At 46.8% G+C, this 57671-nt stretch carries 47 protein-coding genes and 1 pseudogene (1 of these 48 cut by a window edge); 33 read left to right on the plus strand and 15 right to left on the minus strand.

Annotation, left to right across the window (positions count from 1 at the left end; all coding sequences use genetic code 11):
• On the plus strand, positions 1–2118 hold the 3' portion of the coding sequence (secDF, locus tag C5O19_RS00455) for a protein translocase subunit SecDF (RefSeq protein ID WP_104709440.1). The gene continues 960 nt to the left of window position 1, outside the view; only the last 2118 of its 3078 coding nucleotides appear in the window; its start codon lies off the left edge, out of view; its stop codon occupies positions 2116–2118.
• A 422-nt stretch (positions 2119–2540) separates the two neighbouring features.
• On the opposite strand, the gene C5O19_RS00460 is transcribed toward secDF, so the two are convergent.
• The gene (locus C5O19_RS00460) at positions 2541–3032 is read right to left on the minus strand and encodes a dihydrofolate reductase (RefSeq protein WP_104709441.1); all 492 of its coding nucleotides are present in this window, start codon (positions 3030–3032) and stop codon (positions 2541–2543) included.
• Positions 3033–3176: 144 nt separating this feature from the next.
• Complete coding sequence (locus C5O19_RS00465) at positions 3177–3881, minus strand: AlbA family DNA-binding domain-containing protein (RefSeq protein WP_233207847.1); 705 nt, start codon at positions 3879–3881, stop codon at positions 3177–3179.
• Between the two features lie 165 nt (positions 3882–4046).
• Here C5O19_RS00465 and C5O19_RS00470 point away from each other — a divergent pair, with 165 nt between their 5' ends.
• Positions 4047–4502, plus strand: a complete 456-nt coding sequence (locus C5O19_RS00470) for a sterol desaturase family protein (protein ID WP_243406292.1) — start codon at positions 4047–4049, stop codon at positions 4500–4502.
• Between the two features lie 134 nt (positions 4503–4636).
• Here C5O19_RS00470 and ffh read toward each other — a convergent pair whose 3' ends face one another.
• A complete protein-coding gene (gene ffh, locus C5O19_RS00475; RefSeq protein WP_102201379.1) occupies positions 4637–5962 on the minus strand; it encodes a signal recognition particle protein in 1326 nt (441 codons plus the stop codon).
• A gap of 231 nt (positions 5963–6193) precedes the next feature.
• Between ffh and C5O19_RS00480 the strand changes: the two genes are divergently transcribed.
• The gene (locus C5O19_RS00480) at positions 6194–7423 is read left to right on the plus strand and encodes an NADP-dependent isocitrate dehydrogenase (RefSeq protein WP_104709442.1); all 1230 of its coding nucleotides are present in this window, start codon (positions 6194–6196) and stop codon (positions 7421–7423) included.
• 74 nt (positions 7424–7497) lie between these two features.
• On the opposite strand, the gene C5O19_RS25910 is transcribed toward C5O19_RS00480, so the two are convergent.
• Entirely contained in the window at positions 7498–7659 is a 162-nt protein-coding gene (locus C5O19_RS25910; RefSeq protein ID WP_158242757.1) for a hypothetical protein, read from the minus strand.
• Between the two features lie 235 nt (positions 7660–7894).
• Here C5O19_RS25910 and C5O19_RS00485 point away from each other — a divergent pair, with 235 nt between their 5' ends.
• Entirely contained in the window at positions 7895–9112 is a 1218-nt protein-coding gene (locus C5O19_RS00485; RefSeq protein WP_104709443.1) for a putative sugar nucleotidyl transferase, read from the plus strand.
• Here C5O19_RS00485 and C5O19_RS00490 read toward each other — a convergent pair whose 3' ends face one another.
• Positions 9113–9772 carry an NAD(P)H-binding protein gene (locus C5O19_RS00490; protein ID WP_104709444.1) on the minus strand — a complete coding sequence of 220 codons (660 nt, stop codon included), beginning with the start codon at positions 9770–9772 and terminating at the stop codon, positions 9113–9115.
• A gap of 248 nt (positions 9773–10020) precedes the next feature.
• Here C5O19_RS00490 and sucD point away from each other — a divergent pair, with 248 nt between their 5' ends.
• The 8 genes from sucD (at position 10021) to porN (ending at position 19332) form a co-directional block, all read left to right on the plus strand.
• Positions 10021–10911 (plus strand): succinate--CoA ligase subunit alpha, encoded by an 891-nt coding sequence (sucD, locus tag C5O19_RS00495; protein ID WP_094816294.1) that lies wholly within the window; start codon positions 10021–10023, stop codon positions 10909–10911.
• A gap of 117 nt (positions 10912–11028) precedes the next feature.
• Positions 11029–12210 (plus strand): DUF4271 domain-containing protein, encoded by a 1182-nt coding sequence (locus C5O19_RS00500; protein ID WP_165795902.1) that lies wholly within the window; start codon positions 11029–11031, stop codon positions 12208–12210.
• A 116-nt stretch (positions 12211–12326) separates the two neighbouring features.
• Positions 12327–13112, plus strand: coding sequence for a uroporphyrinogen-III synthase (locus C5O19_RS00505; RefSeq protein ID WP_104709446.1), 786 nt, complete (start codon positions 12327–12329; stop codon positions 13110–13112).
• Positions 13113–13284: 172 nt separating this feature from the next.
• Positions 13285–14235 (plus strand): PorP/SprF family type IX secretion system membrane protein, encoded by a 951-nt coding sequence (locus tag C5O19_RS00510; RefSeq protein ID WP_104709447.1) that lies wholly within the window; start codon positions 13285–13287, stop codon positions 14233–14235.
• A gap of 307 nt (positions 14236–14542) precedes the next feature.
• Positions 14543–15631, plus strand: a complete 1089-nt coding sequence (gene porK / locus C5O19_RS00515; protein WP_104713763.1) for a T9SS ring complex lipoprotein PorK/GldK — start codon at positions 14543–14545, stop codon at positions 15629–15631.
• Between the two features lie 144 nt (positions 15632–15775).
• On the plus strand, positions 15776–16597 hold the full coding sequence (porL, locus tag C5O19_RS00520) for a type IX secretion system motor protein PorL/GldL (RefSeq protein WP_104709448.1): 822 nt from the start codon (positions 15776–15778) through the stop codon (positions 16595–16597).
• A gap of 63 nt (positions 16598–16660) precedes the next feature.
• Positions 16661–18235, plus strand: a complete 1575-nt coding sequence (gene porM / locus C5O19_RS00525; protein ID WP_104709449.1) for a type IX secretion system motor protein PorM/GldM — start codon at positions 16661–16663, stop codon at positions 18233–18235.
• Positions 18236–18255: 20 nt separating this feature from the next.
• Entirely contained in the window at positions 18256–19332 is a 1077-nt protein-coding gene (gene porN / locus C5O19_RS00530; RefSeq protein ID WP_165795903.1) for a type IX secretion system ring subunit PorN/GldN, read from the plus strand.
• 56 nt (positions 19333–19388) lie between these two features.
• On the opposite strand, the gene C5O19_RS00535 is transcribed toward porN, so the two are convergent.
• Positions 19389–20405, minus strand: coding sequence for a PorP/SprF family type IX secretion system membrane protein (locus tag C5O19_RS00535; RefSeq protein ID WP_165795904.1), 1017 nt, complete (start codon positions 20403–20405; stop codon positions 19389–19391).
• A gap of 385 nt (positions 20406–20790) precedes the next feature.
• Between C5O19_RS00535 and C5O19_RS00540 the strand changes: the two genes are divergently transcribed.
• Complete coding sequence (locus C5O19_RS00540) at positions 20791–23478, plus strand: TonB-dependent receptor domain-containing protein (RefSeq protein ID WP_243406293.1); 2688 nt, start codon at positions 20791–20793, stop codon at positions 23476–23478.
• Between the two features lie 112 nt (positions 23479–23590).
• Here C5O19_RS00540 and C5O19_RS00545 read toward each other — a convergent pair whose 3' ends face one another.
• The 3 genes from C5O19_RS00545 to C5O19_RS00555 form a co-directional block, all read right to left on the minus strand.
• Positions 23591–23953, minus strand: a complete 363-nt coding sequence (locus tag C5O19_RS00545; RefSeq protein WP_133163282.1) for a hypothetical protein — start codon at positions 23951–23953, stop codon at positions 23591–23593.
• Between the two features lie 144 nt (positions 23954–24097).
• Positions 24098–25903, minus strand: coding sequence for an excinuclease ABC subunit UvrC (uvrC, locus tag C5O19_RS00550; RefSeq protein ID WP_104709453.1), 1806 nt, complete (start codon positions 25901–25903; stop codon positions 24098–24100).
• Positions 25904–25909: 6 nt separating this feature from the next.
• On the minus strand, positions 25910–27049 hold the full coding sequence (locus C5O19_RS00555) for a glycerate kinase (RefSeq protein ID WP_104713767.1): 1140 nt from the start codon (positions 27047–27049) through the stop codon (positions 25910–25912).
• A gap of 159 nt (positions 27050–27208) precedes the next feature.
• On the opposite strand from C5O19_RS00555, the gene C5O19_RS00560 reads away from it, so the two are divergent.
• On the plus strand, positions 27209–30454 hold the full coding sequence (locus C5O19_RS00560; protein WP_165795905.1) for a VCBS repeat-containing protein: 3246 nt from the start codon (positions 27209–27211) through the stop codon (positions 30452–30454).
• A 252-nt stretch (positions 30455–30706) separates the two neighbouring features.
• On the opposite strand, the gene C5O19_RS00565 is transcribed toward C5O19_RS00560, so the two are convergent.
• Positions 30707–32992, minus strand: a complete 2286-nt coding sequence (locus C5O19_RS00565; RefSeq protein ID WP_104709455.1) for a transglycosylase domain-containing protein — start codon at positions 32990–32992, stop codon at positions 30707–30709.
• 431 nt (positions 32993–33423) lie between these two features.
• Between C5O19_RS00565 and C5O19_RS00570 the strand changes: the two genes are divergently transcribed.
• Together C5O19_RS00570 and C5O19_RS00575 are read left to right on the plus strand one after the other, a co-directional pair.
• Entirely contained in the window at positions 33424–34077 is a 654-nt protein-coding gene (locus C5O19_RS00570; protein WP_104709456.1) for a hypothetical protein, read from the plus strand.
• Between the two features lie 234 nt (positions 34078–34311).
• Positions 34312–36750 (plus strand): TonB-dependent receptor plug domain-containing protein, encoded by a 2439-nt coding sequence (locus C5O19_RS00575; protein ID WP_104709457.1) that lies wholly within the window; start codon positions 34312–34314, stop codon positions 36748–36750.
• A 40-nt stretch (positions 36751–36790) separates the two neighbouring features.
• Here the strand turns inward: C5O19_RS00575 and C5O19_RS00580 are convergent, their stop codons facing one another.
• Positions 36791–37453 (minus strand): thiamine diphosphokinase, encoded by a 663-nt coding sequence (locus C5O19_RS00580; protein WP_104709458.1) that lies wholly within the window; start codon positions 37451–37453, stop codon positions 36791–36793.
• 77 nt (positions 37454–37530) lie between these two features.
• On the opposite strand from C5O19_RS00580, the gene C5O19_RS00585 reads away from it, so the two are divergent.
• Genes C5O19_RS00585 through lptC form a run of 3 tightly spaced genes read left to right on the plus strand, consistent with a single transcriptional unit; the run spans position 37531 to position 40123 of the window.
• Positions 37531–38268: a type III pantothenate kinase gene (locus C5O19_RS00585; RefSeq protein WP_243406294.1), complete on the plus strand. Its 738-nt coding sequence runs from the start codon at positions 37531–37533 to the stop codon at positions 38266–38268.
• Positions 38261–39565, plus strand: coding sequence for a hypothetical protein (locus tag C5O19_RS00590; protein ID WP_104709459.1), 1305 nt, complete (start codon positions 38261–38263; stop codon positions 39563–39565). Before C5O19_RS00585 ends, C5O19_RS00590 begins: the two co-directional genes overlap by 8 nt.
• A gap of 12 nt (positions 39566–39577) precedes the next feature.
• Entirely contained in the window at positions 39578–40123 is a 546-nt protein-coding gene (gene lptC, locus C5O19_RS00595; RefSeq protein WP_133163283.1) for an LPS export ABC transporter periplasmic protein LptC, read from the plus strand.
• A gap of 2 nt (positions 40124–40125) precedes the next feature.
• On the opposite strand, the gene C5O19_RS00600 is transcribed toward lptC, so the two are convergent.
• On the minus strand, positions 40126–40542 hold the full coding sequence (locus C5O19_RS00600; RefSeq protein ID WP_243406295.1) for a c-type cytochrome: 417 nt from the start codon (positions 40540–40542) through the stop codon (positions 40126–40128).
• A gap of 395 nt (positions 40543–40937) precedes the next feature.
• On the opposite strand from C5O19_RS00600, the gene C5O19_RS00605 reads away from it, so the two are divergent.
• On the plus strand, positions 40938–42761 hold the full coding sequence (locus C5O19_RS00605) for an ABC transporter ATP-binding protein (protein ID WP_104709462.1): 1824 nt from the start codon (positions 40938–40940) through the stop codon (positions 42759–42761).
• Between the two features lie 66 nt (positions 42762–42827).
• On the opposite strand, the gene trmB is transcribed toward C5O19_RS00605, so the two are convergent.
• Together trmB and C5O19_RS00615 are read right to left on the minus strand one after the other, a co-directional pair.
• Positions 42828–43556, minus strand: coding sequence for a tRNA (guanosine(46)-N7)-methyltransferase TrmB (gene trmB, locus C5O19_RS00610; RefSeq protein WP_104709463.1), 729 nt, complete (start codon positions 43554–43556; stop codon positions 42828–42830).
• Positions 43557–43639: 83 nt separating this feature from the next.
• Positions 43640–46564, minus strand: a complete 2925-nt coding sequence (locus C5O19_RS00615) for a DEAD/DEAH box helicase (RefSeq protein WP_104709464.1) — start codon at positions 46562–46564, stop codon at positions 43640–43642.
• A gap of 467 nt (positions 46565–47031) precedes the next feature.
• Between C5O19_RS00615 and C5O19_RS26180 the strand changes: the two are divergent.
• Positions 47032–48045: pseudogene (locus tag C5O19_RS26180) on the plus strand (serine hydrolase domain-containing protein).
• 44 nt (positions 48046–48089) lie between these two features.
• Here the strand turns inward: C5O19_RS26180 and treF are convergent.
• Complete coding sequence (treF, locus tag C5O19_RS00625) at positions 48090–49712, minus strand: alpha,alpha-trehalase TreF (protein ID WP_104709466.1); 1623 nt, start codon at positions 49710–49712, stop codon at positions 48090–48092.
• A 310-nt stretch (positions 49713–50022) separates the two neighbouring features.
• Here treF and dnaN point away from each other — a divergent pair, with 310 nt between their 5' ends.
• The 12 genes from dnaN (at position 50023) to rpsQ (ending at position 57619) form a co-directional block, all read left to right on the plus strand.
• Positions 50023–51147, plus strand: coding sequence for a DNA polymerase III subunit beta (gene dnaN / locus C5O19_RS00630; RefSeq protein ID WP_104709467.1), 1125 nt, complete (start codon positions 50023–50025; stop codon positions 51145–51147).
• Between the two features lie 132 nt (positions 51148–51279).
• Positions 51280–51711 carry a thioredoxin family protein gene (locus C5O19_RS00635; protein WP_104709468.1) on the plus strand — a complete coding sequence of 144 codons (432 nt, stop codon included), beginning with the start codon at positions 51280–51282 and terminating at the stop codon, positions 51709–51711.
• 673 nt (positions 51712–52384) lie between these two features.
• On the plus strand, positions 52385–53002 hold the full coding sequence (gene rplC, locus C5O19_RS00640) for a 50S ribosomal protein L3 (protein ID WP_104709469.1): 618 nt from the start codon (positions 52385–52387) through the stop codon (positions 53000–53002).
• Positions 53003–53054: 52 nt separating this feature from the next.
• On the plus strand, positions 53055–53681 hold the full coding sequence (gene rplD, locus C5O19_RS00645; RefSeq protein WP_104709470.1) for a 50S ribosomal protein L4: 627 nt from the start codon (positions 53055–53057) through the stop codon (positions 53679–53681).
• 41 nt (positions 53682–53722) lie between these two features.
• On the plus strand, positions 53723–54010 hold the full coding sequence (gene rplW, locus C5O19_RS00650; RefSeq protein WP_094816335.1) for a 50S ribosomal protein L23: 288 nt from the start codon (positions 53723–53725) through the stop codon (positions 54008–54010).
• Positions 54011–54094: 84 nt separating this feature from the next.
• Positions 54095–54919, plus strand: a complete 825-nt coding sequence (gene rplB / locus C5O19_RS00655) for a 50S ribosomal protein L2 (RefSeq protein ID WP_094816337.1) — start codon at positions 54095–54097, stop codon at positions 54917–54919.
• Positions 54919–55197 (plus strand): 30S ribosomal protein S19, encoded by a 279-nt coding sequence (gene rpsS / locus C5O19_RS00660; protein ID WP_104709471.1) that lies wholly within the window; start codon positions 54919–54921, stop codon positions 55195–55197. Before rplB ends, rpsS begins: the two co-directional genes overlap by 1 nt.
• A gap of 85 nt (positions 55198–55282) precedes the next feature.
• Entirely contained in the window at positions 55283–55666 is a 384-nt protein-coding gene (rplV, locus tag C5O19_RS00665; protein ID WP_094816341.1) for a 50S ribosomal protein L22, read from the plus strand.
• Between the two features lie 6 nt (positions 55667–55672).
• The gene (gene rpsC / locus C5O19_RS00670) at positions 55673–56563 is read left to right on the plus strand and encodes a 30S ribosomal protein S3 (protein ID WP_094816343.1); all 891 of its coding nucleotides are present in this window, start codon (positions 55673–55675) and stop codon (positions 56561–56563) included.
• A gap of 54 nt (positions 56564–56617) precedes the next feature.
• Positions 56618–57043, plus strand: a complete 426-nt coding sequence (rplP, locus tag C5O19_RS00675; protein WP_094816345.1) for a 50S ribosomal protein L16 — start codon at positions 56618–56620, stop codon at positions 57041–57043.
• Between the two features lie 95 nt (positions 57044–57138).
• A complete protein-coding gene (gene rpmC, locus C5O19_RS00680) occupies positions 57139–57321 on the plus strand; it encodes a 50S ribosomal protein L29 (protein WP_094816347.1) in 183 nt (60 codons plus the stop codon).
• 37 nt (positions 57322–57358) lie between these two features.
• On the plus strand, positions 57359–57619 hold the full coding sequence (rpsQ, locus tag C5O19_RS00685) for a 30S ribosomal protein S17 (RefSeq protein ID WP_094816349.1): 261 nt from the start codon (positions 57359–57361) through the stop codon (positions 57617–57619).
• The last annotated feature ends 52 nt before the right edge of the window (positions 57620–57671 follow it).

Below are 57671 nucleotides of genomic sequence, written 5' to 3' on the forward strand. Positions count from 1 at the left end.
CAGGATGGACTGGGTGTAGCCGTTAAAGATACGCCTCGCGTAAATGCTCTGCTGGCCCGTAACGACGTTCGGACCTTATTGCCTTCAGACTTGAACTTTGCGTACGAAGCCAAACCTCGTACAATCAATAACAAAGACATCATGGCTCTGATCGCGGTAAAACGCGGTCCGAATGGTGAAGTTCCATTGGACGGTTCCGTAATCACGAACGCTTCACAAGATTACGATCAGAGTGGTCGCGTGGACGTTTCCATGCAAATGAATCCTGAAGGTGCCCGTAAATGGAAAAACCTGACGGCTGCAAACATCGGTCGCCGGATTGCTATTTTGCTGGATGGTTATGTACAATCAGCTCCGGTAGTAAACGGTGAAATTCCGAATGGTAACTCTAGTATCTCCGGAAACTTTACGCTTGAAGAAGGTAAAGATTTAGCCACGGTACTGAAAGCTGGTAAACTGCCCGCTCCGACGACGATCGTGGAAGAAGCCGTCGTAGGTTCAACGCTGGGTTCAGAAGCGGTTAACGCCGGTATTCTCTCTTCCGTAGTAGGTCTGTTCGTCGTATTGATGTTCATGCTGGCTTACTACAACCGCTCTGGTTTTATTGCCGACATTGCCCTGCTGGTGAACTTGTTCTTCCTGATGGGTATCATGGCGTCACTGGGTTCAGTATTAACTTTACCTGGTATCGCCGGTATCGTACTCTCGATTGGTATGGCCGTGGATGCGAACGTACTGGTATTTGAACGGATCAAGGAAGAGTTAGCTCTAGGAAAGCCGATGAAGCTGGCCGTGAGTGACGGTTTCAAAAATGCGACTTCTTCGATCATTGACTCCAATGCTACTACGTTGCTGTCTGGTTTGATTCTGTTGTTCTTCGGAACGGGTCTTATCCTGGGCTTCGCCGTAACGCTGGTCATCGGTATCTTCACTTCGCTCTTCGCCGTATTCTTCGTAAGCCGGGCGTTGATGGATATCTGGGTAGAAAAAGGCTGGAAAATCAACTTCGTTTCGAATCTGACCAAAAACTGGTTCAAAGATTCGGACTTCGATTTCGTATCGAAACGTCGTCTGTACTATACCATTTCTTCTGTAATCATTGCGGCCGGTATTCTTTCGGTAGTAATCAAAGGATTCGGACTGGGCGTTGATTTCAAAGGTGGTCGTACGTACGTCGTACGTTTTGACAAAAGCATCAGTACCGACGAAGTTCGTACGGCTCTGGAAGGACCTCTGGAAGGTTCACCGGAAGTAAAAACCTACGGTGGTAGCGGTATCGGTGGTGATCAGGTACAGATCACAACGGATTATCTGGTAGACCAAACGACGGTAGAAGCCGATCGCGAAGCTCAGAATAAAATTATCCAAGGCGTAAGCAAGATCGGTAAAGCTGAAATTCTGAGTTCGTCGAAAGTAGGACCTACGATCGCCAATGACATGATTTTCTCGTCGCTGTACTCCATTCTGGCGGGTATTGCGGTTGTGTTTGGATACATTCTGCTTCGCTTTAAGAAATTGGCGTTCGGTTACGGAGCAATGGTGGCGGTATCGCACGACGTACTGATTATCCTGGCTATCTTCTCGATTTTCAATGGCATTCTGCCCTTCTCACTCGACGTAGATCAGTCCTTCGTAGGTGCCTTGCTGACGATTATGGGTTATTCGATGAACGATACGGTCGTAGTCTTTGACCGCGTTCGGGAATACCTGCGAGAAGGTAGTGCGAAAAACGAAAGTATTCCGACGATTATCAACAACGCCTTGAACTCGACGCTGAGCCGTACGGCCGTAACGGGTCTTTCAACGATGCTGGTACTGATCGTACTGTTCTTCTTCGGCGGTGAAACGATTCGTGGTTTCTCTTTCGCCATGTTGATCGGGGTCATCGTAGGTACGTACTCTTCGCTGTTCGTAGCTACGCCGATCGTGGTTGACTTCCTGACGAAAGATCAGGAGCAAAAAGGAGCAGCTCTGGAAGTAGCTAAAGTGAATAAGCCTGCGGATAAATTTGCAGTTCCTTCACCCGAAGATTTCCTGATCGAAGGTGAAGAACCACAAGCTGCGGCTGAAAAAGCTAAAAAGGAGAAGAAAGATCGGATCATCAAGCCGAAACTTTAAGAAGCGATTGGTGGCTAGTTAAGCCGTAACAGAAGCCATGCTTCCAATCAACGATTAACTAGCTTACGAGTTATGCATAAAACAGGCCTGCCGAACATCGGTAGGCCTGTTTGCTTTACATGAACAAATCGTAATCGGGGTAATACGGTTGTTTAGCTCGGGTTGATTAGAGACAAAACCATTCGCTCTGACAAATAGAAACTTGTCAATAGCGTGTACGTATGCAGGGATTCTTACTACTCAATGGGCGTAATAGCGATGCGGCAAGAAAGCCATTACGGGCGGTACCGGAAGGAATGCGTATCAATGTCAAATGAAATCATTGGTTTAAATGACATAGACTTATTGCAAATATTAGGCAAGCTTATTAAAAAGGCAAATAGTATTTTGATTTTATAGAAAAAGTCAAAATTTTTATTGACTTATCTACGCTGATAGGTAAGAAAAGAGTAGGCAACGGAATGTTTATCGTCTTGTGGATGATCTTGACGGTGGATTAGGTCAAAGACATCCGTACTAAACTCAGGGAAATACGCGTCTCCCTTGAATTGGCCATGAATGAGGGTAAGTTCCAGCACATGGGCTTTAGGAAGCGTTTCCGAATAAATCTGAGCCCCGCCCAGTACCATCACTTCTTCTTCATTTTTGTAGTAGTCCAGAGCTTCCTCAATACTGTTCATCACCAAAAATCCAGGGTCAACCTGATAATTGGGCTGACTCGTTACAACGATATTCCCGGCTTTGGACCAAATGCGATCCGGCGTGTCGTAGCTTTTCCGACCCATAATAGTTTTCTTACCCGCAATCAGTCGTTCCACATGGGCGTGATCATTGGGTAGAAAAGGCCAGGGGAGAATTCCATGATTACCGATGAGTCGATGCTCATCCATGGCGGCTACAAGGGTAATTTTCATGTGGGTATCTAGGTGCTGGAAAAGACGTTTGACCGCCAAAAATAACAAGAGTCTGTATACTTGTTCGGTTTATGCTGTAAAATGAAACTGCCGACTCAGCGAGCCGGCAGTTACTTATCCTTGCGTTAATGGGTCTTCTAAAGGTTACGCCGCCATAATGAACTGATCCGCATTTTCGTCGGGACGAATCCGTAGTACATTGGCTAAGGTCAGCGTAATCAACGTTTTAGAAGCCATCCACATGGGAATATGAGCGATTTGCGAGAAAAGCTGTACCGTAATCCCTGGATGATCACCGAGGTATTTCATCAGCACTTCTTCTTTGTGACCATATTTGAATTTCACGTCCTGCACCCGATCTTCCCATTTCAAAATTTGCCGCACTTCTTTGCTGGCTTGAATGGAACGATCATTAACGCGTACATACGTCTTCTTTTCCTGCTGAGCCGGATCTAGACTAACGTAATGGGGACGCTGCTGGCTACGCGGAATGCGGAACACGAGCACTTCGCGTTCATTTTCTACGTAGACACGTTCAAGGGTATATTCAATTGCAGGAAAGCAATATTTTTCGAGGGCCCGGCACAAGATGAATTCATCATCGTCAGCGAACTTCAAACCCGGTATCGACTTATCGTCACCGACGCCTACTAACAGAATGCCACCCTGGGTATTTGCAAAAGCCACCACCTCGCGGATAATCTTCTCAGGATGGTTCGCTTTTAGCTTAAATTCCAGCCGCTCGTTTTCTCCTTTCTTCACCAGTTCTTTCAAGGCTCGAAGATCCATCGTGCCTCGTACACTGCGGGTGGCAGTTTTTTCCGCCATTCCCGACCAGCCATCCTTCATGACCATCGTAGTTAGAGGGTTTCCCAAATTTAACCAATCCTCTAAAAGAAAAAAGGGTTCAGAGGAAATTATTTTTATACGTATAAAATGCTTTTCCTTCCGGGAAAATTCCAAACATTTTACTCTATTTTGCCGTTACCACTCACAGCATCACTCTTTTATCCAATGGAATGGGTTTGGAATATCCTGATTGTTCTAGGGACATTTTTACTAATGGAAGCAGTAGCCTGGTCGACGCATAAGTACGTTATGCACGGCTGGTTATGGTCTTGGCACGAGGACCATCATCATCCCCACACTGGCTTTTTTGAGAAGAACGATTATTTCGCCGTAGTGTTTGCCACGGTAGCTATTTCTTTAATTCTAATCGGTAGCGAAGTGCCTTCCGTGCGGTTTTTATTGTGGGTAGGAATTGGCGTGACAGCGTACGGACTTTTCTATTTCATCTTCCACGACATCATCGTACACCGGCGAGTGAAGATTAAGTTTGTAGCTCGTTCCCGCTATATGAAACGCATTATGCGGGCTCACTACATCCACCATAAAGTACACACCAAGCAAGGAGCTCAAGCCTTCGGCTTCCTATACGCTCCAAAAAAGTTTGAGCAGGAGAAAATGTAGTAATGTTGAGGGTTTTGTGTTTAGAGTTTTGAGTTAACTGATCAACAGAATAAAAAGAAAGACCTTCCAAGTTTCTGGAAGGTCTTTCTTTTATAAACGAATATTAACTCTAAACACAAAACGCCAAACTCCCCTTATTTCTTCAACATATTCGGCAGTTTGATTTTGCCGTCCTGTACTTTGTTCATGGTCTTCATCATCTTCCGCATTTCCTCGAACTGTTTCATCAGGTTGTTTACCTGCTGAATGCTCGTACCTGAACCGGTAGCAATCCGGCGGCGGCGTGAACCGTCGATCAGATCGGGATTCTTGCGTTCTTTCAGCGTCATGGAACTGATGATGGCTTCGATGGGCTTGAACGAGTCGTTACTGATGTCTACGTCTTTAATCGCACCGCCTAAACCGGGAATCATACCCATCAAATCCTTGATGTTACCCATCTTCTTGATTTGCTGAAGCTGTGAGTAGAAGTCTTCGAAGTTGAACTGGTTCTGACGAATCTGCTTGTTAATGCGGTTCGCTTCTTCTTCGTCGAAGGCCTGCTGAGCCCGTTCAACCAGCGACAGCACGTCACCCATACCGAGAATCCGGCTGGCCATCCGATCGGGGTAGAAAATGTCGAGATCTTCCATTTTCTCACCCGTCGACATGTACTTGATGGGCTTGCTCACCACCTGACGGATCGAAAGGGCTGCACCCCCGCGAGAATCCCCGTCAAGCTTGGTCAGTACAACCCCGTCGAAGTTCAGACGATCGTTGAACGTCTTGGCCGTATTTACCGCATCCTGACCCGTCATCGAATCCACGACGAAAAGCGTTTCCGTCGGCTCAATGGCCTTCTTCACGTTTTCCACTTCCTGCATCATGGCCTCATCAATCGCCAGACGACCTGCGGTATCGATGATGACTACGTTTTTGGAATTTTTCTTGGCGTACTCAACGGCGTTGCGGGCAATTTCAACGGCGTTCTTATTATCAGGTTCCGCGTAAACTTCAACGCCGATCTGTTCACCCAGGGTCTGAAGCTGGGCAATAGCAGCCGGACGATAGATGTCACAGGCCGCTACAATCACCTGACGACCCTGTTTCTTAATGTTATGGGCCAGCTTACCCGTAAACGTCGTTTTACCCGATCCTTGTAGACCAGCAATCAGGACGATCGCAGGAGAACCTTTGAGGTTGACACTTTCCGCCTGACCACCCATGAGTTCGGTCAGCTTGTCGTGTACAATTTTTACCAGCATCTGGCCGGGCTCCACCGCGATCATGATCTTCTGACCAATGGCTTCTTCCCGGATCTGATCCGTAATATCTTTGGCTACTTTAAAGTTAACGTCGGCATCGGTAAGAGCCCGGCGAATTTCTTTCACCGTGGAAGCCACGTTTACATCGGTAATCTTTCCGCTGCCTTTGAGGGTGCGGATGGCTTTATTGAGCTTGTCCTGTAAATTATCAAACATGGTTAGTAAAGAATACTAAAGCGTAAGGTCTGTAGATTGGAAAAGGCTTTCGATAAGCCTCAAAAAATTCATATTCAGCGTATGACTTCGAATTTTTTTGGCAAAGGTACCATTCACAAACGACTATTTGAATAGATAAAATCCCATAAATGGTTTTTTTTTGGCTTGATTTCACCGTCCTGCTTACCTTTGGGGTTCAATTCATTACCTGACTCTTTCCGACGTCTAATCATGCAGAAAATTAAAGTAGCGAACCCAGTCGTCGAACTCGACGGGGACGAAATGACCCGAATCATCTGGAAGTTTATCAAGGAAAAGCTGATTCTTCCCTACGTTGATGTCGATATCAAATACTACGATTTAGGTATTGAATACCGTGACGAAACGAATGATCAAGTGACGGTAGATGCTGCTAACGCCATCAAACAATACGGTGTTGGTATCAAATGTGCCACGATTACGCCCGACGAGGACCGCGTGAAGGAATTCAACCTGAAGCAAATGTGGAAATCGCCCAACGGAACGATCCGTAACATCCTCGATGGTACGGTATTCCGGGAGCCGATCGTAATGCAGAACGTTCCTCGTCTGGTAACCACCTGGACGTCTCCCATTATCGTTGGCCGTCACGCGTTCGGTGATCAGTACCGTGCTACGGATTTCGTTGTACCCGGAAAAGGTAAACTGACGATGAAATTCGAAGGTGAAGACGGAACGGTACAGGAATACGAAGTATTCAACTTCCCCGGAGCAGGGGTAGCCATGGGTATGTATAACCTCGATGAATCCATCGCTGGTTTTGCCCGTTCCTGCTTCCAGGTAGGTCTGCAAAAAGGTTGGCCCGTATACTTGTCTACGAAAAACACGATCTTGAAGAAATACGATGGTCGTTTCCGGGACGTATTCCAGGCAGTTTTCGATGCAGAATTTGCTGAGAAATTCAAAGAAGCGGGTATTACGTACGAACACCGTCTGATCGATGACATGGTAGCGGCAGCTCTGAAATGGAGCGGAAGCTACGTATGGGCTTGTAAGAACTACGACGGCGACGTGCAGTCGGATACCGTTGCTCAGGGCTTTGGCTCACTCGGTCTGATGACTTCTGTACTGCTGACGCCCGATGGCTCCGTTATGGAAGCGGAGGCGGCTCACGGTACCGTAACGCGTCACTACCGCGAACACCAAAAAGGAAACCGTACGTCAACGAACCCGATTGCTTCGATCTACGCCTGGACGCGTGGTCTGGCCTTCCGCGGTAAACTCGACGGCAACGAAGAACTGATCCGTTTTGCTACGGCTCTGGAAGAAGTTTGCGTAGAAACCGTAGAAGCGGGTAAAATGACCAAGGATTTGGCCATCACCATCCACGGTAACAAAGTAAACCACGGCGAGCATTACCTGTACACGGAAGAATTCCTGGACGAGCTTGACAAAGGCTTACAGGCGAAACTGGCGAAGTAATCGTCGGGACTGACCCAAGAAAAAGGCACTTATCCGCGAGGGTAAGTGCCTTTTTGCTTGAAGGAAAACTAAGTTTACATATCGTCTAACTCTTCTTCTTCAAAGTCTTCGGTATCTTCATCTTCGTCATCCTGTTCAGCGGTAAACTCGTCCATTTCTTCCGCTGGGTCCATGGTATCACCACTTTCATCCATGGGTTCGTCGTAAAATTCGAAATCGTCTTCTGGAATGTTCATAAGTTTAGGTAGTAGATTAGATTGTATGGAACGCAAACGTACTTACGTTCAGCGGCTAAAGACACAAATTCAGCTTTATTGTTTTGTGAAATTTCATGCATACCACCTTAACGAATGGAAAATGTACTAAAAAGATTAATTAAGTTATTTTTTGTCTTCGTATAATCTAGTAATAAGCCTGTACCTGCGATTATTTTTTGCTTTACTTTGGCGGCAAATCCTCTGATTCTGTCTTATGATCAATTACGTACTCTTTGACGGCCCGAAAATTCGCCCTCATTTGTTACCGCTGGTATTCACCCGGCCTATGGCTGAGCTGCGGGTCGGTATTCGGACCATCACAGAAAAATGGACTGACTGGTTAGGAGTAAAACCCACCCATTATACGCAACCGTATTTGCAGGGAAAGTATCCCTACAAAAAAAGCTCGGACACGATTTATCTGCACGGCGGACTCTGTCCGAACGAACGGCTGGTACGTTCGCTGGAACAGCTCAAACCCGGCGAAGCCTTATTACAGGGACCTATCTTGCTGGCCGTTCGGGCTAAACATATAGCCCTGGAAGATCTCGTACACGACAATCCAAATTTTCAGAAACAGTACTATTGGGATAAAGTAACCGTCATTCAGCGACTGCCGGATTTAGTCGTACACAACGGCGAGCAAATCAAGACGGATTTCGATCGGATTACAGCGGGTCGTACCAGTGAACCCATTACGGATCGATTCACGGCGTACTACAATGAAGAACAAATCTTTATTGAAGAAGGTGTGCAAATCCGCTCAGCTATACTTAATGCCGAAAATGGTCCGATCTATTTGGGCAAAGATGTTCAGGTGCAGGATGGTGTAATCATTCAGGGCCCCTTCGCGGCTCTGGAAGGAGCGGTGATTAATCTAGGTGGAAAAATGCGGAAGAGTACCACCATTGGTCCTCATTGCAAAGTAGGAGGCGAAGTCAGTATGAGTATTCTGATGGGTCACTCCAATAAAGGACACGACGGTTTTCTCGGGAATTCTTACCTCGCCGAATGGTGTAACCTGGGAGCCAATACCAATAACTCCAATCTGAAAAACGATTACGGGAACGTAAAACTGTACGACTATACCACCAAACAATTGGAGGATACGGGTCGGCAATTCGTGGGTCTGTTCATGGGCGATTACTCGAAGGCGGGCATTTCGACCATGTTCAATACCGGAACCGTGGTTGGTATCAATGTCAATCTCTTCGGAGCAGGTTTTCCTCCCAAGCATATACCTTCCTTTAGTTGGGGCGGGGCTGATACCGGATTTGAACCCTACCGCTTCTCGAAGGCCGTAGACGTGGCTCGTAACACGATGGACCGCCGAGGTCGTCTGTTTACCGAAGAGGAAGAAGACATCTGGAGAGCCGTCTATGCTCTCGAACAAAACGAAATTCCTCACGTACCGGATGTGGACGAAGACTAATCAAAATCGCTGCAAGGCGTCGGATTCAAGAATATGCTGGCCGGGAACTTCCTGGTCAGCTATATTCAGCATGGCCGATGCTACTTTACTAGCCTGAATGCCTTTATACTTGCGTAAGGGCGGAATGAGCAACGTAAGGGGCGAAAGTGCAAAGTCAAGTACTTTACCTACCTCTTCACCGAGGCGAAATTGCTTTCGTTTACCGAGTAGGGTAGCGGGCCGGAAAACGGTATAGCTGCGGTAGCCTAATTCGCCAATGGCCGCTTCCACCTGCCCTTTGGTTCGGCTGTAAAAAATCGAAGACTGGGCGTTCGCTCCGATGGACGATACGAGTAGATACTGCGTTGCTCCGGCCTGAAGGGCCAGCTTACCCACCTCTACGGGATATACAAAATCAACTTTTCGAAACGCTTCCTGCGAACCAGCCTGACGAATAGTCGTACCTAAACAGCAAAAAACATCGTTGGCCCCCGATACATCCTGCCGTGTAAGGTTATCGAAATCAACGATACGTTCGTCGAGTTTAGGGTGTTTTAGGTGCATCGGACGACGTACCAATGTAATGACGTTCTCATACCGATCCGATTGTAAGAGTTTGAAAATTAAATAGTTGCCTACTAAACCGGTGGCTCCGATGATAAGGGCTGTCTTCGCATTCATGACAAACTGGTTTCGGGGAATTTACGCAGGAAAAAGTTCTTAAACCGTACCTTTGCTTTAACTTGTACCAGAGGTACAAAATTCTTATTCCCGAAAAATAATTGGGGTACCTATACCTATTCACCCAAATTTATTTCCGGGGAAATTGCCCAACTGGTCTTAGCTTTCTACTTTTACGCCGGATTTTTCTGTTCCTTGTGGGGAACAGCCACATTCTTTCCGAACTGGCCACTGCAAATCCCATCTCTATGAGTGTATTAGTTAACAAAGATTCAAAAATCATTGTACAAGGCTTTACGGGTTCGGAAGGTACCTTCCATGCCCAGCAAATGATTGAATATGGTACTCAGGTTGTTGGCGGTGTAACGCCCGGCAAAGGAGGCCAGAAACACCTGGACCGTCCCGTATTCAACACGGTTGCTGATGCGGTGAAAGAAACGGGTGCTGACGTATCCATCATCTTTGTACCCCCGGCTTTCGCGGCTGACGCCATTATGGAAGCGGCTGACGCAGGCATCAAAGTAATCGTAACAATCACGGAGGGTATCCCCGTGAAAGATATGGTTGCCGTAAAAGAATACGTACAAGGCAAAGATCTGCGTCTGATCGGACCTAACTGTCCTGGCGTTATCACGGCGGATGAATGTAAAGTAGGTATCATGCCTGGCTTTATCTTCAAAAAAGGAACGATCGGTCTGGTATCAAAATCAGGTACGCTCACGTACGAAGCCGTAGATCAATTGACGAAAGCAGGTTTAGGCCAAACAACGGCTATTGGAATCGGCGGTGACCCCATCATCGGTACGACGACGAAAGAAGCCGTTGAGTTGTTGATGAACGATCCCGAAACCGAAGCCATCGTTATGATCGGTGAAATCGGTGGTGGTATGGAAGCAGAAGCTGCTTACTGGATCAAAGAAACCGGTAACAAAAAGCCCGTAGTTGGTTTCATCGCGGGTCAAACGGCTCCCAAAGGTCGCCGGATGGGTCACGCAGGTGCCATCGTTGGTGGTGCTGATGATACCGCTGAAGCAAAAATGCGAATCATGCGTGAATGCGGTCTGTACGTAGCGGAATCGCCTGCCGTCATTGGCGAGACGATGCTGAAAGCATTGGCTGATCAGAAAGTAAACGCATAAGTAAGAATACGATTCTGTAATGAATCCGTTTTGTGAAACAGCGATGTTAGCGAAACGGACGTACTGAAAGCGAGAGTGGTGGGTAGTGATTTCACTTTTTCGAGCGTACGAAAGCCTGTGGGTAGTCTTCTAACCCACAGGCTTCACTGTTTTTTGCTTTTCTTCCTGTGTTTCCTGGCGGGTTCGACGTTTGCTCAGACGACGGGGCCGGAGGAAGGCTATTTCCTCGTACACGATTTTCGCAATGACTGGCGAGTCTACGACGAAGGAATGAAGGCCTACGTTCCCTACATTCGCGAAATTCACCAAGACTACGGATCATACAGCGTCATTCTTGATTTAGCCCAGAACCGACATTACTACCTGCTCTATCGCTCCAATCAGGAAAATTACTTATTTATCAATGGTTCCTTGCAAAAGCAGCTGCCCATTGATAAATGGACCGTTTTTAAGCTCGATAGTCTGTACAAAGCCTATCCTGACCATCGAGTTCTGCTGACTTTGTATGGGCCGCAGTCAGGCATCGAACAAAAGACTTTACAGATTGGGCATAAGGTAGCGGCGGGTCAGAAGCCTATTTACGTATCGGAATCGTTTTTACAGGCCCGGCCGCGGGATACCTCGCCATTTGAAAACTTTTACGTACTGGCGGCTCTCTTGCTATTAGTCGCTTACGCAACGCTGTACCAGCTTTTCCCTCGGGGCTTTATTCGGTATTTGAGTATCAAAGATTTACTGACCATCCAAACGCGGGAGGGAGCCGCTTTGGTTACGCGTGGATTATTTGAAGTCGCAAACTTGCTATTCCTGCTATTGATTAGTTTCCTAATCTCTTATCTGTATCAACTCATTCGGCACCGCGGGATCGATCTATTCCAATCCCAGGATTTGTTTTCGTACGAGGAAAGTTTAGGAAAACTCTTCCTATATTTCTTTGTTATCGGTATTTTGATCTTCATTGTGTTTATCTTTAAGTATTTAATGATCAATATTTTAGGTCACATTTACCGATTTGATAAGATTGTAAACATTCACTTTTTTAAGTCTATTCAGGCTTCAGCGATCTTTTATACCTTTTTGAGTCTTGGAATGCTACTCATGCTAAATAGCTTTCCATCGCTTACTTTTCACTGGGATACGTTACTGGTTATACCTATAACGGGCTTTTATATTGGGCGTTTATTGTTATTGTACTTTTCCATTAATAAATTGTCTGATGCTAAAAATCTCTACTTATTTTCTTACCTTTGCATCGTTGAATTGGTTCCATTCATCATTGGGCTCAAGTTTGCTCTCTGAATGAATATGCGTTCCTACTGTTTAATCAGGAGCTGTCGGAAACATTAAGGTAGTTCTCATGTTATTGAATAAACGCTTTATTGCCATCGAATCTTCTACTTATTTTTTGAATCTGAATGAGTGAAACGACGAACAAGACGGACGAACGGCTCACGAAAGTTTCCAGCATTCTAGTGACGCAAGCTCGTCCTGCCGACGAGAAATCCCCCTACTTTGACTTAGCCCGGGATTACAACATCAAGGTTGACTTTCGGCCTTTCATTGAGGTAAACGGAGTTTCCTACAAGGACTTCCGCAAGCAGAAAATTGATATTATGGCTCATACGGCTATTATTTTTACTAGCCGTAATGCTGTGGATCACTTTTTCCGCATTTGTAAGGAAGCCAAACTGGAAATGCCTCCCGAAATGAAGTATTTCTGCGTAACCGAACAAACGGCGAATTACCTGCAGAAATACATCGTAATCCGGAAGCGTAAGATTTTCGTTGGGCAGAAAACGGCTGCTGATCTGCTGGACTTGATCAAAAAGCACAAAACGGAGAAATTTCTGTTTCCCTGTTCTGACAAGCGTCGGAACGATATCCCCGGTTTCATGGTGTCCAATGATATTCACCTGACCGAAGCGGTGATGTACGAAACGGGATCAGCGGACTTATCGGATCTGGAAGAGGTTTTCTACGACATTATCTGTTTCTTTAGTCCATCCGGAGTAAAATCACTTTTTGATAATTTCCCGGATTTCAAACAGAACAAGACCCGAATCGCTGCCTTAGGGCCTACCACAGCCAAGGCTGTTATTGAAGCTAATCTGATTTTGGATATTGAAGCTCCTATGCCCAATGCTCCTTCGATGACCGGGGCTTTGGACCTGTACATCAAAAAAGCAAACGGTTTGAAATAAAATTACTTGACCGAAAAAACCTCCGATTTCACTGATCGGAGGTTTTTTTTATATTCCTGTAACAATCTGAAAGTTCCATCGTTTGGTAGTATGCCGGCTAAATGCGACCGGGAAGTACTAAATTTACCGAAATAGTTTCTAGTTTTAGGACTGTGAACGTGTCTGTCTCGCCATGCAAAAAACGCTATACCTATTTATACTTTTATTGTTGGTTTCTTCGGGTGAGTTGTGGGCTCAGCAAGACCCACAGTTTAGCCAATACATGTACAATCAGTCGTTTTTCAATCCGGCTGCTGTAGGGCATGAAGGCATGACGCGTTTTCAGCTTATTCACCGGCAACAATACCTTGGTTATCAGAGTAGTTTTTCGGATGATGGAGGAGCCCCTACTACACAATTATTTACCTTTCAGTTGCCTCTACCCGGTATTAAATCCGCAGTGGGTTTAAACGTATTCAATGATCAGGCTGGACCGCAGCGAAATCAGGAGGTTCAATTAGCCTACGCTTATCGTATACCCCTAGGGGGCGAACGTACGCTCGCATTTGGGGCTCAGGGTGGTCTATTGATTCGGACAATTGATTTCGATAAACTTCGGGCTCGCGATCCCGATGATCCATTGATTGGGACTGGAAAAGTGAATGATTCCAATCCTGATGTAGCCGTAGGCGTTCATTATTCCACACCGACCTATTACGTAGGAGCATCCATGATTCACCTGAATCAAGCCCGGTACGATTTTGGTCAGGAGGCGGCTAATAACCAAGCTCAACAAACCTTTTTCGTAAACGGTGGTTATCGCTATTACGTGAATGAAGAAGTAGAAATCAATCCATCGGCAATTTTTAAATCCGATATAAATACGTTTTCAGTGGAAGCTTCGTTGTTAGCGATGTGGCGTAATTTTGTTTGGGTAGGAGCAGGCTGGCGGCAGGGCGATGGTATCCCCGTATTTGCAGGGGTCAACTGGAATCGGTTTAGGATTGGTGCTTCGTATGATATAATTTTAGGCGGAGTAAGTGCTAAATCACCTGGGTCTTATTCCATACTGCTGAGTTACGGCTTACCAGCTCCTAAACCCAATAAGCGAATTCCCGTACGGACTCCACGTTTCCGTTTTTAAAATGTCAGTTATCCGACTATGAAATTTATACATCTTCGAAGCCCGAAAAAACATCATTTGCACGTATATACGCCTTTGTTTTAGGCTTTAAAGCGGTCTTCCACGACTGTCGAGGCCTTGTTTCTCGTAAGTTTAGCGAGCGGAACTTAGTACCAAGCATATTTTTTTTATTTTTGCTGGCTGAGTTAAATACGATAGCTGCGTATTCATCGTTTTTTTGCGGCGTAATCACTACGAGAAATAAACAAGTCTTGTGTTCAGGAAGTAGTACCTAAATGATATTGATAAGAAAAACAACTATATGATCATGAATGAGCGGCATATGAGTAAACGCCTCATTTGGAGTCTTCTGATTCTTGTTCCCATGCTGGTGGTACAGAGTTGCGGTAAAAAAGGTAATAATGCTAGCAACGGAGGCAAAGGTGGAAAAGGCAGTCGCAAAGGAGAGGTTGGTGTATACAATGGGGAAATTGTTGCTGACGCCCGTAAAGGCTGGAAACAACCGACTCCGTATGGTATGGTTCTGATTCCTTCGGGTTCCTACCTGATGGGACAGGCCGATGAAGATGTGGCAACCGCTCAGGTAAACTTTAACAAGCGGGTTACCATCAGCCAGTTTTTCATGGATGACACCGAAATTACCAATAACGAGTATCGTCAGTATGTAAATGCTATGCTGACGGATTCTGTATCGGTTTTGGGTGAAGAATACATCATGAGTAAAGTTTACCCGGATACAACGGTTTGGAAGAAAGACTTTACCTACCATAATGGTGACCCGATGACGGAATACTATTATTCAAGTCCGGCCTTTGACCGTTATCCTGTAGTAGGTGTAAGCTGGGATGCCGCTCGTGATTTCTGCCGTTGGCGGACGTCGGTGTTGAACGACTACCGCACGAACGAAAATCAGGCTGCCATGCCTCGTTTCGAATTACCTACTGAATCACAGTGGGAATGGGCCGCTCGTGGTGGCAAATCCGGTGCAAAGTATCCCTGGGGTAACCCTTACGTAGCAAACGGTAAAGGCTGTATGCTGGCTAACTTCAAGCCTCAGCGTGGAAATTATGATGCCGATGGCTACGCCTACACCGCTCCCGCTAATATGTACAATCCTAATGAGTACGGTTTGTATAATATGGCCGGTAACGTAGCTGAGTGGTGTTTAGATGCCTGGGCTGATAATGCTGCCGTCGTAACCTGGGATTTAAACTCTGACAACATCAATGACGATGAGCCTCGTAAGGTGATTCGTGGCGGTTCTTGGAAAGACGTAGCTTACTTCCTTGAAACTGGTACACGCTCCTGGGAATATAAAGATGCTCGTCGTTCCTATATTGGCTTCCGCTGCGTTATGCAACATTTAGGTATGTCTTCTGGACGCGAATTCCGTTAGAGATTTTAAAAACACCTGTTAGGTCAGTTCTTCCTGACAGGTGTTTTTATGTGTCAACCCATTCATTCAGGATAGGCCCAGCGTATCATTAATGAATTACCATCTAATCCAGTCCTTTTCACGTTTAAACCTTTTTATTTACTCATGGCGGCGAAACGTAACGTCTTCTTCGACAAAATTCTTCCTGTAGTTTATAGTGTTGGGGCCGCTGTTGTAATCTTGGGGGCTCTTTTTAAAATTCAGCACCGCCCTGGAGCCGATGAAATGCTGACCATCGGTATGGGTACGGAAGCCGTTATTTTCCTTTTGTTTGCTTTACAGCAATTCGTAGCTCCTACCGCTGATTACCAGTGGGAAAAAGTATATCCTGAATTAGATGATAATTACAAAGGAGAGTTACCCACGCGTAGTGCTGCTCCCGCAGTAGCGGCTTCTCCTAACTTGGGTCTGATGGCCAAGATGGACGATATGCTGGCTAATGCCAAGGTATCCCCTGACGTGTTTAATAGTCTAGGTACGGGTTTACGTAGCCTAACGGATACCGTTGGCAAATTAGGCCAGATCACGGACGCTACGGTAGCTACGAACGAATACGCTAAAAACGTAAAAATCGCTGCGGGCTCTTTGCAAGAAATGAACAAGTCTTACGGAACGGCTGTTTCGGCCATGTCTGATATGGCTAGTGCAACGATGGATGCGAAAGAATACCGCGTGAAATTCCAACAGATTACGCAAACGATGGGTGCTCTTAACGCAGTGTACGAATTAGAACTGCAGGATACCCAGAAACACCTGAAGGCGATGAACGCTTTCTACGGTAATCTGGCTTCAGCCATGGATAACATGCAGGAAGCTTCTAAAGATGCTCAGCAATTCAAGAATGAAATGGGCCGCCTGACCAACAACTTACAGTCGCTCAATAACATTTACGGCGGTATGTTGTCGGCCATGAAAGGCGTACAATAACCAGTTCATGAACCGACTCTGGTTACTCATTTTTTTCTGACACTGAAAAACTAATAAAAACATATGGCAGGTGCCAATGAAACACCCCGGCAGCGAATGATCGGGATGATGTACCTGGTACTGACAGCAATGCTGGCCTTGCAGGTGAGTTCGGCTTTGATTGATAAATTCATTTTGTTGAACCGAAGCCTTGAAACGGCTAACAGTACCGCAAGTATTACAAACCAACAGTCAGTAAAAGGAATTAAGGATAAAGCAGCAGAAAGCGGAAGTCTTTACGCGGATGTCATTCAGAAAGCTGATGCGGTTCGGAAACTTTCTACGGCTATGTACAATGAACTGGATGCATTAAAATCACAGATCATTGAAAAAAGTGGTGGATTTGACGAGCAGGGTAACCTGAAAAACGCGAAAGAAGAAGAACAAGTTGCCATGCTGATGGTTGGAACGGGTGGAAGCGGTAAAGCTTACAACCTTAAGAATCAGCTTAACAAGTATGTAACGGACTTACAAGCCTATGCAGACAAGGGTACTCAGTTCTCTCCGCTGGCTTTAGATGCAAAGGATGATCCGATCGCGAGTAAAAGTGCAGAGCAACGGAATAAAGATTTCGCTGAAATGAACTTTGCTCAAACGCCAGTTCCCGCGGCTTTGGCAGTATTGAGCCAGAAGCAAGCTGAAGTTTTGCGTTACGAAAACACCGTACTCGATCAGTTGGCTGCCAAAGTGGGTTTGAAAGAGATCAAGTTTGACAAGATCTTCCCAGTCATTTCTGCAAAGTCCAGCACGGTTGTAGCAGGGATGAAGTACGAAGCAGAAATGTATGTAGCGGCTACGTCTAGTGCTATTACGCCTCGTATGAGCTTTAACGGAGCGGCTGTACCCATGAAAGATGGTCGCGGTCAGATTCAGTTTACGGCTCAGGGTGGTGCATATGGCCCGGACGGTTTAGCTAAGAAATCCTATACGGCTACGGTAAACTATCCAGATCCTACAGGAGCAATGAAAACGTTTACCGTGACGGGTGAATACTTTGTAGCGAAGCCTTCATATAGTATTCAATCGGCTTCTTTGCCTCCGTTATATCTGGGTTGTGCCAACCGTTTGCAATTCGTAAGTCCGCAGATGGGAGCGATGTGGAATCCTTCTTTCAGTGCTCAAGGAGCCGAAACGATTGCAGGTAGCCAAGGTAAAGTAACGATTGTACCCAACAATCGCCAAGTAAGTCTGAACGTGAATAACATGGGTACTACACTCGGCGTTGAAAAATTTAATGTTCGTCGTGTACCAGCTCCGCAATTAGTTCCGTTTGGTAATGGACAGAAGTTGGATGTGCGGAAAGGTGTTCCAGCCAGCCAGCTTCGGGTATTGGAAGTTCGGGCCATTGCGGATGAAGATTTCGCGGCTTCAAATCCTGAAGATGCCAAGTTCCGGGTGAATGATGTACAAATTTCACTAGCCCGTGGATCAAAACGAGTGGCTGGTCCAGTGAGTCAGGGAAATATTGCTTCCTTGGCAGCTGCTGCTCAAGCAGGCGATCGTTACGTAATTGAAGTAAAAGGGTACCAACGTCAGAATTTCCAAGGAAAAGTTTCAAGCACTACGATTAATGAACCTATTACTGTGCCGTTGAACTAATGGAAAAAACACATTTTGCCATGACGAAATTGAGAGGATTTGCGGGACTAACCTTGTCACTGGTAGTGGCAGGATCGGTCTATGCTCAGGAGCCAACACCCATGCCCGAGCAGGCTCCCCCAGCCAACTTGCAGGCAGCTCCAACCAATACCCAACCCCGGGTACTGGGAGCCGAGCAACGTGCTCCGATGAACGATCAGCGGACGGCAATGGCGGAACGGAACCGTGCTTCTGAATCTTTGCGACCCATTGATGACGAAGATATTATGTATAAAACGACGCTTTGGCGTCGAATGGACCTCCAGGAAACCCAAAATCAGCCTTTCTTTTCGACGAATAACGAGATTACTCGCTATCTAATCGATGGGATGAAAGCAGGCGTACTGAAGGCTTACAAAAATGATTCTTTAGTTACGGAACTAACACCCGAACAATTCCAGACGAACCTTCGCATGGAAGGTACGGGTGCCGGGCTTTCAGACGAAGAAAAAGCCGCTGGTTTTGGTGATCCAGCTCCAGCTGGCGATGATGGTTGGGGCGATAGTGCAAAGAAGAAAGATACGAAAAAGCCTGCTGCTCCGGCAGCCGGTGGCGTAGATGACGGCTGGGGAGGTACTACGGGTGCTAAGAAAGATACCAGTGGTTTCGATCAGCCCTCGTATGCTGATGATAATTCGGCTTACGAGTATTTCCCTACGGATATTACGGTCTTGGAATTAAAAGAGGACTATGTATTCGACAAGCGTCGCTCACGTCAGTACTACGACATGAAATCCATTACATTGATTATCCCAGCGGCGAAAACTTCTACGGGTCTGGATCGTGAAGTGGCTTCATTCCGTTACAAAGATGTGGATCAGTATTTCCGCAGTAATCCGAAGAAATTTATCTGGTATAACAATCAGAATAACGCGAAACACCTCAATATGGCCGATGCCTTTGATTTGCGGTTGTTCTCTTCTCGGATTCTGAAGCAATCAAATTCCAAAAATGCTTACTTGTCTCAAATTTATGGAGGCGAAAAAGAAGGTCTGGTTAAGGCTCAGCAGTTGGAGTACAAACTCATGGAGTGGGAACACAACTTGTGGGAATACTAGGATAGAGTCAAAAGCTTACTGAAAAGTCCGCTGGGAAACCGGCGGACTTTTTACGTTTAGAAGATACGAGGGCAAACCAGACGTTGACGGTTATTGAACATTAGCCCAACGACAATCTCATGCGTTCCGCGAGATACCGTGCGTACCGAAGACTGGGTGAAATCATACGAATAGCCAATGTTAAGTTTGTAATTAACATTGAATCCTATCAAACCGACAATGGCATCCTGATGTCGGTACGAAAGACCCATCCAAATTCGATCCTGGTAGGAAATCTTGGCGTTAATGTCGAAAGAAAGGGATAGGGGCCGTACGGACTTGACCAGTACCGAAGGAACTAAGGCCCAGTCCGGATCTAATTCGAAACGATAACCAGCCGTAAGAAAGTAGTGGTTATACAGGCGTCCCAGCCATTCGTAGTCAGACGTTCCGGTTTGCCCATAATCCAGTTTTTTGAAGAAAAGCTGACTAGCAGAAAAGCCAACGTAAAAATTAGGATCATATAGAAGCACCCCGGCATTGAGTTCCGGTACAAACGTGTTTAGCTTTCCCTGCTGAATGACGGGGTCATTAGGCTCCAGTACGTGAAGCAAATCAAAATCGAGCGTATGTTGCGTAAAACCCATACTGACGCCGGTAGCTACTTTTATCCGGTTCGTAAGTGGTAGATGTAAAGCGTAGCTCACTTGTAAACTAGTACGTGAACTAGGTCCCGTTTCATCGCGAAGCAGGGTAGCTCCCACGCCATGATGGGAAGGTGCGGCGGGCTGTGAAGGGAAAACACGACTTCGTTGATACGGCCGACCATAAGGATCGCGAACGGGCAACGTACTCGTGCGATCTGCTTTGTTAAGGGCTCCATGAGCCGTTAGATAAAACGTTTTAGGGGCTCCCTGCCAACCTGCCCATTGATTTCGATAGCCCGCCTTTAGGTCTATGAAATCTTCCAGACCACTGACGGCGGGATTTAATACCAGCGGATTTAACATGTATTGGCTATACTGAGCTCGTTGTTGAGCTTGGGCGGCGGGCAGTGAAAGAACAAAACTGATTAGCAGGTAACGTATACGCATTCCATCCATTGGTGATTTCGTTTTTTGAAAACGCCCGAATACAAAGATGAAGTACAAGTTGCTCCAATAAATAAATTAGTATGAGGGATTTTAAATTAAAGCTTCAAGTCCATCTTCTGCACGCCGATACATTTTTGCCATTCGTCGCTACACTTTTTGTTTTTGTACAATTGGAATAAATGCTAGGATTTGATAGTCAAGGTTATCTCTTGAAATAAGTCAAAAATCTTGATCTCCGAAGAAACCGTTTTCGTCGAATTTCCCTCTTGGATTCGAATGTTTCATTCAATTTTGAATAGAGTATCTATAGCATACGCTAACTTCTAAGTACGCTTTCCAATTCGTTACAACACAAACCTATTTTCCCATTTGGGGCTCCACACGCATGAATCTGTTCTTTAAACGAGCCATGATTAAATATTTATTTTTCCTTTTTGCTATGCTTTCCTTGGGGACGGCTTTTGCTCAGTTTCCTGCTGCTCCGGGAGGCCAGCCCAAGGCTATTCCTGGTACTGATATGGATACGAGTCCGAAGGGTAATTCTAAGGTTTCGGGATTCGTAGTGGATTCGGCGTTAACGAAAGCCGTAGAATTTGCGAGTGTAGCCTTGTACAGTAAGGCAACGAATAAACCCGTCGATGGTACGGTAGCGGACGACAAAGGTAAATTTACTTTGAATCGCGTGGCCGAAGGAAACTACAAACTGCTGATCACCTTCATTGGTTATACGGCTAAAACGGTTGATAACGTAGTCGTCAAAAAAGGCGAAGACCTTGATTTGGGCGTAATCAAACTTTCAGCTTCTACCCGTACTCTTCAGGAAGTAACGGTAACTGGCCAACGTGAATTGATTGAAGAGAAAGTAGATCGCATGGTCTACAACGCAGAAAAAGATATTACGGCGAAAGGGGGCGATGCGGGTGACATCTTACGGAAAGTTCCGATGCTATCCGTGGATTTGGACGGAAACGTTCAATTACGTGGAAGTTCGAACGTACGCGTGCTTATCAATGGTAAGCCTTCAACCATTGTTGCTCAAAGTGTAGCAGATGCCCTTAAGCTGATTCCTTCCGAAATGATCAAGAGCGTCGAAGTCATTACGTCACCTTCGGCTAAATACGACGCAGAGGGTTCCGGCGGGATCATCAATATTATCACGAAGAAAAATACGCTTCAAGGACTTACGCTGAACATTGACTCGGGCGTGGGTAACCGCGGAGCTAATTTAGGCTTGAACGGAAACTACCGTCGGGGCAAACTTGGCTTTTCGCTGAATGGTTTTGGCCGGGCCAGCTATAATGTAAAGAATAAAAACGTCAACGATCAGACGAGTATCGTTGAAGGTGTTCAAACCCTGACGAATCAAACGTCAACCGGGATGAACCAGAATTTATTCGGCCGCTATTCATTGGGTATGGATTATGACATTTCCAAAACGGCTTCATTAAACGGAAATATAAGCTTCGGAACCCGAAACGGAAACAATACGCAGGATCTGGTAACCGGTCGCTATCGGGGTGGTGTAATGACGGGTAGCGATGCCCGACATATTGATACCAAAGATTTTTCTAATACCGTAGATGCCAATATTGACTATACCAAGACCTTTAAGCCTCAACAAGAACTGAGTATTTCGGGTCAGTTTAGCCGGAATAATCGTACGAATAATTACCTAGCCGAATTAATGGACGGCGAAGGAACGATTGGAAGTCGTCAGAAAAACGATAACGAAAGCTATAACCAGGAAACCACCATCCAAGTCGATTATCAGACCCCGATTGGAAAAACGCAACTGGTAGAATTCGGTGGGAAAAGCATTTTCCGTCAGGTACAAAGTGATTACAAATACTTCGTCGCCCCCGGTGAAAATGGAGCTTTCATCACCGATACGACCCGGACAAACAACCAGCTGAATTACGATCAGAATGTAATGGCGGGTTATGCAACCTACCAGTTGTCCACTAAAAATAAATGGTACTTCAAAGCAGGTGCACGATACGAACGTACTTTCATTAATGCCGATTTCAAAGTAGGCTTCAGTTCACTGGATATTCCAGATTATAACAACTTAGTCCCTAGTATCAATATCTCTAAGTCCATTGGAGCGGGTACGCTGAAATGGGGGTACAACCTGCGTTTGCAGCGGCCCGGTATTCAATCGCTGAACCCGAACGTAAACATTGCCAACCCAGTCAACGTCAGTTTAGGAAACCCATACTTGCGTCCGGAATTAACTGACAACGTAGAAATGTCGTATAGTACGTCTATCAATAAAACGTACCTGAACTTTACGGGTTTCTACCGGCATACGGGTAATTCAATTGAGCAAGTACGTTCTAACGTGCGGGACATCAAACAAGTCTTCGAAGGAACTGCTTATGGAACAGTACTGAACTCAGTACTTGAAGGCGTGGCTGCCGATGCTATTGTAACTACTTCGAGTAACATTGGAAAGCAGGAAGTCGTTGGGGTTAACGTATTCGGGAACGTCAGTATTACCCCTAAGATTTCAGTTGGTGGTGGTACGGACATTATGTACTCGATGCTGAGCAACGGTAGCAATACTACGTTACGGGCGTCCAATTCAGGTTTCAACGTAAGTGGTCGTTTCAACCTCTCGATTAGCCTTAAAAATAGCTGGGCAGTACAGGGTTTTGGTTTTATTCGGGGCCGCCAGATTCAGCTACAGGGAACGCAGGGTGGAATGGCCTTCTACAACCTGGGCGTACGGAAAGAATTCAAGGACAAAAAGGCCAGTCTAGGCTTAGGTTTAGAGAACTTCCTCAATTTCAATGGTTTCAAGGTACGCAACAGCTTTGATTCGCCGGCCTTTAGTCAACGGAGTGTGAATACGCTTTATAACACCGGCGTACGGGTGACGTTCAGCTACCGAATCGGCAAGATGAGCTTCGATCAACCGCAACGCCGTCGGGGTAAGGGTGTAAACAATGACGATATTAAGAGCGGTGGAGAAGGAGACGGTGGCGGTCAGCCCCAGAACCAGCAGCCGCAGAACGGTACGCCGGGAGGTAATCGTCCGGGTGGAGGCCGTCCGGGTGGACAACGCAACTAATCCTGCTTTTCTCTAAACTATTTAGCCCCTTTGCTGAGCAAAGGGGCTTTTTCTTAAGTCATAAAAAAAATCCACCGCCAATCAGCGGTGGATTTTTTACCTACGGAATGGATTATAAAGACGTTGCAAGCGTACCAAGAATAATCGTCACGTGGACGAGCAGACTGGTTAAAAAGATCGGCAGAATAACCTTGGTCGATAATGCCGAAAGATTAGGAACAACGACGCCGAAAATAGAAGTAACGGCGACGAGCAAATAAGCATCATTGAGCCCGAAATGACTGATGGTCCAGAGCAGTAGGGGCGTTAATATACAGCCTTGAATACCAATGGTTGCTCCGGCCCAGAGCCAGTGGTTTTCAGCTTCCTGACCTTCGCAGAAAGCCATAAAACGGTTCCAGAGCGAAGAGCTAGCGGGTTGGCTTAGCGTAGCGGAAGAATGCTGATATTGTGAGTTGATTTCTGTGCGTACCATAGTGATTATCAATTTGATATACCAAAATTACAATCACTTCTCTCCACCAGATATGACAAAAGTCAACTCTAAAAATGAGTTTCAAAAGCTTTAAGCCTCCCGTGGAAGGATTTTGCTTGGATAGCCCTCAGTGTTTTGAGTGTACTACGCTTTTGCCGTTTCAAAGTAGCTTCTGATTTTCTGAGCTTTGTCTTTTCCCATCACTTTTTCAATCTCTTCAAACGAAGCCTCCCGTACGGCTTTCATGGTTTTAAAATACTTGAGCAGTTTGGCGGCCGTTATCTTGCCAATTCCCTCGATTTCTTCCAGCTCACTAACCAAAAAGGCTTTGCTACGGCGATCCCGGTGATGGGTGATGCCGAAGCGGTGAGCCTCATCCCGGAGTCGCTGGATGAGCTTGAGACTTTCGGAACGCTTGTCGATGTAAAGCGGGATCGGGTCTTCGGGGAAATAAATTTCTTCCAGCCGTTTGGCAATACCTACAATGGGTACTTGGCCATAAAGTTTAAGCTCTTTCAAAGCCTCGCACGCGGCCGATAATTGCCCCTTACCACCATCGACGATAATCAGATCCGGTAAGGACAAACCTTCTTCCAGTAAACGGGCATAGCGACGACCTACGACTTCTTTCATCGTAGCAAAGTCATTCGGCCCTTCTACCGTTTTGGGAATAAAGTGGCGATAATCTTTTTTAGAAGGCAAACCGTCCATAAAGCACACCATGGCCGATACCGGGTTTGTGCCCTGAATGTTGGAGTTATCGAAACATTCGATGTGCCGGGGTATAGTTTTAAGCTGCAAGTCATTCTTCAGCGTCATCAGTACCCGCATTTTGGGATTGCCTGCGGTGTCTTCAGCCACTTTTCGATCAGACTTTTCTTTGCGGAAGAACAGCACATTTTTTAGCGAAACTTCCATGAGCTTTCGCTTATCGCCGATCTGAGGTACGGTGTTGGTCAGTCCTTTTAATTCAAGCGATAAAGGTAGATTGGTAATGATTTCCTTCGCTTCCGAACCGTACTGCGTCCGTAATTCCCAGGCCCACATGGTCATAATGTCCTCGTCAGTTTCGTCGAGTTTCTTTTTGACTTCGAACGTATGCGTCTGACTGATGAAGCCATTAACCACCCGCATGAAATTGAGAAAGGCCGTCGTCTCATCCGAAACGATGGTACAAACGTCTACGTTACCAATGTTGGGGTTTACGACCGTACTCCGGCTCTGGAAGTTCTCAAACAACTCCAATTTTTCTTTCCACTCCTGAGCCTCTTCAAAGTCCAGTCGCTGGGCGGCATCGGTCATTTGTTCCTGTAGAAACTGCCGGGGGATCTGTAGATTACCCTTTAGAATCTGCTTGATCTGCTCAATTTTGCGATTATAGGCTTCTTCCGTTTCCAGTCCCTCACAGGGGCCCTTACACCGGCCAATGTGATACTCCAGACAAACTTTAAATTTCCGATTATCAATATTGGCTTGCGTAAGAGCGTAGCTACAGGTACGGATGGGATAGAGCTGCCCAAACATTTCTAGCAGACTGTGCATGGCCTTCACATTGGCGTAGGGTCCGAAGAACGTGCCCAGCTTACGATCCACCCGACGCATGGTAATCACGCGGGGAAAACGCTCGTTGGTAATGCAGATGAAGGGGTACATTTTATCATCTCGCAACAGAATATTGAAGCGAGGCTGATACTGCTTAATCAGGGAGTTTTCGAGCAGCAGGGCGTCGAATTCCGTAGGAACAATCGTAAACTCAATCTTGCGGATATATGAAACCAGCCGTTTGGTTTTCCGGTCGTGATCACGGGAATTCTGGAAATAACTGCTTACCCGGTTCCGCAAATCTTTGGCTTTACCCACGTAGATTACGGTTCCCTCCTCATCAAAATAGCGGTATACACCCGGCTGGTGCGGGATTCTCGTTAATTCCTGTTTATAATCAAATGCCATAACGCTTCATTTTTTTTGAGTCACATACCAGTGAATGGCCCAGAAACTCGCTTCTCGCAATCGTTCATATGCCGTACGTAAAGCCGTGGGTAAATCAACGGGTCCAGTTAGGATGGACGTTGCATAACTGAGGCCCAGCTTTCGTAATTCCGTGGGTGGGGCGGCCAGCGTTCCACATAGAGCGAGTACGGGAATATTCCGGGGCTTGGCCTTATCGCAAAGCCGCCCGATGAGTTTGCCCTGCAGGCTTTGTGTATCCAGCTTTCCCTCGCCGGTAAGGATGAGCTCAGCCTTTTTTAACAATAAATCCAGGCCCACAAGTTCCATTACCAGTTCTGCACCGGGCCGTAAGTGGGCTCCGCAAAAAGCCATCAACCCAAAGCCCAGACCACCCGCAGCACCCGCTCCCGGCTTGTTTTCTAAAGAACTTATGCCAACGCTGGTACGGGAAACTACCCCGGCAAGGTGCTGCAATCCCGCATCCAGATTTTCAACTTCCTGGGTACCGGCTCCTTTTTGTGGACTATAGACAAAGGCCGCTCCTTCGGGACCGAAAAGTGGAGCTGTAACGTCTGAAGCTACAACAATTTCTACACCTGCGTACGCGGGCTGTTCGGGTGGGTGAATACTATGGATAGAGGGTAAGGAAGCTCCCACGGGCGGCATTGTTCGACCATCGGAATCGCAAAAGTTCCAGCCTAGGGCCTGGGCCATGCCGATGCCGCCATCAGTAGTAGCGGAGCCGCCAATGCCCAGTACCAGCTTTTTGATACCCGAAACCATGGCGGCCCGCATCAGTTCACCGGTACCGTAAGTGGTGGTCTGGCTAGCCTGATATTCCTCGGGTTGTAGTAAGGCTAGTCCGGAAGCCGTAGCCATTTCAATGAAAGCCGTCGTCCCATCACCCGATTCCCCCCAGCGGGCTGTAATCGGTCGCATGAGCGGGTCATGACAGCTTACTTCATGGTACGTTCCCTGCGTAGCTTCGACCAGGGTTTCCAGAAAGCCTTCCCCGCCATCCGAGAGCGGAAGAGCTACAATATGGGCTTCAGGATACGCTTCCCGAATGCCTTCCGTCATCGCCTGACAGGCTTTAGTAGCTGTTAAGGAACCGCGAAACTTATCAGGAGCGAGTAAAATGTTCATACGCTGTGGAAAAGAATGCGAAACTAGAGGTTCATTTACGAAGGTACGGGCCCCGGTAGCGGTTTCCGGCATTTCTAAGGGATGACCTCTGATTTTTTATGTCTTATTGAGCGGCGAATGGTAAATTCGCCGTTTCTAACCTTTCTCTCCCGATTACGCATGAAGTACTGGATTTTCGGATGTTTGCTGGTGTTCCTCGTTGCTTGTCAACGCTCGGAACGGAAGCCGGCGTACGTTGCTCCCGAAAATCCCGTATTCGTTCATCTTTCCACCGCGGCTACGGGGCTTGATTTCCGGAATCAACTTCCCCGCCTGGATAGCCTGTATCTGGATTTTCCCGCCGATTCGGCCCGTCAGGAAAACTTCCTGCGTCTGGCCGAACGCCTGTTAGGTGCGGGTGGCGTGGGAGCCGGAGACTTGAACAATGATGGTTTACCCGATCTTTTCTTCACGGCCAGTGACGGAAAAAACCGCTTGTACCTTAACCGGGGCGGCTGGCGGTTTGAGGACGTAACCGAAGCAGCAGGTCTTACTGGTAATGGTCAGTGGAGTGCGGGGGTATCGCTGGCGGATGTGAACGCTGATGGCTGGCTCGATTTGTACGTCTGTCATTTTGGAGCAAATGCCCGAAACGAATTGTTTATTCATTCCGGAACATTGAGTGATCAGGGCGTTCCCATTTTCACGGAACAGGCTCAGCAGCTAGGTTTACAGAACGAACGGCAGGCTGTACAGGCCGTTTTCTTTGATTATGATCTGGATGGCGATCTCGATTGTCTGGTTGCGAATAATTTTCAGGCGAGTCCGGATTCTACGAAGGAATGGCCTAATGGCCCAGATCGACTGTATCAGAATGAAAAGGGAGTTTTTATAGACGTTTCTGAGAAAGCAGGGTTTCGCTCGGCACGCTTCAGCACGGGTATCGCTGTCGCCGATTTCAACGGAGATCAGTGGCCAGACGTCGCTCTTTCGCGGGATTTTCCTGAAAACGACGTAAGCTATATCAATCAGCAGAAAGGATCATTTGCAGAAACGTATCCCTTTGCTCATACGCCCGAGCGAAGTCTGGGGCTAGCCGCCGCCGATTTGGATAACGATGCCTATACCGATCTCTTTACCGCGTCCGTACTCTCAGACGATGCCATCCGTCGCCGTACGCAGGCACGATTCGGCAACAATCAGCGGGCTTTGCCGACGGTAGGTCACAATACGCTGCAACGGAATGAAGGACAATTTTCCGAGCGGGCTTGGCTGTCGGGTGTGGCGGCTACCGATGTCAGTCATAGTGGGTTGATTCTGGATTTGGATACCGATGGCTGGAAAGATCTCTTTGTCCCTAATGGACTGATGCGGGATACGCGTAATCTCGATTTTCTCGAAAAGCTTTCTAAAGCCGGCAGTCGGCTTTCCCTGAAAACACTGCTTCGGATGATGCCCTCTGTCACGCAGTCGAGTTTCGCTTTCCTGAATCAAAAAGATTTTGCCTTTGAAAATCAGGCCATTCGACTGGGTTTGGGTGAACCCAGTTTTTCAAACGGAGCTGCTTATGCTGATGTAGATAACGACGGTGATCTGGATTTGATCATTAATCAGATGGGCAAACCCGCCAGTCTGTACCGCAACGATTTCGACGAAGCACAAAAAATACAGTCGCTGAAAATCAAGTTTAAAGGTCCTGCGGGCAATCCCTTTGGCTACGGAGCCGAAATCCGGGTGTTTACGGGTGAGTTACAGCAAAAATTTAGTTTACAGCCCAATCAGGGGTACCAGTCGAGTCAGGAGCCTATTTTGCAGGTGGGATTAGGCTCGGCCCAACAGGCCGATTCCATCGTAGTCTATTGGCCGGGTTTTAAAATGCAAGTGCTACGGGCCGTAACGGCGAATCAGACACTGGTTATGGAGGCTAGCGAAGCCCGGGATAAAGTGGGCTCAACCGTACCGAAAACGAACCGGATGTTAACGGACGTTACTGCAGAACTCTTTCCGAAGGAAATCCGCCATCAGGAAGATTCTTTTGATGATCTATTGAGCCAGCCGTACCTGCCCCGTACCTTATCAAAAGAAGGCCCTAAACTAGCCCAGGGTGATGTGAATGGAGACGGACTCATTGACGTTTTTCTAACGGGTGTGCAGGGACAGGCCGGACAATTACTTTTGCAAACCTCAAAGGGTACGTTTCTCCCTAGTAATCAACCCGCTTTTCTGGAAAATCAGTACCGGGAAGAAGTAGCAGCTCTTTTTCTTGATGTGGAAGGCGACAAGGACTTGGATTTAGTAGTAGCCTCGGGTGGAAACCAATCCGCCGATAGCTCCTGGGTTCGATTGTACCTGAATGATGGAAAAGGAAACTTTACACTGGCTACTAATCAGATGCCTACGGTATCACTCAATGCTTCGTGTCTGGCAGCGGCGGATTTTGATAAAGATGGCGATCTGGACCTGTTCGTCGGTGCCCGGAGTGTACCAGGATCGTACGGCGTCACTCCCAAAAGTTATCTGTTTCGGAATGAAAAAGGGGTGTTCAAAGAAGATACACCCGAAATACTCAGCCGAATCGGACTGGTGACGGATGCCACCTGGCAGGATTTGGATTCGGATGGAATGCCCGATCTGGTCGTTGTAGGGGAGTGGATGCCCATTACGATTTTTTATAACCGGAGGGGTAAGTTTACGTATTCGCACAACCAGACGATTCCAAACTCAGAAGGCTGGTGGACGGCTCTGCAAAAGGCCGATCTGGACGGCGATGGGGATATGGATTTTGTGGTGGGGAACTGGGGGCTAAACTCCGAGTACAAAGCTTCCTATGAGAGACCCTTGTACTTGCAAATCAACGATTTTGACCGTAATAACAGCATCGATGCCTTACTGACATTGGCTGAAAGGGATGGTGAGCAATACCCGCTGGATACGAAAGATGAATGGAAACAACAGCTACCCGGCTGGAATTCGCCTTTTCCTTCAAACAGTGCATTTGCTGAAAAATCTTTCCATCAGCTTATTACTAATGCCCAACGGCGAGGTACGCTGGAGAAAAAAGCGGTTGAATTCCGATCGTCGGTGCTCATCAATGAAGGGCGAGGTAATTTCACCTTACGACCGCTACCGTCGGTGGCTCAACAAAGTCCCGTATTTGCCATTGCCATTCACGATTTTACGAAAGACGGTAAACCCGATATTTTGCTGGGTGGAAACCTTTGGGGTATGCCTCCCACTAGAGGTCGTCTGGATGCAAGTCGAGGAACCCTGCTGGTTCAAGACTCTTCCCTAATTTTCAAAGAGCATCACGCGGGCAAAGGCTTTTTCAACGGACAGGTTCGTGGCTTTACCTTGGTAAGCGTACAGCAGAAGTACCGTTTGTTCGTAGGGAGAAACAAAGGTAAACTTCAGGCTTTTGCCTTTTAAGCAAGAACTTTCACTTTAAACTCAAGGCATTAGTCGATAAAAAGTACTAGGTAAGTCGCAAAAGGTAGAAGGCTTATTTAAAAAAGTATATAAAAAGTTGGCTTTTATTTTGAAATGGAAAGTTAACTGGATAAAATTGTAGGATTTTTGAACAAAACCTGTTGATATATTTAGGGTCTACCCCAAGCGACACCTACTAACAAACAAAAGAAGCGACTCTTCAAGAGCCGCTTCTTTTGTATTACTGATTTCTTACAGAAGTTCGCCATCCGCAGGCCGCTTTTCGTTAGGGATCACAATGGTCGAATCGCCGTACGAACGATCTCCGAAAGGATTGTCACAGACTTTGTCATTCGCTGGCTTCTTGAACGGAATTTTCTGAAGGCCAATCGAACGATCGGCATACACGCGGTTCATGTACTTGGCCCAGGCGGGCAAAGCCATTCGACCACCCTGGCCTAAAGCACCCGTCCGGAAGTGAATCGAGCGTTCGTCGCCGCCTACCCATACACCCGTCACGAGTCCTTGCGTAACGCCCATGAACCAACCATCGGAGTAGTTTGACGTAGTCCCCGTCTTTCCACCAATCTGATTGTTCTGGCCGCAAGGCTCCCGATTCAGGCGGGCGGAAGTACCACCGGGTTCCTGGGTAGCTCCCTGAAGCATGTATACCATTCGCCAGGCCGTTTCGGGGCTTAGGGCATCGTGCGTAGTGGCTTCAAATTTCCGGAGTACGTTGCCGTAGCGGTCTTCAATTCGTAAAATGGTCTGGGGTTCATCCCAGGCTACGCCGCCATTTACGAACGTTGAATAGGCGTTTACCATTTCGAATAGGTTCACGTCGGATGTGCCTAAACAAATGGTTACATCTTTAGGAACTGGTGATTTTACGCCAAGTCGATGGGCGTATTCAATAATCGTTTCTGCCCCAAATTTCTTCATTAACTGAACCGAAATCGTGTTGACCGATTTGGCAATGGCCTGTCGAAGCGTCATACTGCGGCCTGAAGCACCCCCATCGTAGTTTTTAGGACACCAGTTACCGATACAGGTGGCAACGTCTTCCACCATATCGCAGGGGGTATATCCTTTGTCGATAGCCGTGGCGTATACGAAAGGTTTAAACGAAGAACCCGGCTGGCGACGCGATTGCTTGACGTGATCGAACTTAAAGTACTTAAAGTTGATACCACCTACCCAGGCTTTCACTTGACCCGTATTCGGATCTTCTGACATCATCCCGATGTGCATGAACCGCTTGTAGTAGCGAATGGAATCCAGGGGGGTCATGGTGGTATCGCGTTCGCCGCGGTAGGAGAAAATTCGCATCCGAACGGGCGTATTCAATCCTTTCCAGATTTTTTCCTTGTCGTCGCCGAAACTTTGTTTCAGGGTCCGGTAGCGTTCCGTACGGGGAGCAATACGGTTCTCGATAAAGCCTTTCAACTCGCGTCCCCCTTCATCTACCCAAGGATTTCGACCCTTCCAGTGAGCATTGAAGAGTCGCTGTTGTTCCTGAATGTGTTCCATACAGGCATCTTCGGCGTGGCGTTGCATCCGCGAATCAATCGTAACGTGAATTTTGAGTCCGCTCGTGTACAGATCTAAGGGATCATCACTGGAACGTTGCCGGTTGAGTTCTTCAATTTCCTGCAACAGTCGATCCCGCATAACCGCAATGAAATACGGAGCCTGATTACTATTGTGGTTGAGGGATTTTAATCGCAAAGCAATAGGGTCGGCCTGATAACCTTCGTACTGCGAGGGGCTTAGAAAGCCGTAATGCACCATTTGTTGCATTACAATATTGCGACGGTTTTTAGAAGCCTCCGGGTGCATCCGCGGATTAAAGCGATCCGGGTTCTGACACATCCCTACCAGTACCGCAGCTTCTTCCACCGACAATTGCGAAGGCTCTTTACTGAAATAGTGCAGGGAAGCCGTACGAATTCCGTAGGCATTGTCGCTGAACTCAACCGTATTGAGGTACATCTGCATGATTTCCTGCTTGGTGTACCGGCGTTCCAGCTGAATGGCTGTAATCCATTCTTTCGTTTTAATAATCAGAAGCTTAACCAGCGGTACATCGCCCAAAATCCCTTTGTAGCGTTCACTGCGGGCTTCAAACAGGTTTTTTACCAACTGTTGCGTCAGCGTACTACCACCCCCGGCTTTCCCCATACCGGCAACCGATCGACCAATCCCTCTCGGATCAATCCCCGAGTGCTTAACGAAACGAACGTCCTCCGTAGCAATGAGGGCATTAATAACATTGGGAGAGATGTCCTGTAATTCGACCGGGCTGCGGTTTTCCAGAAAGTAACTACCCAGTACGACACCGTCAGACGATATAATTTCTGAGGCTAGCTCATTCCGTGGGTTATCCAACTGTTTCAGGCTAGGCATGCCGCCGAACAGATTGAACAGATTGAAGTAGACGGCCAGAATATATAAAAAGAAGGATCCTAAAGCAACAAGCGTAAACCGCCAGATCTGACGGATCATTTGCTTATAAGGACCCGGAAGCAACTTAAACATAGCAATGAGAAAGGTGTATAATTACAAAGGTGCAAAGGAACCAGCGGAAGACCAAGGATGTCTTGCAAGGTTCAACGCTGGGTAGGGGTTTACTCGTATAAATTGCCGGGATTAAACGAGTCTTTTTGTACTCGCCTCGCGGCTCCTGCAAACAAGCAACGGTAAAATTCAGGTTTTTACGGGGGCACGACTGAAAAAAAATGTCTTGTTTCGCCCTTGAGACGAATCTTGTGGTACGGGACTGAATTCAACTGGGGAATTGGCCTCGTTTTGTTCCTACATCGTTTTGTTGCCTTCCGGCTACCGGAGTAAAACGGCAGGCTTTAACCAGGGGTAACGTCCATAAAATTACTAGTACAGTAACTAATAAAATGTAATACCTGCGTATCTTGAATTCCGTACGGTCCTTAACCAAAACCTCCTGATAGATTATGTATACCTTTCGCTTACTGCTTGCCTTGGGCATAACTGTAGCTACACACACCGGCTTTGCCCAGTTCAATAACTCTCCAATGCTGAACTCCCCCGGCAGAGTCAATGAATACCAAGCTCTGGAGTATGACAATCAACCGTATTTGAACAAAGAATTTAAGCCGGGGATCGTTCGTCTGGCTGATGGACGAGTATATCAGGGACAACTTAATTTCAATGCGTATACGGGTCAGCCGGAGCAATTAATGAAAGGGGTTGCTTACACGATTGAAATGCTGATCAAAGAGTTCCGGTTGGGTGACAGTACCGTGATTTTTCGTAGTGGTTTTGCCCCCGTAGATAAGCAGAATGCAAACTCTTTCTACCAAGTGCTGTATGATGGAAAAACTAAACTACTGGAATATCATTACGCTAAGACGCAGGAATTGAAAAAATTTAATGATGCCAACGTTCACATTAAGTTTAACCTGGATACGGATCATTATCTGGTTAAAACGGATGGATCATTAGTACGGATCAAACGGGATAAGAAGAGCATACTGGCGGCTTTAAAGGATAAAGCGTCGGAGATGGAAGCGTACTTTAGTAAGCAACCCAAGCTGGGAAATTGGCAGGAAGTAAGCCAGGCTATTGCTTATTACGATGGTCTGTAAGAGAGCAGTAAAAATATAAAAAATCCCTTCCTCAGAGAAAAAGGGATTTTTGAACAAAACCTAATACAATTACTTCTATATACAAGAGTAGCATTTAGCTGATTTATACTCTTTTTTTAATTAAAAAAAATTAAAAATTTTCAACTTTTATCAAAATATTCCATTTAATATTCTTTTTGTAATAAAAAAATCAGCTTTAATTTCGGTTTCAACCCCTCCTAACCTTACCTACTTATGCGATACTTGATTCCCGCGTTTACGGGTTTGGGCCTGTTACTGGCCTTCACTGCCGAAGACGTATTAACTCGAATCGTAAATCGCTTTAATGCTTACCAGCGGGAATTTCCTCAGGAAAAAGTATATATCCACTGCGACCGACCCTATTATGCGTTGGGCGAAACCATTTGGTTTAAAGGATATTTGTTTGATGCGGCTAGCCATCGGACGGATACGGTAAGCCGGGTGTTGTACGTGGATTTAATCAGGAATGGAAAAACGCTCTTGCAAAAACGTTTTCTTCCCAACGAAGGCATGGCAACGGGTGATTTTTATCTGGCCGATACGCTTCAGGAAGGCCAATATCAGATTCGGGCTTACACCAACTGGATGCGGAATTTCGATGAAGACTTCTTTTTTACCCGGGAATTTCAGGTGTATCAGCCTACCGTTACCGAACGAAATGTAGTTCAGGCCAAGGAAGAGTGTTCGATACAATTTTTTCCGGAAGGTGGCGATCTGGTACAGGATATTGAATCTCGGGTTGGATTTAAAGCCATTAATCAGTCGGGAAGGAGTGTTGCCATACAAGGAGTGATTTTGGAGAACGACAAGGATACGGTTACCGCTTTTCAGTCCGAACACCTGGGGATGGGTCGATTTATGATGACTCCTCAGGCGGGGAAAACGTACACGGCGATAGTCAAACACGGTACAAGCACTCAACGCGTCCCTTTACCCAACGTTCAGCCCCAGGGTCACGTACTAATTGTCGATAATCTGTCGAATAAAGACATGATTCGGGTCTTTATATTCAATCAGTTGCCTGCTACTGAAGCCAACAAAGAACTATACATTGTTGCCCAAATGCGGGGAGAAATATTGTTTGTAGCCAAGGGTACAACGGGCAAGAAAACGTTTGTCGCCAATGTACCGCGGGTCAAGTTTACGGAAGAAGGGATTGTACAGTTTACGCTTTTCGGAGCGAATGCCGAACCACTCGCTGAGCGTTTGGCCTACGTTCGTCAGCCCAATAGTGTACTCAGTCTTGAGTTAAAAACGGATAAAGCCGCGTACAAACCCCGCGAAAAAGTAACCCTGGATTTTGAAGCCAAAGATGCCGCGGGCCGACCTGTACTCGGTGATTTTTCACTAACGGTAACGGATGCCGGGCAAGTAACGCCGGAGCGATACCCGCAAACGCTGGTTTCGTATCTGTTGATGAGTTCAGATTTGAAGGGCTTCATCGAAGAACCGGGGTATTATTTCGATCCACAAAATCCAAATGCAGTTTTACACCTGGATTTTTTGATGATGACGCAGGGCTGGCGACGCTTTAACTGGAAACAGATTCTGACAGAAGAACCGAAAAACCCCGCGTATTGGGTGGAGCAGGGACTATCGCTCACTGGTAAAGTTACCCGACCTAACGGTAAAATTCTGGAGAAGAAGGGCATCAACGTCACCTTATTTATGACCCCGCCCCGTCAGGCTCCCGTGTTGGAAGCTGTATCCGCTGAAGCCGATGGCTCTTATGCGTTCCATAATTTGTACTTTGGTGATTCAGTGAAAGTGATGGTACAAGCCGTTGCCGGTAAAAATGACCGCAATCTAAGCGTTACGTTGCACGGGTTTCCTCAACCTACGGTACGACTAACCAAAACGCCTTTTCAACCCGTTGATATGCAGGCAGAAGCGTTTGCTGAATACTTGAGCCGGGCGAATGAAAACCTGCAGATCGAACGGCAATTTCGGCTCGACAAAGCACGCTTACTCAAAGAAATAACGGTGAAAGCCCGACGGCCGGAAGATATGGATGGCCGTAAAATCTACGGTCATGCCGATGCGACGGTTAAGTTCGACCAGATGAATTCGTCCGGAGCTACCTCGATATTTCAGGTTCTTCAGGGGCGAGTAGCTGGTTTGAACATTACAGGCGGTGGAATGGATTATACGGTACAGATTCGCGGAGCTATGAATTTTTCTGGCGTGGTGGAGCCGTTGTTTGTACTGGATGGTATGCCGGTGGATAAACAAACTGTGGCTACGATTCCGCCCACGGAGGTGGATTATGTGGACGTACTCAAAGGAGCATCGGCCGCCATTTATGGCTCGCGGGCTTCGGGAGGGGTAATCTCGATTTTAACCAAACGCGGCAATACGACGTACGACTGGTCGAAGGAAGCGGTACCCGGACAATTGGTACGGATGCTGGACGGGTACGCCAAAGTACGAGAGTTCTATTCGCCGGATTACAGCGTGGATGCCCCCGAGAACTTACGACCCGACTACCGTTCGACGCTATACTGGAATCCGCACGTACAAACGGACGAAAATGGGAAGGCTCGGGTAACGTTTTATAATACCGATCACGCTACCCAGATTCAGGCTCAGCTGGAAGGAGCTTGTTCCGACGGTCGGGTAGGGGCGACGAAGGTGAGCTACCGCGTTCAGTAAGATTTTTCGTAAAGACGTCCTGAAGGGGCGTTTTTACTATTTAATCCCAACATTCCATCAATAGTAAATCCCCCGATTCGTACGAAATCTTGACCATGCCGTCCTGAGCGGCTTCGTTGCTACTACCCGTACGATAACCAATTTGCAACGATTCGTTAAACAGATTGTACGTTAACCCTTCGGTACGAATACCTGCCACGGTACCCACGGGGATGAGCGAAAGCGGCGTATGGGCCGTATACCATTTTTCGTAGTGATAATCGAGCAGGAAAATACGAGAATGGTCATCCAATAGGACCACTTTGATCTGATCGCGTACCCGGACGATGTTCGTAATGTTGGTGATCGTGTGATCGGCCCGACGACCAGTCGCCCAGACCACGTTTACGGCTTCGTGACCCCGTTCGACGAGGAAATCAAAGGCTTTTTCCAGATCGGTTTTGTTCTGGTCAGGTGTATGGACGAACTCAATGGGATACTGAGCCTGGCGAATTTCGTCGAGGTTAATATCCCGGTCAAAATCTCCCAACAGTACATCGACCTTAATGCCCAATTCCAGTACACGTTTAATGGCTCCGTCCAATACGACTACTAGGGGCGACCATTCCAGCAATTGGGCCAGTAATTCCCAACTACAGGCTTCGCCATTGGCAATAACCAAGGCTGGTTCCTGTTTTTCGCGGATGATATGATGAGAAGACACCGGATTATTTTGAGTTTCGGGATTCTGGTTTGAAGTTCGCGTTGCGATTCGCAAAGATGCCTAACAAAGCTTAAAACTTGAAATCAGAAACGTACGCTCTGGCCATTGATCTGGGTAATACTTACGCCAAAACCGGCCTTTTTACGGCGGATGGACATTTGGAGGAAACGCATTGGAATTTTACCATACCGGAATTGCTGGAGTATGTTCGCGAACGCAATCCCGTTCGGGTGGTCCTGTCTTCCACGGGGCATGCGGAAGATAAAATACGTAGCTGGTTCGCCTTTCTGCCTTCCCCGATCCTCTGGCTTACTCCCCAAACGCCCGTACCGTTAATTAAACGGTATGATACACCCCATACCTTGGGAGCCGACCGCGTAGCGGCAGCCATTGGAGCTCGGCACTTGTTTCCTGACCGTAATGCAGTAGTCATCGATATGGGTACCTGTATCACGTACGATTACGTAGATACGGAAAATAATTTTCACGGCGGCCTGATTTCTCCGGGGCTCCGTATGCGATTTAAGGCCATGCATTCGTTTACCCAACGATTACCTCTGGTAGAAGTACCCGAGACCTTTCCACCCCTAGTTGGCAAGAGCACCATTCACGCCATGCAAAGTGGTGTTTTATACGGGCTAATCGCCGAAGTACAGGGCCTCATCGAACAATACCGTAGTATTTATCCTGATTTTCAAGTCATTTTGTGTGGAGGGGATGCTCCTCTGTTTGAATCTCGACTGAAAGAACCGATATTTGCAGCCCCCGAACTGGTCCTGCTGGGCCTATACCGAATTTTAAACTATAATGTCTAAAAAGTCAATCATTACCCGCCTTCAGTCATCCGTTAGCCGCTCGTTTGGGGCAGTACTGGTTTTTTCCGGACTCTGTTCATTACAAGCAGTGGGTCAGGGCTTGGGTAATACGCCCTATTCTACGTACGGTATTGGGGAAAGATTTAGTGATGCATTTGCAGGTCAGCAGATGATGGGTGGGGCGGGCGTAAGTTATTCCAATGGCTTATTTATCAATAATTTAAATCCAGCACTGATTGCCCGTAACCGTATTACGACGCTTGAAGTCGGTACGCTTATCCAGTCGAAGCAGTTGAAAGAGGGCAATCTTCAGCAAAATGTAGTGGGGGGAAACCTAAATTATCTGGCAATGGCTTTTCCCATCAACAGTCGCTGGACCTCCAGTATCAACTACATGCCCTATAGTTACCTGGATTATAATAACCGTCGATTCAACACCATTCCCGGTGAACTTTTTTCCTCGTTAACCGAGTACAAAGGGTCAGGGGGGATGAATAAAGTATCCTTCGTTAACGGCTTTCGTGTCTATAAGAACCTGTACGCGGGGGTATCGGCTTCGTACCTGTTCGGAAATCTAACGCGGGAAGTTTCTACGCAAACCTTACGGGGCGATGGGAACGACTATACGCTGCTCTTTACGGACATTGATCAACAACGTAATTTCCTCTTTAAGGGAGGACTGGCATACCGCTTTAAATTCAGCGACAAACGGTATCTTAACATTGGGGGCTCTTACGATTTACCCACGCGGCTACGGACAACACGGGTAAGTACGCAATCCACCCTTTTGGGCGAAAACCCTATTGCCGCTAGTGATACACTAAGTTATAATAGCCGCGGACGCGTTACGGTGCCGGGAGGTTATCGGGTGGGTTTAACGTTTGAAAATCCTTATCGACTTGCCGTTACGGCTGATTTCGCCATGCAGCAATGGTCAAACTATCGGGATTTCAACCGTAATAACCAAAATATGCAGGATAGCTACCAGATCAGTGCAGGTCTGGAGTATACCCCCAACGTAGTATCATCCACGTACTGGAATCGCATCCCTTACCGTTTTGGTCTCAATTTTAGTCAAATGCCTTACAGTGTTCGTGGTCAGCGGATTCACGAAGCCAGCCTTTCCATCGGTATGGGTTTACCGCTGACGAAAGTAGGTCTTTCGGATGCGAACCTTGGCCTTACGGTAGGTCAGCGGGGAAAAGAAGGTACGGGCATTATCAAGGAACAATTCTTTCGGATTAATCTTGGTTTCACCATCAGCGACCAGTGGTTCTACCGTCAGGTGGTCGATTAGTTGATCGAAGCCATGAGACAAGTAACGCTTTTTCTTACCTGTATTTTGTTGAGTGCATTTGGATTAATGGCCTGTGAAGAAAAACAGGTTGTTAGTTCAAAGCCCTATACCGGGCCTCAACAGGAAACGTACGATGTACAAGTAGTATACAGCGATTCGGGGCACAAAGTGATCCGTATGGTAACGCCCGTTCAGTTGGATTTGCTAACGGGCGATCGGATCTTTCCCAAAGAGATCCGACTGTATTTTTACGATAAAGCCGGTACCGAACATACCTGGCTTCGGGCGGATTCTGGCCGTTACATTCGGATGCAGAATCTGTATCGCATGATCGGACACGTGAAAATTGAAAACCGGATTAAGCAGGAAACTCTCGAAACGGACGAGCTGTTCTGGAGCCCCGATCGGAAACGTATCTATACAGATCGACCCGTAACCAGCCGAACCCCCACCGGGGTTACCAACGGTACGGGGCTGGTGGCTACGCAGGACTTTAAGCAATATGGTCTGGGAAAAGTACGTAATAGCCAGATGCAGGTGAATGATCTTCCTGAGTAAGGCTAAGGGCACTTTGTCAACGCTTTCTCAACCTCGGTTACATCCGTAATCTTCTTTTCATTACCCCATTCATTGTACAAAAAGGTAGTCAATACGGCTAGGTCCAGGGCTTTTAGTGCCGTATTACCGGGCATGGGCTGGCGATACAGCTTTCCGTTTACGCGTAGCGGATGTTGAAAACCATTCCGCATGCCACAGATGACAAGGGCTTTATTGGAGGCCGTAAGAAAATCGGAGCCAGCCAGCGGTGGATACAGATTAGCCATTCCTTCACCTTGAGTCTGATGGCAATTCATGCAGCTCTTCTTGTACAGATCAAATCCTTCGGCTACGTATTGCTGCCGTTTAATTTCTTCTTCCGACTGACAAGCGGTTAATCCTAGTAGGGCTGAAAAGAGAACGTATACGAACGTTTTCAAGGTTTTTTCGAAGTACATGGCTGGGCAATAAGTGATAAAGGGATTAACCACAAAAGAATTCGAAATTAGCTAAAAGCGTTTGATGGGCCGCTATCGGGTTTTCGCTGTACCTATAGTAAAGAGCAAAAAGAGGATCAGAAGGATTGAATAGTTAGGGAGAAAGTCAGCATTTACTTCATTTTTAGAGGCTTAATGATAACTATACTAGCTTTCCTGAGAACGTAGTTTTACGCTTCCACCGAGAAAATTATTTAATCTTTATCTCGTCTAAAGTATTCCTAAAAGCGAACGGCCCCTACTTTTGTACAAGTAGAACCGACTATTGACACAAATTCCGCCGCCGTATAATCATAACGTTGCTTATTCTTTTGAGCAGGTTATTTTTGGTAACATAGATGAAAACATATTTACGCCTTTTACAGTACGCACAGCCCTTAGGTCGGTTTGTGATTCCCTATCTGATCTGTTCGTTGCTGGGGAGTCTCTTTGGAATTCTCAATTTCGCATTGATCGGCCCCTTGCTAGGCGTACTCTTTGATGTACAACCCGCAGCGGTTGTGGCCCGGCCCACTTTTGAATGGGAGCCCCAGTACTTCATTGATTTGTTTAAGTACTACCTCTACGATGCAACTACCAATCACGGTAAACTGGCCGCCCTGCGATTTGTCTGCGTAGTAATCATCAGCTCGGTTTTTCTATCGAATATCTTTCGTTACCTGTCGAGTCGGGTCATTGAAAAAATGCGGGGTTCTACCATTACGAATCTCCGTTCAGCCGTGTTCGAACGAATCATCAGTCTGCACTTGGGTTTTTTTAACAATGAACGCAAAGGAGATTTGATGGCTCGCCTGACGACGGACATTCTGGAAGTAGAAGGTTCGATTGGTCGGGCTTTTGGGGCCATTTTCAAGGAAATCATCTTATTGATTGGTTACTTTATTACGCTATTTTATCTATCGGTAGAACTGACCTTGTTCTCCCTGGTCGTCATTCCCCTGTCCGGAGCCATCATTGGTTTGCTGAGTAAACGCCTGAAAGAACACGCCATTGAAGTTCAGCTGACCATGGCTAATATTCTGAGCGTAATCGAAGAGACCTTTGGCGGGGTTCGGGTCGTAAAGGGCTTTAACGCCGAACGGTTTATCGGGGAGAAATTTGACCGCGAAAACCGGAAGTATTACCGCGTCTGGCGGAACATGATTTATCGGCAGGAAATGGCTTCACCGCTTTCGGAGTTACTGGGCGTATGCGTCGTGGCGGGCATTCTGTTGTATGGTGGGGGGTTAGTACTTTCCGGACAATCGGGCATGGATGCCAAGGATTTCATTGCCTACATTGTACTGTTTTCACAGGTTACCCGACCGGCCAAGGAAATTTCCAATTCCATTTCAGGGATGCAACGTGGAAAAGCTTCAGCGGATCGCATTTTCCGGTTGATGGATACGCCGCGACTGATCGAGGACCAACCCAACGCGACTGTACTGAAAGATTTTCAGCAGGGTATTGAGGTACAAAACATCACCTTCGCGTATCAGGAAGATCGGAACGTAATAAAAAACATTTCCTTCTCCATTCCGAAAGGTCAAACGGTGGCTTTAGTCGGTTCATCAGGCAGTGGGAAATCAACGATTGCTGACCTGATTCCGCGATTTTTCGATGTAGCGGGCGGTCAGATTCTGATCGATGGTATGGATATTCGGCAGGTGACACAGCAATCGTTACGAAATTTGATGGGAATCGTAACGCAGGAATCCATTCTCTTCAACGATACGATTTTTAATAATATCTCCTTTGGTATTAACGCTACGCCCGAGCAGGTAGAAGAAGCCGCCCGCATTGCCAACGCCCATGAGTTTATCATTCAAACGCCCGAGGGCTATCAAACCACAATTGGCGATCGGGGAAGTAAGCTTTCGGGAGGTCAGCGGCAACGTATTTCCATTGCCCGGGCTATCTTGAAAAATCCACCGATCTTGATTCTGGACGAAGCAACGTCTGCACTGGATACGGAATCAGAAAAACTAGTACAGGAAGCCTTGACCCGACTGATGAAAAACCGGACGACGCTAGTGATTGCTCACCGCCTGAGTACTATTCAGCACGCCGATCAAATTCTGGTATTACAGCACGGGGAGATTATCGAACAAGGCACGCACCTTGAATTATTGGAGCAGAAAGAAGGGATGTACCGCCGTCTAAGTATGATGCAGGGCGTATAAGCATCTTAAAAAGAAAAGAGCGGCGGGCCATGAGGCTCGTCGCTCTTTTCTTTTTAAGATGCTTGCTTATTCCGAAATACTAACGGTTACTTCGGTTTCATCCATCATTAAGGCCTGCTCTTCGGCTTCCGTAAGCTTGGGCGTCAGATTGCAACTGAGATATTTAATGCTGTACCCTTGCTCGTAAAATAGAGTTTCGTACCTGGTTTTAATACCAAAGTGCCGCATGTTGAGTTCGGATTGATATAAATCCCGGGTATAAATCAGGTTTTCACAACCGAAGGCTTGGAGGGTTTCAAGGGTATAATCAAACAGACTATCGCTATCCGTTTTCAGGTGGAAGATACCGCCTTCCTTGAGCATACTGGCGTACATACGTAGAAAACGAGGATGCGTGAGCCGACGTTTAATATCCCGATTACGGGGCCGTGGATCCGGAAACGTAACCCAGAGTTCATCCACTTCGTTAGGAGCAAAGTATAGTTCTACATCCTGTACGATGGTTCGGAGAAAACCGATGTTGGTGAGCCCTGCATGGATAGCCTGCTTACTGCCGCGAGCCATGCGGTCGCCTTTCATATCCACACCAACGAAATTCTTGTCCGGGAATACCTTTCCCAGTCCTACCGTATATTCACCCTTACCACATCCAATCTCTACAATCAGTGGATTTTCATTCTTGAAAAACTGGTCATGCCAGTGGCCTTTGATGGCGTAAAATAAGGGCTTGGGTGGCTCCAGCACGTTATCGGTCTGGGCGTTATGAGCAAAAAAATGGAGTTTTTGACGTGACACGACTACCTGTAAGTTTAACCTTACAAAGGTAGAGAATACCATAAAATTAGAACGAAAAATATTCAATCAGAGGGAGTTACTCCTTACTCCAGCAGCGACAGTACATCCTCCTTCGAGAGGGATTTTACAAAAGTATCTTCGGTCGTAATTAGTTCGCTGGCTAATCGTTGTTTGGAATGTTGAAGAGCCAGAATCTTTTCCTCCACCGTATTCTGAGAAATGAATTTATACGTAAACACGGTTTTATCCTGCCCAATTCGGTGAGCCCGGTCAATGGCCTGAGCTTCAATGGCCGGATTCCACCAGGGATCCAGAATGAACACATAGTCGGCTGCGGTAAGGTTTAAACCCAAGCCCCCTGCCTTGAGTGAAATCAAGAAAATAGGAACCTGTTCATTCGTCTGGAATAGCTCGACCTGCCCCTGTCGGTCTTGCGTATTGCCGTCCAGGTACGCATAAGGAAACCCGCGTTCTTCCAGTTCGGACTTGACCAGATCCAGGTGTTTAACGAATTGGCTGAAGATGAGTATCTTGTGTTTTTCGCCGACTACGGTTTCAATTTTTGCCAGTACTTCTTCCAATTTTCCCGAACTGAACTCGTATTCAGAATCCACCATTCTCGGGTGATTCGCCAGCTGACGCAAACGCGTAAGACCTTGAAGCACGACCATCTGGGATTTAGCAATTCCTTCTTCTTCAATGTGCTGAAGAATCATGTTGCGGTAGTACGACTTCGCTTCTTCGTAGGCTTTTTCCTGCTCCTCCGACATCGCACAGTACTGAATAGATTCTACTTTTTCGGGAAGCTCCGTGGCTACCTGCGACTTATGCCTCCGCAGCATAAACGGCTTGATGATACTGTAAAGCCGCTGCGTTTTCTTTTCATCGCCCCGCTTTTCAATAGGAATCTGAAATTCGTTCCGAAAAAAGGATTGACTACCCAGCAGGCCCGGATTAACAAAGTTCATTTGGCTCCACAAATCCATCGTACTGTTTTCCAACGGGGTACCACTCAGAATGAGTCGAAACCGACTTTGCAGCAGTGACAAGGCCTTGGAAATATTAGAACCGGGGTTTTTAATAGCCTGCGATTCATCCAGAATGATGTAGTGAAACGGATAACGTTGGAGCAACTCCACATCAATCCGCACAATGCCGTACGAGGTTAATACAATATCGTACTGATTAAACAGGTCGATGTTTTTTTCACGGTACGTGCCGGTATACACCAGGACGCGTAGCATGGGAGTAAACTTCTTAATTTCCAGTTGCCAGTTGTATAGCAAAGACGTGGGCATGACAATCAGTGACGCTTCTTTCGCCCCGTTTTCGTACTGCGATTGCAGCAGCGACAAGGTTTGTAGAGTCTTTCCCAGACCCATATCATCGGCCAGGCAACCCCCAAACTGGTACTGATTCAGGAAGCGGAGCCAGTCGTAGCCAGCTTTCTGGTAAGGACGAAGGGTACCGTTGAGTCCTTGGGGCAACGGATATGCTTCAATCTCCTCGAAATCCCGTAGTTTTTCGAGCTTTCGGTTAATGATAGTAGCGGCCAGGCTTTCCTCCTGTAGCTCCTGTACTAGCGAAATGTGGTGTTTATGAAGGATCAGATGATCCTCGTCGTCATGGTCATTAGCAAAGGCGAACAGCTCAGAGTACTGCGAAAACCAGGATTCGGGAATGACGGCAACCTCGCCATTAGGCAGCGTAAACTCCCGTTTTTTATCCAGAATTAACTGTTTAAGTTGTAGGAAAGGAATTTCATACTCACCAAACCGCACGACTGCGAAGATGTCAAACCAGTCACGGTTTTCGTGTATGGAAAGCTGCAGGGACGAATAGCCGAGAAAATACCGTTTGCTGTCGGTTGGACTCTGACTAATGACAAAACCCTGTTCGAGCAGCGGCTCGTAATGATCCTGAATCCAGGAAAAAGCTTCCGCCTTTGGCAGTACGGCCTGCCCATTTCGTAAATGCAGATTTCGCTCCCGTAACATCCGTATGGTTTCCTTTTCCCGAGGAATGTCCCGCTGAATTTTATGGAAAATATACTCGTCCTCGCGAGTCTCCATACTCACGTTAGCCGAAGCCGTAAAGCTGTCGAATCGGAAACTATGATCGCCGTAATTAAATGATAAGGTAAGCGTTACATCGGTGTCCGTTGCTACTGCTGAAGACGCCGAAGAACCCGCCGTAGCCGATTCAATAAAGTTTTCGCTCAGGTTTAGTTGGGGTATGGGACGAAAAGATTCCGAACGGATTTCAAAGCCTTTTGCGTATACGTCAAAGAGTGTAATTAGAGAAGAAACAAACTTGCGGTAATAGTCCTCTTCAATGCTTTTAGGAATGACAATAAACTTTTTATGAAAAAAGGGTTTTAGCTTTTTGCCATCAACGGCTGGCTTGAAATGGTACAACTTCGCATCCAACAAAAGCCAGGCCGGATCTTCGCCCAGTAAGATCGCGTCGCGATGCTGGAACTCCACTTTTACTCCCTGATGCCGAATAGTTGGATAATAGTGCGTATTGTCGGCATTCCGCATGACATGAAAACGTACCGAAGCGGGTTCGGTCGGAATGGTTACTTCTTCACGAATCGGATTGCCATCGTTGCCCATAATGAAGACGCGTTTGTCGACTAAGAGCGGACAAATCTTGGCCCGGTGGCTTTCAATGTAGTTACAGATGGAATCCTGAACGTTTTTATCGCCTTTGTTTTTATCGAAGACTTTGAGAAAGAAATCAGTAGGGGTCGTTTTCTTCGAGCTGAATTTTTTAATCACTACTTCCTGCTGAATAGCATCGATGAGTTTTACTAACTCAAAATCAGTATCGTCCAGCCGTTCAGCAAACTCATTGATATTCTTGGAGGAAATGGATTGATGCAGAAGGGTAAGTTCACCGCGATCATTCAGCTGGACAATAAACGGTTCCCAAAGATAGCCTAGGTACTCGTGCTGATAGAGCGAGTAGATGAGACAAAACGGTTGGGAGGTAGCAACTTTCATAAGTTTAAAGCGGGAAGGTCCGCTGATCAATTCGTGTATACCTATCCCAAAACGTGAGTTTAAGGGAATAGGAATCGAGGTACGGAATGATGCAATTTTTGGAAGGGGAACGGATTCAGTTTTGCGGAAATGAAGCAAAACGGTTCTCAATCCAAATTAATTTAAAGGCAAACGAACGGCAATTTTATGATTGGCATTGAAAAAACCTAATTTTTCAATGCTTAAGTTTAGCCAAATACAAAGGCATAAAAACCTTTCAAAACTTCCTGTTTTTTACGTTCATTGCCAGTTTTATTCTTTTGAGAATAATTCAACCTGATCCGATGAAATAGATCCTAAAGGGCTAGATAATTCTTTCCTTAACAATGAATACTCTAAAACAAAGCGTAGTTCGAATGTGGCTGTTTCTAAGCTTAGTAAGTAATAGCGTACAGGCTTAGTCTCTTATTACACGGCTGGATCAGTTATTGGCTCGCCAGATTCTGGGCAACGGGCCGGGCGTAAGCATCGGCGTAATACATAAGGGGAATATTGTGTATGCGGGAACGGCTGGGAGGGCTCAAGTGAATACGCGGGAGAAAATCAGTTTGCGAACCAGATTTCGCATGGCTTCCGTCTCTAAGCAGTTTACTGCCATGGGCGTGTTGCTGCTGGAAGAAGAGGGAAAACTAAAACTAACGGATCCTTTAAGTCAGTTTTTCCCGGAATTTCGTACGGAGCTATCTTTGCACATTACCCTGCAACATTTACTGACGCATACCTCAGGTATTCGGGATTATGAAGAGTTGATGGACAGTACTTGGCACCGTCAGATTCTGGATGAAGATGTAGTTAAATTATTGCAGGATCAAACGCAAACGTACTTTAAAGCGGGGACTCAATTTCGATACAGTAATTCAGGATTCTGTTTACTGGCCATGGTGGTTCAACGGGTGTCCGGTCAGGCTTATGGGAAGTTCATGAAAGAACGACTGTTTCTGCCCCTGGGCCTAAAAGAAACGTTTGTATACGAAGCTGGGAAAGCGTATCCGCATCGGGCTTTGGGTTATACCGTCACGGACGAAGGAAATACGCAAGAATCCGATCAGAGTCTGACGAGTGCTACCCGGGGAGATGGCTGTGTGTATACCTCGCTGGCCGATTACTTTCGCTAGCATCAGGCCTTACAGCAGGGCAAGCCCTTAGACTTAATCAAAAAATTGCAGACGATAGCTTTTACGTTTCCGGAGTTACCCGGTTCAGGATACGGTTTAGGCTGGTTTATTCGAAGAACATCTCCCATCGAGTTATTCCACAGCGGCACAACCAGCGGTTTCAGTAATGTAGTTATCCGTATTCCTGAAAAAGACGTCTTGCTGATAATGTTCTCGAATCGGGCCAATCATCACGCATTTTTCAATGAAGTATTGACCGTACTACAAACGGAACCCGATCTAAAACCGCAAATGAATTGGGAAATCTTTCATCACCTGACGAATTAAAAAAAGGGCCGTATCTGTAAAATCAGATACGGCCCTCGCTTTTTTTACTGCTTATGTTCAGTCTTCTTCTCTTCTGCCAGTAGCTTTAGAAGTACGCCATTCGTCCAGCCAAAGCCATCTTGCAGCGGATATTCACCGCCGCCGCCGAGCAAGGAAGTGTCGTACACATTATATTTTTCTACCATACGGCCCGTGGCTTTGTAAACCCGAACGTTTTCTTCCACCCAGATATCCCGGATTTCTTGGGCTAAGTCCATTTCTTTATAATTCCGCAAGCCCTGAATAGCCATCCAGTGCAGAGGAGCCCAGCCATTGGGAGCATCCCATTGCTGTCCGGTTTGAACCAAGGTAGTAGTAAGCCCACCCGGTTTCAGGAAATCATCTTTTAATCGCTTTGCTACTAATCTTGCCTGATCTTCCGTAGCAATATTAAAGAATAGGGGATACACTGCTGCCAGGGAGGCAATGGGTGTTTGTTTGGCTTCTTTGAAATCGTAATCGTGGTAAAATCCGTCTTCCTTATTCCAGCAAAACTGCTGAATAGCCTTCTTACGCTTTTCAGCCAGGTTTTTGAAGCTTTGGCTATGAGCCTGATCATTGATCAGTGTATAACCTTCTGCCAACGTCATTTCCAGTTCGTACAACAGACAGTTCAAATCCACCGGAATAATATCCGTCGTATGAATCGTTCCCATCGTCTTGCCGTCCCGGAACCAGCGAGCGGTAAAGTCCCAGCCTGATTCAGCACCCGCCCGAATGTCGCGGTATACTTCTTCGGCTTTGCGGCCGGTGTGTTGGGCGATGGCTACGTCTTCCTTATAGGCTTCCGGACGAGGCGTATCACTATCATCGTAATACCGATTTAACTGATAGTTACCCGGTAGACGAACCACGCGTCGGTATGCTTCACCCGGTTTAAGATCACCCGTCTTTTTCATGTCATCCTCGTTGGTAGCCCCCATCCAGAAATAGTATTCTTTCAGTAACTCGGGCAAGTACTGAGCGATGATCTGATCATTATTGCGGGTTTCGGCCAGCAATCGAACCATCAACGAAAAGTACGGTGGCTGCGAGCGACTCAGGTAGTAACTCCGGTTGCCGTTAGGAACATGCCCCTGATACCGAATGAGGTGAGCGAAGTTAGAAACCATCCCTTCAATGAGAGAATCTTCACCTGCTTCCTGTAACCCTAGCATCGTGAAGTAGCTATCCCAGTAGTAAATCTCTCCGAAACGACCCCCGGGTACGACATAGCTACGGGGTAATGCCAGCAGAGAGCCCTTCACTTCACCCGTAGGCTTCCGAGTCAGGATCGGCCACAAGGCGTTGATATGAGCCTCAGGCGACAAAGACGTATCCGAAACAAAGTGATTATTAGGAGCATCCGGGAAGCGGAAATACTCGTTAACAAATGCCCTTAAGTCGAACCCTTCTTTATCTTTCTGTTCTTCATAAGCCCTTAAAATCTGCTTGGCAGGAATGAGTGGCTCCGCGTCGGCAAAGGTCTTGGAGTCCGGGAATAGCTCCTTCATCTGGACATCTACAAAGAGTTGTCCAAATTCTACATCAGGACTCGGGGGAGTCTGAAGTTCGGCCGGTGTACAGGCAAGTAGTAACAAGGGAATTGCTAGAATAGATAGAACACATGAACGAAGTATAAAGGGCATAGAGCTAAATAATAATGCTTAAGGGTTTTTAGAAACGTTTCTGAGTATCAGGGCAATAAAAGTAGAGAAAGCTCTACAGTGCCCCTAAAAGTGGGCAAATATCACCTATTTATGTATGTAACGAAGCTAGAGCTAAGATTCATATCTAAAAGAAGTATAGTTAGCTGAAGTAGAAACGTACGTAAAGTTTTAGCTCTTGGTAAATAAATCTTACACCTTGTGATAAAATGTTGTACTTTCGCCCTCTAAATTATATTTTCGGGTATCCGAAAAATACATTGTTTAAACTCGTTTAAACTTCTGATAGTCAATGAAATTTATCGTCTCGTCTTCGGCATTGTTGAAACAACTGGCGGCTATCAACGGAGTCGTAGCGTCCAATCCGATTGTTCCGATTCTGGAAAACTTCCTGTTCCAACTCGAAGGGAGTCTACTAACGGTAACGGCCTCTGATTTGCAGACGGTTATGATTACCGAAATAGAGGTCGAATCTTCAGATAAAGGTTCCATCGCTGTACCGGCTAAATTGCTCCTCGATACGTTGCGGGGTTTACCCGAACAACCCATTACCTTCAAAATTGATGCCGAAACGTTCGGTACTGAAATCGTCTCCGAGAACGGTCGGTACAAACTTTCCGGTGAGAATCCAATTGACTTCCCGAAAGTTCCGGCAGTTAACAAAACCTTATCGATTGAGGTAGCGGCAGAAGTGTTGGGTAAAGCCATCGCGAATACGAGCTTCGCAGCCAGTACCGATGATTTACGGCCCAACATGACAGGGATGTATCTTCAACTGGGGGAAAGCAATGCGACCTTCGTCGCCACGGACGGACACCGGCTGGTACGGTATCGTCGGCAGGATCTGCGTTCGGCCAATACCAGTACCATGATCATTCCCCGGAAAGCACTGAACCTGCTAAAATCTTCCCTGCCTTCGGATGACACAACCGTAAAGGCGGATTTTAGCCAGTCGAACGCGTTCTTTACCTTCGGTAACATCAAGATGATTTGCCGATTGATCGACGAGCGTTTCCCGGATTATGAAAACGCGATTCCCGTCAACAATCCGAATATCTTAACGATTAATCGACTCGAATTGCTGAGTTCGCTGCGTCGGATTTCTATCTACGCCAATAAAACGACTCATCAGATTCGACTGCGAATTTCGCAGGACGAACTCGTGATTTCAGCGGAGGATCTGGATTACTCCAATGAGGCATCCGAGCGTTTGGTTTGTGACTATAGTGGTGATGATCTGGAGATTGGTTTCAACGCGAAATTCCTGATCGAAATGCTGAATAACCTCAGTTCCAATCAATTGCAGTTACGTTTGTCTGCTCCCAACCGGGCGGGTATCCTGGTCCCCAACGATCAGGACGAAAACGAAGACATTTTGATGCTGGTGATGCCGGTCATGCTTAATACGTATGCCTAAAGATTTTTAAAGATGAAATAAAAAGAGCCTTTCGAAAGAAGGCTCTTTTTATTTGTTAATTCGTTGGATAAAAGACTTTTCACAACGAACTTCACGTTATTGATTCTGATAAATCCCTTCTTGTTTAACACGATGAAAACACTTCGACTCGTAGTAGTCCTGCTACTGACTGGACTGACCTTTCAGACCAATGCTTCGGATGAGCCTAAAAAAGAGGGAATCCAGTTTTTTCACGGTACGTGGAAACAGGCCTTAGCGAAAGCCAAAGCTGAAAACAAAATGATTTTCCTCGATGCCTATACAACCTGGTGTGGTCCCTGCAAGTGGATGCAAACCAAATCGTTTCCGAACAAACTGGTAGGGGATTTGTATAACAGCAAGTTTATCAACGTGAAACTGGATATGGAAGCGGGAGAGGGATTGAAGCTGATTGATCGCTATCCCGTAGAAGGTTTTCCAACGCTGTTTTTCATTGATTACGAGGGAGAAGTGGTACTAAAAGAAGCAGGAGCCAAAACGCCCGAGCAATTGATTGCCTTTGCAAACGAAGCCATTGAGCAGTAATAAACTACTAGTACATAGGTAGAGGAGTCGGTAAGGAAACTTGCCGACTCTTTTTTATGGAAAAAATACAATTTAAGAAGCGAGTTATCACGCAGATTAGAACCTGATAATCGATGCTTCACGGCAACAGCTACTAGCCCATTGTAAACCAGCTAAGGCAGACTCTTACAGTGTCAAGAAAAATTTACAAAAACTTTTCCTAAACACTTGTTTATCAAATAGAAAACCGCTTATTTTGCAACTCTGTTTAAAGATCGAACAAAAGGTCGCTGTTCAATATGGTTGGCAGAACTGTATGAACCTCTGATTATCAGACCACTGAGTTTATTTGTTCGGTTGCCACGTCAATTTCGGTTTTACCCGGTTTTGAACGTCAGAACTGTTACTGACTCCAGTACTTGAATGCCCAGGTGCAATGGAGTTGAGTAGTAAGCTGACAGGATGCTTCTTCCCGTATCTCGGGATTTTGGATGCGTACAGGCTTTTTTTTAGCCCATCTGGTACGCCCCGCAAGTCTCCTCTCCGCTTTCCTTCTCGGTACGTTACTGGTTTTCAAAATTTTTCAGGGAATTTCTGTCTTGATACGGTAAACAGCAGAAAAAGCACTACTTTTGCAGTCCGTTTTCTGAGGCCCCCAGGTGGGAGAGCTGATAACCAATTAAAAATCAAGAAGATGTCTGGTATTATTGGGAAGAAAATTGGCATGACCAGCCTCTACAACGCTGACGGCACCGCCGTAGCTTGTACGCTGATTGAAGCCGGTCCCTGCGTCGTGACGCAAGTAAAGACCGTCGAAACGGATGGCTACCAAGCTGTTCAGTTAGGTTTCGGCGAGAAAAAAGAGAAAAACACTTCCAAGCCGCTGGCTGGTCACTTCAAAAAGGCCGGTACAACTCCCAAGCGGAAGTTAGTAGAGTTCAAAACTTTTGAACAATCACTGAATTTAGGCGATACGATCGATTCTACGCTGTTTGCTGAAGGTGAATTCATCGATGCAATCGGTACGGCTAAAGGTCGTGGTTTCCAAGGCGTTGTGAAACGTCACGGTTTCGGTGGGGTAGGCGGTCAAACGCACGGTCAGCACAACCGTCAGCGTCACCCGGGTTCGATTGGTGCCTGTTCTTTCCCTTCACGGGTATTCAAAGGCCTTCGCATGGCAGGTCGGATGGGTAACAACCGCGTTAAAATCCAAAACCTGCAAGTACTTAAAGTGTATCCTGAGCAAAACCTGATCGTGATCAGCGGTTCAGTTCCGGGTGCCAAAAATTCATTTGTAATTCTTGAGAAATAGGTTCGTGTGAGTCTTCACACTTGCTTCTACTCAACGTAGCACTTGACAAGAAATGGAACTGTCCGTATTTAATATTCAAGGCCAAGAAACGGCGAAGAAAGTAACACTGTCTGAGGACGTGTTTGCAATTGAGCCTAACGAGCACGTAATGTGGCTCGACGTAAAGCAATACTTGGCTAATCAGCGTCAGGGTACGCACAAAGCTAAAGAACGTTGGGAAGTAGCCCGCTCAACCCGTAAACTGATGCGTCAGAAGGGTACCGGCGGAGCTCGTCACGGTTCTTTCAAAGCTAACATTTTCAAAGGTGGTGCTCGCGTGTTTGGTCCTAAGCCCCGCGATTACTCCTTCAAACTGAATAAGAAAGTGAAAAGCCTGGCTCGTAAATCAGCTTTGGCTTCTAAAGCAAAAGACGGCGTAGTAACCGTTGTCGAAAACTTCACTTTCGATTCTCCTAAGACCAAGCAATACATTTCGGTTCTGAACGCCTTCCAGGCGGGTGAAACGAAAACCCTGCTGGTTCTGCCGACGGCTGACAACAATGTATTCCTGTCAGCTCGGAATCTGCCCAAAGCCAACGTGCTGCCCGCAGATCAGTTGACTACCTACGCTTTACTGAATGCCGATCGTTTGATCATTGCTGAAGGAGCGTTAGAGAAAATCGAAGCATTATTGAACTAATCCGTTGGTCCGAAAGGCCTGGAGATTAACGACAAAAGATTATGAGCATCATCATTCGCCCGCTCCTGACTGAAAAGTCAACGGCTCAGAACGAGCAAGGAAAGTACGGCTTCGAAGTGGCTCTTACGGCCAACAAGGTCGAGATTAAGAAGGCCATCGAAAAAATGTACGGTGTGAAGGTTGAGTCAGTGAATACGGTTCGTCAAATCGGGAAGAAAAAATCTCGCAGCACGCGTACCAAAATCACGGCTGGCTTTACTTCCACCAAGAAGAGAGCGATCGTTACTGTTGCCGAAGGTGAAGTAATCGATTTCTATCAAGGCATTTAATTCAACATCCCCCTCCTCCAGGATGCGTTTTGAACAGGTTAGGCTGGCAGTGGAGGACATAGCCTGACCGTAGCAATTAATCCAATGGCAATCAAGAAGTTGAAGCCTGTTACGCCGGGAACCCGCTTTCGTTCGGCCCCGACGTTTAACGAAATTACGGCTAGCAAACCTGAGAAGAGCCTCTTAGAGCCTCTGAAAAAATCAGGTGGTCGTAACGATCAGGGTCGCCGTGCGATGCGTTACATCGGTGGTGGACACAAGCGTAAATACCGGATTATCGATTTCAAACGCGATAAACAAGGCGTTTCAGCAGAAGTAAAAACGATCGAGTACGATCCTAACCGTTCGGCTCGTATTGCGTTAGTTCAATACGCAGATGGCGAAAAACGCTATATCATCGCTCCCCAAGGTTTGACCGTAGGTCAGACGATTGTAGCTGGTGAAGGCGTAGCTCCTGAAGTAGGTAACGCATCTCCTCTGATGGCTCTGCCCATCGGTACGATTGTTCACAACATTGAGTTGAAGCCTGGCAAAGGTGGTCAAATGGCCCGCAGTGCTGGTACGTACGCTCAGATTGTAGGACGTGAATCGAAATACGTAATTCTGCGACTTCCCTCAGGCGAAACCCGTATGGTACTGGGTTCAGGTATTGCAACCGTAGGTTCAGTATCGAATGCCGACCACATGAACGAAAGCCTGGGTAAAGCAGGTCGCCGTCGTTGGTTAGGTCGTCGTCCTCGCGTTCGTGGTGTAGCAATGAACCCAGTTGATCACCCGATGGGTGGTGGTGAAGGCCGGGCTTCTGGAGGACACCCACGTTCACGTAAGGGTCTGTTAGCGAAAGGTAAGAAAACTCGCGACAAGAAGAAGGCATCCAACAAGTTAATCATTAGCAAGCGGAAGAAATAATGGCACGTTCACTCAAAAAAGGCCCCTATATTGATTTTCGCCTCTCCAATAAAGTGGAGGTAATGAATGGGTCAGGCAAGAAATCGGTTATTAAAACCTGGTCGCGTCGGTCGATGATTTCTCCTGATTTCGTGGGTCACACTTTCGCCGTGCATAACGGTAACAAGTTTATCCCCGTGTACGTGACGGAAAACATGGTAGGTCATAAACTGGGCGAGTTTGCCCCGACCCGCAACTTCCGTGGCCACGTCGCTAAAAAGGACAAAGGAAAACGATAAACCAGTTTACAGTTGGCAGTCTTCAGTTGACAGAGGCATATCGCTGGTAACTGAAAACTAAGAACCACAAACTGACAACTTAGTAATGGAAGCAATCGCAAAACTTAATAACGTCCCGACGTCGCCCCAGAAAATGCGACTGGTTGCCGATCTGATTCGCGGCCAGAAAGTAAACAAGGCATTGGCGATCTTAAAATATCAGCCTAAGTCGGGCTCTCCGCGTCTGGAAAAGTTGCTGCTGTCGGCAATTGCAAACTGGCAGGAGAAATTCGGCGAAGAAGTGAAGCTGGAAGATGCTGACCTATACGTAAAAACTATTTTCGTAGATGGCGGTCCTTTCCTGAAACGTCTTCGTCCGGCTCCTCAGGGCCGTGCGTATCGGGTACGGAAGCGTTCGAATCACGTAACGCTTGTTGTAGCCAGCAAAGCCAAGGCAGAAGAAACTAAAACCGAAAACACGGAAGCGTAACACACCATGGGACAAAAGGTAAACCCCGTAGGTCTTCGTCTGGGTATTGTACGTGGTTGGGAATCCAACTGGTACGGTGGAAAGAACTTCGCTGAAAAGCTGGTAGAAGACGAAACGATTCGTAAATACATTGCTGCTCGTATTCCTAAAGGTGCGATCTCGAAAGTAATCATCGAGCGTACGCTGAAGCGGGTTACCCTAACCATCAACACGGCTCGTCCGGGTGTGGTTATCGGTAAGGGCGGTAACGAAGTTGATAAAATCAAAGAAGAGCTCAAGAAATTGACGGGCAAAGATGTTCAGATCAATATCTTCGAGATCAAGCGTCCGGAAGTAGATGCGAAACTCGTTGGTGAAACGATCGCTCAACAACTGGAAGCTCGTATTTCTTTCCGTCGTGCTATGAAGCAAGCAATTGCTTCAGCTATGCGGGTAGGAGCACAGGGTATCAAAGTTCGCTTGTCAGGCCGTTTAGGTGGAGCTGAAATGGCTCGTACGGAAGAGTACAAAGAAGGACGTGTCCCTCTGCATACGCTCCGTGCTGACATTGACTACGCTATTTCAGAAGCTCAAACGGTATACGGAAAGATCGGTATCAAGATCTGGGTCTTCAAAGGAGAAGTATACGGTAAGCGTGATCTTTCAGTAGTTAACGCTGGTTTGAACGCCGGCGGTGCTGAAGCTCGTGGAGGTTCTGATCGCGGCGATCGTCGTGGCGGTCGTGGTGGAGATGATCGCGATGGTGGTAACCGTCGAGGTCGTGGTGAAGGTGGTGGTGACCGTGGACGCGGAAACAACAACCGTGGTGGCCAAGGCGGTGGAAACCGTGGTGGAAACAACAACCGTGGTGGCCAAGGTGGTGGAAACCGTGGCGGTGGACCAGGAGGACGTCGCTAATTAGGTTGTAAGCCCTAGTCAATAGGGCTTCAAACTCTAAAGAACTCAACGATCATGTTACAACCGAGAAGAACCAAATTCCGCAAACAGCAGAAAGGTCGGATCAAGGGTCTTGCAACGCGGGGCCATGAGATTTCCTTCGGCTCATTTGCAATCAAATCGCTGGAACCCGGCCGTATTACGGCTCGCCAGATTGAAGCGGCTCGTATCGCTGTTACCCGTGCAATGAAACGGGAAGGACAAGTATGGATTCGTATTTTCCCCGATAAGCCTATTACCAAGAAGCCTGCAGAGGTTCGGATGGGTAAAGGGAAAGGTGCTCCCGAGTATTGGGTAGCCAACGTGAAACCCGGAACAATTCTATTTGAATCAACGGGTGTACCTCTGGAACTGGCTCAGGAAGCTCTCCGTTTAGCAGCTCAAAAGCTGCCCCTACGGACGAAATTCGTAGTTCGCCGGGATTACCAGGAAGCTAACTAATTTGAGGATTTGATAATTCGACAATTTGAAATGGTTCTAGTCGAATACTACGATTTTCAAATTAGCCCTTTTCAAGTTTTCAAATTATAGCAGTAATGAAAATCAAAGACATTCGGGCTTTGAGTACGGAAGAAATCCGTCAGCAAATTGCCCAGGAAAAAGATGCATTGAGCCGTCTCAAATTTGCTCATGCTATTTCTCCAATCGAAAATCCGTTGCGTATTCGGACCTCCCGTAAGCTTATCGCCCGGTTGTTGACCGAACTTAACGCTCGCTAGTCATTGCCCGATACGGGCACAAAGCAAATTCCGAATCATGGAAGTAGAACGTAAGCTCAGAAAAGTCAGATTTGGTCGGGTGGTATCCAGCAGCATGGATAAGTCGGTGGTAGTTACCGTCGAGCGGAAGGTGAAGCACCCAATCTACGGTAAATTCCAAAAGAAAACGACCAAATTGATGGTACACGACGAAAACAATGAGTGTGGCGTCGGCGATACGATCAAAGTGATGGAAACCCGTCCCTTGTCTAAAAACAAACGGTGGCGTTTGGTTGAAATCATCGAAAAAGCCAAGTAATCAGGCAGGAGTAGGGATCGGTTTCCGTTTTTTGATGATTAGCGGATAGCTA

It is taken from the genome of Siphonobacter curvatus (assembly GCF_002943425.1).
GTDB lineage: Bacteria > Bacteroidota > Bacteroidia > Cytophagales > Spirosomataceae > Siphonobacter > Siphonobacter curvatus.

Excerpts from the sequence above, each read along its gene's own strand:
- C5O19_RS00460 (WP_104709441.1), bottom strand. The coding sequence starts at position 3,032 with ATGAAAATTACCCTTGTAGCCGCCATGGATGAGCATCGACTCATCGGT.
- C5O19_RS00465 (WP_233207847.1), bottom strand. The coding sequence starts at position 3,881 with ATGAAGGATGGCTGGTCGGGAATGGCGGAAAAAACTGCCACCCGCAGT.
- C5O19_RS00470 (WP_243406292.1), top strand. The coding sequence starts at position 4,047 with ATGGAATGGGTTTGGAATATCCTGATTGTTCTAGGGACATTTTTACTA.
- ffh (WP_102201379.1), bottom strand. The coding sequence starts at position 5,962 with ATGTTTGATAATTTACAGGACAAGCTCAATAAAGCCATCCGCACCCTC.
- C5O19_RS00480 (WP_104709442.1), top strand. The coding sequence starts at position 6,194 with ATGCAGAAAATTAAAGTAGCGAACCCAGTCGTCGAACTCGACGGGGAC.
- C5O19_RS25910 (WP_158242757.1), bottom strand. The coding sequence starts at position 7,659 with ATGAACATTCCAGAAGACGATTTCGAATTTTACGACGAACCCATGGAT.
- C5O19_RS00485 (WP_104709443.1), top strand. The coding sequence starts at position 7,895 with ATGATCAATTACGTACTCTTTGACGGCCCGAAAATTCGCCCTCATTTG.
- C5O19_RS00490 (WP_104709444.1), bottom strand. The coding sequence starts at position 9,772 with ATGAATGCGAAGACAGCCCTTATCATCGGAGCCACCGGTTTAGTAGGC.
- sucD (WP_094816294.1), top strand. The coding sequence starts at position 10,021 with ATGAGTGTATTAGTTAACAAAGATTCAAAAATCATTGTACAAGGCTTT.
- C5O19_RS00505 (WP_104709446.1), top strand. The coding sequence starts at position 12,327 with ATGAGTGAAACGACGAACAAGACGGACGAACGGCTCACGAAAGTTTCC.
- C5O19_RS00510 (WP_104709447.1), top strand. The coding sequence starts at position 13,285 with ATGCAAAAAACGCTATACCTATTTATACTTTTATTGTTGGTTTCTTCG.
- porK (WP_104713763.1), top strand. The coding sequence starts at position 14,543 with ATGAATGAGCGGCATATGAGTAAACGCCTCATTTGGAGTCTTCTGATT.
- porL (WP_104709448.1), top strand. The coding sequence starts at position 15,776 with ATGGCGGCGAAACGTAACGTCTTCTTCGACAAAATTCTTCCTGTAGTT.
- porM (WP_104709449.1), top strand. The coding sequence starts at position 16,661 with ATGGCAGGTGCCAATGAAACACCCCGGCAGCGAATGATCGGGATGATG.
- porN (WP_165795903.1), top strand. The coding sequence starts at position 18,256 with ATGACGAAATTGAGAGGATTTGCGGGACTAACCTTGTCACTGGTAGTG.
- C5O19_RS00535 (WP_165795904.1), bottom strand. The coding sequence starts at position 20,405 with ATGCGTATACGTTACCTGCTAATCAGTTTTGTTCTTTCACTGCCCGCC.
- C5O19_RS00540 (WP_243406293.1), top strand. The coding sequence starts at position 20,791 with ATGAATCTGTTCTTTAAACGAGCCATGATTAAATATTTATTTTTCCTT.
- C5O19_RS00545 (WP_133163282.1), bottom strand. The coding sequence starts at position 23,953 with ATGGTACGCACAGAAATCAACTCACAATATCAGCATTCTTCCGCTACG.
- uvrC (WP_104709453.1), bottom strand. The coding sequence starts at position 25,903 with ATGGCATTTGATTATAAACAGGAATTAACGAGAATCCCGCACCAGCCG.
- C5O19_RS00555 (WP_104713767.1), bottom strand. The coding sequence starts at position 27,049 with ATGAACATTTTACTCGCTCCTGATAAGTTTCGCGGTTCCTTAACAGCT.
- C5O19_RS00560 (WP_165795905.1), top strand. The coding sequence starts at position 27,209 with ATGAAGTACTGGATTTTCGGATGTTTGCTGGTGTTCCTCGTTGCTTGT.
- C5O19_RS00565 (WP_104709455.1), bottom strand. The coding sequence starts at position 32,992 with ATGTTTAAGTTGCTTCCGGGTCCTTATAAGCAAATGATCCGTCAGATC.
- C5O19_RS00570 (WP_104709456.1), top strand. The coding sequence starts at position 33,424 with ATGTATACCTTTCGCTTACTGCTTGCCTTGGGCATAACTGTAGCTACA.
- C5O19_RS00575 (WP_104709457.1), top strand. The coding sequence starts at position 34,312 with ATGCGATACTTGATTCCCGCGTTTACGGGTTTGGGCCTGTTACTGGCC.
- C5O19_RS00590 (WP_104709459.1), top strand. The coding sequence starts at position 38,261 with ATGTCTAAAAAGTCAATCATTACCCGCCTTCAGTCATCCGTTAGCCGC.
- lptC (WP_133163283.1), top strand. The coding sequence starts at position 39,578 with ATGAGACAAGTAACGCTTTTTCTTACCTGTATTTTGTTGAGTGCATTT.
- C5O19_RS00605 (WP_104709462.1), top strand. The coding sequence starts at position 40,938 with ATGAAAACATATTTACGCCTTTTACAGTACGCACAGCCCTTAGGTCGG.
- C5O19_RS00615 (WP_104709464.1), bottom strand. The coding sequence starts at position 46,564 with ATGAAAGTTGCTACCTCCCAACCGTTTTGTCTCATCTACTCGCTCTAT.
- treF (WP_104709466.1), bottom strand. The coding sequence starts at position 49,712 with ATGCCCTTTATACTTCGTTCATGTGTTCTATCTATTCTAGCAATTCCC.
- dnaN (WP_104709467.1), top strand. The coding sequence starts at position 50,023 with ATGAAATTTATCGTCTCGTCTTCGGCATTGTTGAAACAACTGGCGGCT.
- C5O19_RS00635 (WP_104709468.1), top strand. The coding sequence starts at position 51,280 with ATGAAAACACTTCGACTCGTAGTAGTCCTGCTACTGACTGGACTGACC.
- rplC (WP_104709469.1), top strand. The coding sequence starts at position 52,385 with ATGTCTGGTATTATTGGGAAGAAAATTGGCATGACCAGCCTCTACAAC.
- rplD (WP_104709470.1), top strand. The coding sequence starts at position 53,055 with ATGGAACTGTCCGTATTTAATATTCAAGGCCAAGAAACGGCGAAGAAA.
- rplW (WP_094816335.1), top strand. The coding sequence starts at position 53,723 with ATGAGCATCATCATTCGCCCGCTCCTGACTGAAAAGTCAACGGCTCAG.
- rplB (WP_094816337.1), top strand. The coding sequence starts at position 54,095 with ATGGCAATCAAGAAGTTGAAGCCTGTTACGCCGGGAACCCGCTTTCGT.
- rpsS (WP_104709471.1), top strand. The coding sequence starts at position 54,919 with ATGGCACGTTCACTCAAAAAAGGCCCCTATATTGATTTTCGCCTCTCC.
- rplV (WP_094816341.1), top strand. The coding sequence starts at position 55,283 with ATGGAAGCAATCGCAAAACTTAATAACGTCCCGACGTCGCCCCAGAAA.
- rpsC (WP_094816343.1), top strand. The coding sequence starts at position 55,673 with ATGGGACAAAAGGTAAACCCCGTAGGTCTTCGTCTGGGTATTGTACGT.
- rplP (WP_094816345.1), top strand. The coding sequence starts at position 56,618 with ATGTTACAACCGAGAAGAACCAAATTCCGCAAACAGCAGAAAGGTCGG.
- rpmC (WP_094816347.1), top strand. The coding sequence starts at position 57,139 with ATGAAAATCAAAGACATTCGGGCTTTGAGTACGGAAGAAATCCGTCAG.
- rpsQ (WP_094816349.1), top strand. The coding sequence starts at position 57,359 with ATGGAAGTAGAACGTAAGCTCAGAAAAGTCAGATTTGGTCGGGTGGTA.